We start from the raw sequence: 55,097 nt of genomic DNA, 5'->3' as shown, positions 1-55,097 counted from the left end.
CTCGCTACCGCTGCTGCAGCAGAGTGGAACGCCGCGGCCCGCAACCGCCGCACCGTCTCCAAAACCGGTCCCGAAAACGGAACCCCGCCGGAACAGTTGTGGGTCGAATACACCCGGAACGCGACCGCCCTGGCAGACCAGTTGCGGTCCATTCCCCGCGACGATCACGCGACCTGGGCGAAAGCAGCACGGGACGTCTCCGGTGCCTTCGCAGCATGGTCCCACCGGCTCGAAACAACGCCCGGACCGCTCGCCGCCACCGCCGCGGAACTGTCCCGCACGGCCCAGCTCCGGTCGCCGCGCCAGCACGGCAAGCCGGTCGCTCTGCCCTCCATTGCGGGCACTGCCATGTTGTTCATGGCAGCGTCCAGCAAGAACAAGTCTGCGGCGCAGACAGCCCTTATGGTCCAGCTGATCAACACCGCGTTTGCGGTTTACGAAATGCATCAGCAGTCCGGCCGAATCCGTGAGGCCCAGCGCATCCGGGCAGTAGTGGAACAGCAGCTGGCACCGTTCACCGCCACCATGCCGAAACCGGTCCTGGTAGGCGCCGAGCAGCAAGCCGTGACCGGTGCTGCCGCGCCGGCCAGGGCCGTTGACATTGCCCGGCGCGGAGTGGCGCCGATCCGCCCAGGATCGGCAGTGCCTCAGACACCGACGCCGGCGACGCCGGCGAAGACTTTCCAGCCCAGCCGACGCGACACCGGGCCGGGCCAGGACCGATAGGGACGAACACCACTAGTGCAAAGGGGAAGCCGATGAGTGACTCGGACGGAATGGATGACCTTGTGGACGGCGGCCTGCGTCAGTCGCTGATGATCGGCTCCCGCATTGCCGAAACGCTGGCCCGCCGCCGGCAGGAATCCCAGCGTCGGGAAGAACACGCCGCCACGCAGGCGGCCTATGAGGCGAACGCCCGGCTCACAGCCGAGCGCAGCGCAGCACGCGCAGCCCTTGCCCCGGTCAAAAAAGACCAATGGTGGGACAAAGCCCAGCCACGGGACATCGCCACGGCTTACACAACGGCCGAGGCGTGGAAGAACCACGACCCCGCGGCCTTGGCGGCCGCGGAGAAGATCCGGGAGGAAGTTCTCAACCGGTACGGCATTGACACCAGCGACGTCGCAATGAACGCCGCTTCCCTCGAGGTCGGGCTTCAGAGCGCCGCTACCGACAGCACGCGGCAGGACGCTCTTGCGCGCAGCCAGGAAGAAGCCCGGGCTGCCGCCGCCGAGCACGAGAAGGCCATGAGCCTCCTCGCCGCAGCCAGTATCGAAGACCTCCGCGCCCAAGCCGCTGTGCTCGCCCCGGAAATGGAACGCCACCAGGTCCCCGTCGAATACCTTGCCACCCCCGAACTCTCGGCCGCCCTGCAGACCGCCCACGCAGCCAAAACCCCCGCAGCGGTAGAAGCCGCAGACGCCACTGTGAAGGAACGTCTCTACCTCATCGGGAGAGACGGAATTAACGGCCCAGACGTCGACCAGTTCCAGGGGCTGAAGGCAGAAAGCGCGTCGGCCGTCGGATACGGATCAGCTCAGCACTTGGGAAAGTTCGCGGACTCCCTGGAGAGCACTGGGGCGAGCGAAACCCAGATACGAGGCCGGCTAGTGGCAGCCCGCAGCGGGGGCACGCACCCAAGCGCAGCGGTGACGGGCAAGGGGGCCATCAAGGCCCGAAAGACCCGAAACGGGGCAGGCCTCGGTGCAGAAAGAACCAGAGGCGGTATCACCAGATAGGCGACCGCCTCAGCTGTCCTGTGCGCGGGCTGTGAGAACTCAGCCGACACGAGGAACCGCCCCGCGCTAGCCAGGGGGCTGGCGTCATGCGCGGGGCGGCTCAGGAGGTGATGCCCAGTGGTTGAGCCGGGCGATCCCCTTCAAATTACGTCCCGCCGGAGAGTGGGTCAACGGGTAGCAGGCAAATTCCGCTCTTTGCTGGGGCGGTCTTCCTGACGGGTCAGCCGACCTTGCCGGAGAGCGCGACCAGTACACCGGCTGTAGCGAAGTATTTGTTGCTTCCCAGATCGCGGATGGTTTTGATGCCCATACCGGCAAGCAGTTCGTCGTGCTTTTCGGTCAGGCCGGCAAGTGCCGAGGGCGGAGCCGACAAGACCTCTTCCAGAGTGGAGTTCTCGTAGGCCTTGTCCAATGCCTTGCCCAATTCAATCGAAACAGCCACTTCAATGTCCTTTCATCGATGACGGAAAACAAGCACAGCCAACGTGCGACCGTAGGCGCGCCAAGACTCATTCTTAGGGCGCTGAGAGAACGCTATCGCAGTGTCGGGCAGTAGATCGTGAGCCTGCAGAACCTTTGATCCCCGTGTGGGTCCGACAGCGGGGTTTTGGTCCCGTTTTGCTTAGGACCTGCGGTCTTGCCGTAGGGAATCGCGGATTTCCGTGAGCAGGGCAATTTGGGGGTCCTCGGCAGCTTCCTCCTTAACGTCCGGGTTGATACCGAGACGCCGGTTGCGGCGCTCGATCATGTGGTTCATGGGCGCGACGATAACGAAGTAAATGGCTGCGGCCACAAGCACGAAGTTAACGATCGCGGTGAGCAGGACACCGAACTTGATGTCGTTTCCGTTGAGGGTCACGACGGCGAAGCTATCAAAGTTCGGAGATCCGACCAGAGCCGCGATGAACGGCATGAGAACGCTTTGGACTAGAGCGGTGACCACACCGCCGAAGGCGGCACCAATCACAACAGCGACGGCAAGGTCAACGACGTTGCCCTTCATAATGAAATTCTTGAATCCTGTCAGCATGGGGTCAAAGTACACCCAACGGGGCGTCATTACAGCCCACGCCACAACATTTTCAATAAACGTTTAGACTGCATTACGGAATGAGACCAGTTGACATAATCTTCATTATCGGCGCATGAAAATGCTTGGGGGAGAAGCTTTAGAAGGGTTTCCCGACTATGCTTCTGCGGTGTCGGGTTCGGCCCATTCGAGGGCTGCGACGAGGTGTCCTTCGTTGGGCAGCGCCTGTTGTTCCGCTGCCGGGAGCTTGTCGTAGGTGTAGGCGGCCACGGCCATGGGCGAGGTCGCCCGGCCGAGGCTGTAGCGAACGCTGCGGTCGTTCTTTGTCCCGCAGATCAAAATGCCGACCGTTTCGTTGTGATGGTCTCGACGGAGCATGTCGTCCACCAGGGCAACGTAGAAGTTGATCTTTCCGGCGTACTCGGGCTTGAATTTGCCCGTCTTCAGCTCAACCACGACGTAGCGGAGCTGCTCGATGTGGAAGAAGAGCAGATCGACGTAAAACTCGTCACCGTCGACGTCGAAGGGTATCTGGCGACCTACAAATGAGAAGCCAGGGCCCAGCTCGCGGAGCGTTTCGGTGATTCGACTTGTCAGCGCATTCTCGAGACCGCGCTCGGCGACCTGGCCGGAGAGGCCAAGGAACTCGAAGTTGTAGGGATCCTTCGCCATCTGCTGGGCAAGCTCCGAGTCAGGAGCGGCGAGCTGCCGGTCGAAGTTCGATGGCGCCGAGCCGGAGCGTTCCATCGAACGGTTCATCATCATGTTGAGCAGCACGTTCCTAGACCAGCCGTACTCAACGGCTGCGGCTGCATACCAGTCGCGTTCCTCGCTGGTGGCTGCCTTGTCCAAAATCGTGCGGATATGACCCCAGGGCAAATGTGCCACAGGCTGTGGCACATCTTCGGTGCTCCCCCAAGCCCGGACCATCGCGGTCATGTACTGCAGGTTCCGATACGAGAGGCCCTTCATATCAGGGAACGCCGCAGCGAGATCATCGGCAAGCCGCCGAACGACTCCGCTTCCCCATCCCTGGGCTTCCTGCCGGGCGATGATGTCCCTGCCCAGTGACCAATAAAGCTCGATGACCAGAGCGTTCACGGTCCGCTGCGCCTGAACCCTTGCCCCGGCAATGCGGGCTTTCAGAGCCTCCAGCAAGTCCACATAGTTCGCGGGCAGATCGATTTCCGGAGACACCATGCCTCAACCCTATCCGCCGGCAAATGTGCCACAGGCTGTGGCGCATTTGCCGGCAGAAGCCCACCGGGCTGATGCTTGCGGTCAGCTGAGCGAGTCGCTTCCCGCAAGCTCCATCTGACCAACGCGTCCGGGACGACCCACCTCGTACGGTCCGGGCGTATGAGGACCCCCGTCGGAGCCCGAACCTTCGCCGTCGTTGCTACAGTCAGGCCGGCGGCACGATCCGCTATGGACATTCGAGGGAGACGCCAGTGGGGATAGGTCGATTGCTGCGACAGGCAATAAGCAGGAGCACGGCACCGGAACGGGCTCGAACACCTCAAAAGAATTCTGAAGACCGCGGGACCCCGCTGAAGCTGACTCTTTCTATCACCTACAGTCCTTGCGTCGAGGTGGCCGGCACGACGACCTTCGCCAAGGAATCCGTCGCTGCCCTTGCCGACCGGAAGGGCTTCAAGGGGCGTGGCTACTTCGAGGGCGAGGCTCAGCTCCAGCGGGAACCGGAAAACCACGTGGACCCACAGGCCGTGGCTGTGATCGTTGACGGGGAGAAGGTCGGTTGCCTGCCCTCCTATGCAACGAAGGACCTCTCGTTGCCGATCGGCGCCAGCGTGCCGGTTCGCTACCAGCTCCACGTACTGCGGGAGCAGAAACTGCTGGCCAAGGCATATGTTTGGCTAGGTGACGGTGAGCCGGAATGGCCGCACACGGAATGGAATCCCCCAGCATTGACGTCCAGGGAACGAATCAACAATGCCCACCTCGGCCGGTCGGAGATGGTGCGGGAGGCCCTGGAAGGCGGCGGGGCGCGGGCCGCCCAGTTCAAGCGGGGAATAGTGGACGGCGTCCACTACCTTGAGCTCGTCGAGCCGATCAAGCAGCTGAAACGCGAGGACCGGTTGGAGGAAGCCCTTGCCCTTTGCTACAAAGCGATCGAGGCCGCCGAAGGCGATGCCGGCAGTCGGGAGCCGGCGCCCTGGTACACAGAGCAAGCCGCCATCGTCCACCGCAAGCTCCGCCAGCGGGACGAGGAGATCGCGGTGCTGAAGCGCTGGCTGGCCAAATGCCGCAAATCCCGCCGCAGCGGGAGCCGGATCGCGGACCGCCTTGCCAAGCTCGAGGGCGACACGGGACCGGCATCAGGTCCCGCTGCCTTGGCTCGAGAAGCTGTGCATGACTTTCCTGGGGATACTCGGTAGCAAATCGCCTACAGGGATCCGCTAGCTGCGCCTCGGAAGCCCGTTCGGAAAGTTACCTTTCCATCCTTGGCGCCCGGCGAATGACCAAACCCGGGACTCCGCCCACCAAAATGTCGGGCACCTTTGGTACGTTGCCTCCATCAGCAAAAGTCTGGGGGTGATTTACATGGCTGAACGAAATTCCTACCACGTCGTTCCGGGTTAAGACGGATGGAAGGCTGAGCGCGAGGGCTCATCCCGTGCCTCCTCTGTTCACGATACCCAGTCTGCGGCAATTGATGCGGCTCGTGGTTACCTGTCCCGTTCCGGAGGTGGAGAACTAAACATCCACGGCAAGGACAAGAAGATCAGGGCAAAGGACACCATTGCTCCTGGCAATGACCCACGCAATACGCCTGGATAGAGCTTGAGGTCCCCGCCGCAGTGCGGGGGCCTCAAGCCCACGGCGCCGGGGTAAAGAAGCAGCGTCGAACTCGCGCTGGCCACTACTCCCTGGAGCTCCCCAGCTTTACGGAACGTCGGTTATCGGCACGCGCCGGTTAGGGCCTCTTGATTACGATTCCCCAGCTCAAGCAGACATAAGTTGCGAGAAGTGATCCCTTTTGATCGTTTGCGATCCAGACTAGAGTCTTCCTATGGACATCACGCCGGCTGGATCAAATGAGTCAATCGGCGAAGAGGAGCGTCCCGCCGAATATCGTATTCGCGTGTGGACCGCGCCTTCGATGGCTAAATTCTCGTGGTTGGTGGACGAATGGGATGCCCGCGACGCTGAGGATGTTTTGGAAGCCGTTGGATGGGCGCAGCGCGAAGCGGCGGGTCGGCCGGTTGAAGTCTTCCTGAAATGGTCCGAGCAGAAGATTAATCGCAGCGGGGGGGTCGACGTCGTGCCTAGAATGACGCGAGTATTCGGCGCTCCGGGTGACGAGGATTCTACCACCGAGACCGTTTACTTTTACGAGGAGAAGCCGCAGGCGATACCTCCTGCGGCTTCTCCCGACAGCACTATTTGACCGGTATCTGGACGCGCTCGATGGTTTCGCTGGGTGGGTTAGCGGCGAGAGTTACTCCGCATGCGACACCGATCTATGGAGAGTAAATTGTGTTCGCTGTGTAGCGTGGATTAACGCCAGGAGGGGCCTGGATGACGTAGGAAACCCGCGTACGAAATGAGTCTGGCCCCTGGCTGCAGGAAGTAGCCGCATTACTCATCTCGTAGCTGCTATTGAAGTAGTCTCTGACGTTGCCGGACCAGTACTGTCCATTGCTCTTTTCGAGCGTCGTCTGTATATAAATTTCGGTCATCGTCATGGAGCAGGAAACTGTCCCCACCGTGTTGACTGTACCTGCAACATGGGTAGACCCATGAGGGTTCTGGGCAGTAATGGTACACAGTCCGACGACAACCGCCTGTGCGGGAGCGGCCGCGGCCAAACCTAGGCACGTCAAGACCAGGCTGATCAGAGCCGCATAAAAGGATCTCTTTTTCATATTTCCCCCATTGTGACGCGCGGATTGTTCCACGCGGTACCTAACTATCGAACTTTGGGGGCCTATAGACAAGACTTATCGACTTCTAATCCCACATCCTTCTTTAGCCTGCCTTGAGGAGACGAAACTAAAGACAGGGCCTGATTGGATCGAACTTACATAAGGTCCACTATCGGCGCTTAAACCACTCATACGGAAGGGTCTGAAATGCCGTCTAAACCTGCCGAAGAGGGGTCCGTCTGTCGACGGTTCCCCGAAGGGAGACTTGTGTCATTCTTGTTGCCGTCGGGTTCGCTGCGGGTGTCGCTGATGGTGGCCTAGGCGGCGCAGCCGGGAGCCTGCGATGTTTCGCGGAGGCGCAATGCGGACGCGGTCATCCGATACGCGGCTCTTCCTTCGAGCTGCCGGGGCTCCACCCACACTTCGTAGCCCTCTGCGGCGTCGATCAGGCCGCGGCTGGAGAGCCCTTCGGCGGCGATCCAGAGAGCTGAGGAATCTGGCATGACCGCGTCGACGAGCCCCTTGCGGACGAGTGCGCCGTCTTTCCTGATTTCCACGAATGCCCCCAGGAGGTGCTTCCAGTCGTCCTGGCGGTAGTGGGTCATGGGCGTTCCTTTTCGTTCAGCGGTGAGGACGCAGTTGTGTTCCTGGGTTTTTGAACTTTTAGCGGCGCGCCGGTTCAGCGGGCGATGATGACGTCGAGCTTCCGCGGCCCGTGGACGCCCTCGACGCGTTCGAGTTCGATGTCGCTGGTGGCGCTGGGGCCGCTGATCATGGTGAGCGGGCGGGTGCCGTCGATCCGGCGGAGGGCCTCGGGCAGGATGCCGGCGATGTCGGTGGCCTTCACGATGCAGATGTGATGGTCCGGGATGAGGCTGATCGCGCGGCGGCCCTGGTTGGGGCTGCCGTCCAGGATGATGGTGCCGGTTTCGGCGACGGAGATGGCGCTGCCGGTGACGACCGCGTCAATGCCATCGAGTTCAGAGACGCTCAGCGGTGTGGCGGCGGAATCGGTACGGCGCCGGCTGTCGCGATCAAGTTCGAGGTGGGTCAGCCAGCCGGTGTCGAACCCGGCGGGAACGACGTAGCTCCGGGCATCGGCGAGGAGTTCCGCGATTTGTGCCGGCACGTCGGCGGCGTCAACCACCGCCACCTGCGCTTTGTAGTCAATAAGGCGGTCCTCCAGGAGCTCGATCAGCGCTGCCTGGTCCAGCCCGGACGTTGACCGGTACAGCCGCGGAACCGGGGGTGCATCGGGGTTGTCCTGCAGGGCTGTGCGGATCCGGCCGAGAATGTCCTCGCGTGCGCTCATGGCTGGGATTCCTTGTTCTGTGCGGGTGTCTCCTGGGCCACGAAGGGGCCGCCGGCGGAGTCTGGTCTCTGGTGTTGTTTGGCCCACCAGTCGCGGAACGACTGGGAGGGCGGCGCCGGGATGTCCCTGCTTTGCGTCCACCCGGCGGCGATGCCGGGCAGTTTTTTGATCTTCTTGTCGGGGCCTGCGGCGAGGCGTCCCAGCGGCAGCCCCTTTTCGAGCAGTCCGAGCCGTTTGCCGGAGGACAGCGCCCAGGATGCGGCCTTCATGCCCGCGTCCATCTGGGTGGGGAGCTTCTTCTTCCCGCGTTGGCTGTCCACATCGACGCTGCGCAGGTGGACCAGGATGTCGGGGATGTTGATTTTCACCGGGCAGGCGTCATAGCAGGCCCCGCACAGCGAGGACGCGTAGGGCAGCGAGTTGTTCTCTTCCGCCTGGATGCCGGTCATCAGCGGGGAGAGAATGGCGCCGATCGGGCCGGGATAGGTGGAGCCGTAGGCGTGCCCGCCGGTGCGCTCGTAGACGGGGCAGACGTTCATGCACGCGCTGCACCGGATGCAGTGCAGGGCGGAGCGCCCCATTTCGTCTGCCAGGGCGGCGCTGCGGCCGTTGTCCAGCAGGACCAGGTGCATGTTCTGCGGCCCGTCGCCTTCCGTGACGCCGGTCCAGAGCGAGGTGTAGGGGTTCATCCGCTCGCCGGTGGAGGAGCGCGGGAGCAGCTGCATGAACACTTCGAGGTCCTGCCAGGTGGGCAGTAGCTTCTCCACACCCATCACGGTGATGAGGGTCTCCGGCAGGGTCAGGCACATTCGGCCGTTGCCTTCGGATTCGACGACGGCGAGGGTGCCGGAGTCGGCGAGGGCGAAGTTGGCGCCGGAGACGGCCACCTTGGCGGTGAGGAATTTGCGCCGCAGGTGTGACCGGGCGGCTGCGGCGAGGCGGGCCGGTTCGTTGGTGAGGTCCGGGTCCACGCCTTCCATTTCGCGCAGGAAGATGTCGCGGACCTCGGTGCGGTTTTTGTGGATGGCCGGGACCAGGATGTGGCTGGGCTTGTCGTGGTCCAGCTGGACGATCAGCTCCGCGAGGTCCGTCTCGAAGGCGGCGATTCCCTGCTCTTCGAGGTATTCGTTGAGGCCGATTTCCTGCGTCGCCATGGACTTGACCTTGACGACGTCGGTTTCCCCGGTGTCCCGGATCAGTCCGGCGACGATGGCGTTGGCTTCGTCCGCGTCGCGGGCCCAGTGGACGACGCCGCCGCGTGCCGTGAAGTTCGCCTCGAACTGTTCCAGGAGTTCGGGCAGCCGGGCCATCACGGATTCCTTGACGGCGGATCCGGCGTCGCGCAGCTGTTCCCAGTCGGGCAGCTCGGAGACCATTTTCAGCCGCTTGTCACGGATGGTGTGGGTGGCGTGGCCGAGGTTGGCGCGAAGCTGGGCGTTGCCGAGCTCACGGTGTGCCGCCTTCGGGAAGGACTGGGACGCGTGCAGGTTGCCCGTGCCGTAAGCGGGCAGGGCGGGCATGCCGAGGAAGGTGCTCATCGTGTGGCCTTTCCGGTGGAGACGAGGACGTCGCCGGTGACGGCCGCGGGGGCATCTTCGGTGCTGGCGAGGATTTCGGCAAGGTGGAGGGTAGTGACGGCGCTGCCCTGGCGGGACAGACCGCCGCCAATGTGCATGAGGCAGGACGCGTCCCCGCCGGCGCACAGTGTGGCGCCGGTGGCAGTGATGTTGGCCGTCTTGCCCTCAAGCATCGCGGAGGAGACATCAGCGTTCTTCATCGAAAACGTGCCGCCGAAGCCGCAGCACTGGTCAGCTTCCGGCAGTTCCGCCAGGTCGATTCCCTTCACGCTGGCCAGCAGCCGGGACTGCCGGTCCCCAAGCCGGAGCAGGCGCATGCCGTGGCAGCTGGGGTGGTACGTGACGCGGTGCGGGAAATACGAGCCGAGCTGGGCGCCGGCGTCGGTCACCCCCAGGACGTCGACCAGCAGTTCGGAGAGTTCGTACGTCTTGGCGCCGACGGCGTTGGCACGGGCTTCCAGGGATTTGTCGCCGCAGGAGCGGGCCACCATGGGATGCTGGTGCTTGACGGAGGCGACGCAGGATCCCGAAGGTGCGACGGCGACGTCGTAATCCCCGGTGTCGAAGGCCGCGACGTGGTTGGCCACCACCGGAACCGCTTCTTTGAGGTACCCGCTGTTGACGTGCATCTGCCCGCAGCAGGCCTGCCCGGCGGGGAACAGCACTTCGTGTCCCAGCCGCTCCAGAATCTTCACGGTGGCCTGGGCCGTGGCCGGATACATCGCATCCACAATGCACGTGGCGAATAAGGCGATTCTCATGACAGCCCTTTCGAGGAGCCTAGGATGATGTGGTCTGACCATAGTACAGCACGTGACGCCCGCCACCTTCAAACACTTTTATAAAGTGAACCCGGTCACACGCAATGGCAAACTATGCGCTACACTCTGATGGTCCGACCACAGTGGTCCGACCATAGACCCGTCGTCTCTCAACGTGGAGGAACTCGCGTGGACACTTTCACTCCCAGCACCGACCCGGTGCTTAACAGCGTCATGTGGTCGGCCCTGGTGGCCCTGCTGCCGCTCCTGACCTTCTTTATCCTGCTCGCCGTCGTCAAGACCAGGGCCCATGTCGCGGGGGCGTTCGCCCTCCTGGTGGCGCTCGTCGTGGGCATCGTGGCCTTCCAGATGCCGGCCGGCCTGGCGCTTCTCTCCGCAACCCAGGGCGGGGTTTTCGGCGCCTTCCCCGTTCTGTGGATCGTGATCATGGCCGTCTGGCTCTATCAGGTAACGGTGCTGAGCGGACGCTTCGAGGACCTGCGCCGGGTGTTCGACGTGATCGGCAAGGGTGATGTGCGCCTGCAGGCCGTGCTGATTGCGTTCTGCTTCGGCGGGCTGCTTGAGGCTCTGGCAGGGTTCGGCGCACCAGTAGCCATCACCGCCACGATGCTGCTCGCGCTCGGCCTGCCGCCACTGCGCGCCGCCGCGGCCGTCCTGGTTGCCAACACCGCACCAGTCGCGTTCGGCGCCATGGCCATCCCGGTCACCACCGCCGCCGGCCTCACCGGACTGCACGCGACGGACATCGCCTCCATCGTCGGCCGCCAAGCGCCGCTGCTGGCGACCATCGTGCCGCTGATCCTGCTCTTCATCCTCGACGGCCGCAAGGGCATCAAGGATTGCTGGCCCGCCGCGCTGGTGGTCGGCCTCTCGTTCGCCATCGCGCAGTTCCTGTGCTCGAACTACTTCTCCTACGAGCTCACCGACATCGTCGCCTCCCTCGTCGGCCTCGGCGCGGCCGTCCTCTTCTTCCGCGTCTGGACCCCCAAGGGCAGCGTTGCCGCCCGCGAACGTCTCGGCGTTGCCACTAATGCGGACGCGAAAAAGACAGTCGCCGCCGCAGGGGGCAGCTCACGCAGGGCGGCGGCAGTCACCACCGCCGAGGCTGCCGAAGACCGTTTGACCCCGACCCGCACCTGGCTCGCCCTCTTCCCGTACTTCCTCGTGATCGTCGTCTTCGGCATCGCGAAGCTGTGGAAACTGGGCGTGAACGTGCCCGCATTCCTCGCCTCCACCGATGTGAAGATCCCGTGGCCGATCCTCCACGACGCGCTGGTCGACGCCGCTGGGAAGCCCGTGTCCTCCACCGTCTACTCGTTCCAGTGGCTCTCCACCCCCGGCACCCTGCTGCTGATCACCGGCCTGATCGTGGCGTTTGTGTATTCGAAGTACAACGAGGGCGGCCGCTACAGCATCACGGTGGGGGACGCCGTCAAGGAGATCGGGCGCACCACCTACCGGATGCGCTGGGCAGGGCTGACCATCATCACCGTCCTGGCACTCGCGTACGTCATGAACTTCTCCGGGCAGACTGTCTCCATCGGCACCTGGCTGGCCGGCACCGGAGCCTTCTTCGCATTCCTCTCCCCGGTACTGGGCTGGATCGGCACCGCCGTCACCGGTTCCGACACGTCCGCCAATGCGCTGTTCGCCAAGCTGCAGCAGACGGCCGGGCTGAAGGCAGGCATTGACCCGAACCTCCTGGTGGCCGGCAACACCTCCGGCGGCGTGGTGGGCAAGTTGATCAGCCCCCAGAACCTCGCCATTGCGGCGTCCGCGGTCAGCCTGGAAGGCCAGGAATCGGTGATCCTGCGTAAAGTAGTCGGATGGAGCGTGGCTCTGCTGCTGGTGCTTTGCACCCTGTCCTACCTGCAGTCCACCCCGATCCTTGGCTGGATGCTGCCTTAGCGTCCGCCGCGCCGCTACGGGGAGTGCGGACCAGCGTCCGGCCCGCACTCCCGCTACTCGAAGGAAGTGCCCGTGACAGCCGCCGAAGCAGGAGCAAACCCCCGCCGCCGCACCCACGACGCGCTCCTGCAGGACATTGAAGCGGACCTCCGCTCGGGCAAGATCAAACTCGGGGACCGGCTTCCCGGTGAACGCACGCTGGCTGAAACCTACGGGATCTCCCGCTCGTCAGTACGGGAGGCCATCCGGGTTCTTGACGCCATGGGGGTGCTGCGCAGCTCGGTGGGATCCGGGCCCGCCTCGGGGGCCATCGTCGTCTCCAATCCCTCGGCCGGCCTGTCGTCGGCCCTGCGGCTGCACGTCGCCAGCAGCCGGCTTCCCGTCGAGGACATTGTGCAGACCCGCATCCTGCTCGAAACCTGGACGGCCACCGCGGGGGCGGCCCGGCCCGGTGGCGAGGAGGAGCTTGCGGAGGCAGCCCGGCTGCTCCAGGCCATGGACGATCCCGGCATTGACCGGCCCACCTTCCACGAACTCGACGCGCGCTTCCATGTGACGCTCAGCTCCCTGGCCGGAAACGCCGTGGTGGCCACCATGATGGAATCCCTCAGCGGCGCGATCGTCGGCTACGTCAAGGGAGCGATGGACGCCATGGATGCGTGGCCCGACGTCGTCTGCGTGCTCCGGGCCCAGCACCACGGCATATTCGACGCCGTCAAGGCACGCGACGGCCAACTCGCGGCCCGGCTCCTGCGCGAACACATCGAATGGTTCTACACCCGGGCGCACGAAGTCACGGCCCAGCCCGCCGCCTGAATCTCGCTCTAGTCGGGCGCAAGAAGATGACCCGACCCGTCGTTACCGTTTATCTCGGCTCTCGAATTCTTCGTCAAGTTCGTACCGCCGGAACTCTGTTTCCGGATTGGGCTCGCCGTCGGCCACGATCTCGTGGTCAAACTGGCGTTGGATCTGGCTGTCGAGCACCTGTAAGTCCTGGTCTGAGACCTGCTCCAGATGAACGGGAATGACTCTTCCGGGGTCAGATGGAAATTGTTGACATACTCAAGGGGGTCTTGGACCGTGTGGCGACGGCGGCGCAGGCACAGGTGGTGATCAGACGTCCTTCGCCGTGGCCGAGACCGGACATGACATGCCACGCAGCCCCCTCGGTGACGCTGAGTGTTTCACCGCTTGTCTTTTTGTCGAAGAGGACGGCGACGCCGGGGCTTATACCGACCTCCACGGCAGGGCAGTGCCGGCTAGGCACGAAGGACGGATTCGTGCACCGCCGTTCAGCTCCCCGCCGGCTGGCGAGAGGCCCTGGGTAAATCCTGTCACGAAGCGCTGGCCCGGGTGTGGATCGTCCGATAGGCGAACTCCACCAGGTAGTCGTTGAGGGCGTGGCTCGCCTTCTCGGCGCCCTCCGAGTCGCGGTCCAGAATTGCGTGGAGGATGCGGGCGTGGAGGCTTGAGCCCTGACTAATTTCAGCTTGTTCATCACGAACGTGGGTGATCCAAAACCTGCGTGAAAGGCCCTGAAGGGGCGCCATGGCATCGGCCAGGTACTCGTTGTGGCTTGCGTTGACGATCATCAGGTGGGTTTCCTTGACCGTTTCGAGGTACTGCCGGAGTGTGAATCGGTCAGCCTCGAGAAGTTGCACCATTTCCTGCATGGCCTCGCTGTCGTTGTTCGTTGCAGTTTGGCATGCCAGCCTCACGGCCAGGGCTTCCAGTACGCGGCGGAGTTCGAGCATGCGCAGCTGGGCTTCGACGGATGCAGGCGGCACGAGGACACCCTTGTTCGGGTGGATCTCAACGAGCCGGTTACGGGCCAACTGCTGAAGGGCCTCCCTGACAGGAGTCCGTCCCAGGCCCGTCTTTTCCATTAGGACCGCCTCGGAGACAAGCGAGCCAGGTGCCAGTTCCTGGAAGACGATGAGCCGCTCAATCTCTTCGTAGGCTTGCGCGGCCTTACCCTGCTGCATCATGAAACAACTCTAACCGACCCCATTGCACAACCGATATATTGGTTGCATACTGGTGTGACGCAGGCTACTCCGAAGCCTCCCAACTTTCTACAGATTCGAGGTCAGCAATGGCGAAGACCGTCACCGTTGAGCGGCGTTCCATTGACTTCATCCCACCCGAAGAACGGCACGGCAAGCCCCGTAGCCTGTTGTTCATATGGTTCGCCGCCAACACATCCATTACCGCGGTCGTGACAGGCGCTTTGTTCGTGATCCTCGGGAACAGTGCGCTGTGGTCCATTCCCGCCATCATCCTCGGTAACGCTGTGGGTGGCTTCTTCACTGCACTGCACTCAGCACAGGGCCCCAAGCTCGGGGTTCCGCAAATGATCCAGAGCCGGGCGCAGTTCGGCTACTTCGGTGCCATCCTGCCGCTCGTCCTGGCGCTGATGATCTATGTTGGCTTTTACGCCACAGGCCTGGTCCTTGGCGGTCAGGCTATCGGTACCCTGTTCGGGGTCTCCCCGCAGATGGGCGCCACGATCTTCGCGCTCATGTCGACCACCTTGGCGATCATCGGATACCGCTACATCCACAAGTTCTCGCACATCGCGGCGGTCCTGAGCGCCGTTGTGTTCGTGATCCTCCTGGTGCGCATCATCACCGATGGGAACATCGGCGCGGCCGTTGAGACGAACGCCTTTGACGGCGCTGCGTTCGTCCTTGGCATCTCCCTCTCCGCATCGTGGCAGTTGACTTTCGGCCCCTACATCGCGGACTACTCACGGTATTTGCCCGAAGACACCCCCAAACGGGCCACAATCGGCTGGACCTTTCTGGGCAGTGTCCTTGGCGGCTCTTTGGCCATGATCCTCGGCGCGCTGGCGGCGGCCCTTGGTGGCAAAGCCTTCGGCCATGATCAGGTCGGGTACCTCGCCGGGCTCGGCGGGGCGATCTGGCCGCTGGTCCTGCTCGCCGTGATCCTGGGCAAGCTCACTGGCAACACTCTCAGTTCCTACGGCGGGTACATGTCGCTGGCCACCATCATCACAAGCCTCACCGGACAGAACCGGGTCGGGCCGCGGCAACGCTCGCTCTACGTCGTGGTGATTTCCGCTGTCTCCCTGGCGATTGCACTAGCTGCCACCGCAAACTTCCTGACCAACTTCACAAACTTCCTGCTGTTCCTGCTCTACTTCATGACACCCTGGTCGGCCATCAACCTCGTGGACTACTACTGGGTCCGCAAGGAGCGGTACAACATTGCCCAACTCTTCCTCCGCGACGGCGAATATGGCCGCTTCAACAAAGGCGCTTTCCTCGCATACGCCATCGGCGTGCTCATCCAGATCCCCTTCATGAATAGCTCGCTATACGTGGGCCCCATCGCCAACCTGCTCGGAGGCGCAGAGATTGCCTGGCTCATCGGGCTCGTCGTCGCCGGCGGCCTCTACTACGCCGCGTCCCGAAACGTTCGCAACCAAACCGTCTCGGCCCCCGACTTCATCGCGGAACAGCGCCACGAAGTTGCTGTCCCCGCCGCCGCAACCACCTCAAAGGAAACCCCGTGAAATACGATCCCGCGCTTGAGAGCAGCCCGCTGCCATATTCACCCTTCAAAAGCTGCACCGTCCCCCGACCCATCGGCTGGCTCTCGAGCGTCAGTCCAGACGGTGTGGAGAACCTGGCACCCTACAGTCAGTGGCAGAACCTGACTTTCGATCCCCCCATGGTGATGTTCTCCGCCAACCAGTACCCGGACGGGCGGAGGAAAGACACCGTCCTGAACGCGGAGCAAACCGGCTGGTTCGTATGGAACATGGCCACCTACGACCTTCGCGAAGCGGTCAATATCAGCGCCATGGCCTTGCCATTCGAGGAGAACGAATTTGACCACGCCGGCGTCACAAAGCGCTATGCGGAGCTCTCCCCCACACCCATGGTGGCCGAAAGCCCGGTCCATTTTGAGTGCAGGTACCTCTCGACGCACCGAATGACGGGTAGCTCGAACGTTGGAACCATCGACATCGTCTTTGCACAGGTCGAACGGATTCATATCAACGACGAGGTCCTCACCGTCGATGGGAGGCTCGACATCCCTAAAATCCGGCCCCTGGCCAGGATGGGATATCACGACTACGCCTCCATCACGGAGACTTTCGAAATGAAAATCCCCCACGCATCCGACGACGAAGCCTACGGACTCGCCGGCCAGCCCGCCTAGGTACTTCTCCCCGAAGCCCCCGCTCAAGGACCATTGAGCGGGGGCTTCGGCCATGCCGTCCCGCTTCAGGGCCCTGCTGTACGAGCACGTCCGAGAGGGTGGGGTCTAGAGCAGCGGGCCGTCGTAGTCGGAGATGCTGGGTCTGACTTCCCGAAGAAACTGGGCCAGAGCGGCCTCGGGACGACCCGGGAACGCTGCCACGAGTTCGCTAAGCTTCTGGGTGTCCGCGGGGGTGCCGGAGGCCAGAACAGTTTCAATGATCGCTTCAGCCTGGCGTCGCACTGAATCTGCGGGGTCGCGTGAGCCCTGCGCATCCCTGTCATGCTCTTCCGGTTCCGGGACACCACGGTTCGAAGTAATGGTCGACATTCTATGCACCTGCTCGTTCGCGCCTCAGGAAGGGTCTGAAGCTGGCCCACGGCCATGCGCGTTCCACAGAGCAGGTGCCCATCACGGAGGACTGATAAGCGCGACGTTACTCAGGCCACGTCGCTCCAGGTAGGGCCATTGGATCCTTCCGTCGCCACCATTAGTGCGGTGTTAGGCCCTCGCATCCGGGAACCAGCCCTCCGGTGCCCGTTTTGGTTCGAGGTGTTCAGGGTCCCGGTGTTTCTGCATATCGCATTTATAGAACGGCCCGTGGGGGTCCAAGAGCACGCTCATGTGATGGTCGGCGTGGTCTCTGAACCAGACGCTGATCCCCGTCGCTCCGTCGAGTCGGAGGTGTTCCCAGGCGCGCCACAGAGCTTCTATCCGGCTGACGGCTTCGGGGTGGAAGTACCACTCGATGCACCATTTTGCGGCGCGGCCGTCGATGTCGCGGACGTAGGTAGGCAGGAGCTGCTCGTGAAGAAATTCCTCGGCCGAGCCGTACACCAGTTCCGGTGTCTTCTGGTCGTCGGCCGGAGCATCTGCGGGTGTCTCAGCCTTGAGTGAGCCGAAGCGGCCGATTTCGGTAGTCATGCCAGCCCCCTAACCCGCGAGCCAGGGATTGGACTTCGCAGCAGGGCCGGCCGGCACAGCTTCCTCTTCGGGGCGCGGGCTGTACTGCTTAATGGATGCCTCCACGGCGTCCTTGTGCGTGCCGGTGTACCAGGGCATGGTGCGGACGAGAGTGGCGGGAGCGCCGGAGGCGAGGACGACGGCGCGGCCGCGGTCCAGCTCGGCGAGGTTGGAGACGTCGAAGATCCGTTCCTTCCCTTCCTGACGGGACCGGCTGGACCCGGATTTGCCGGAGCTGATGGAAACGTTGGTGTAGCTGTAGTCCCCGATCAGGTCCGAGAGAGCACGGAGGAATCCTTCTTCGGCCACTCCCCCGCCGTAGACCTTGACGTTTGCTGCGGACCAAATTTTCCGCATATTCGCCTCCCCCCATAGTTCGACGCCCTGGGACCAGGACTGCAGGATGCCCATAACAATCAGGCCTTTGGAGCCGTAGTGGCTGAACTGGTCCGGCAGGCCGGCCCAGCGGACGACGTTTGCCAGCTCGTCCAGGGCGAAGAGCGCCGGTTTGGGCAGACGACCGCCGCTGCGCTCCGCCCGTTCTTCCATGGCTTCCGCGATGGCCACGGTCAGGGCTGTGGTGAGCGGAGCGGCGGAGCCTGCACCTTCCTTGGAGAGGATGTAGATGGTTTCCTGGGACGCGGCGAAGGCGTGAGGGTTGAACTGACGACGGGCGTCCAGGGCAACCGTGGCCTCTCCGGTGGGGGCGACCCAGCGGAGGGTGTTGCGGCTCTTGAGGCACTGGATCATCTTCTCGGCGGTGCCGAAGATGCCGTCGCGCTGCTTGTCCGCGAGCTTGAGCGTGGATTCCAAGCCGCGGTACTGCAACTCGTAGTCGTGCTCTTTCAGGATCTCGATTGGTTCCTGGCTGACCTGCTCCGTGACCCAGAAATAGACCTGCGTGATTGGCAGGTCCCCGAGGGCGGCGGCGAGGAAGTATGAGGAGAGAATGTCTTCGGCCTTGGGGTCGAAGTAAGCGTCCGGCTTGGAGCCCGGGACGCGGGAGCCGACTGAGAAGTGCTGGGTGAGCTTGTAGGCCTTCTCTTCGTCGGTGACGTAAGAGAGGGGGTTCCACCACCAGTCGGGCTCTTCCTGAGCGATTTTCTGCGGGTCAAAGACCCAGACAGGGGCGGTGGCTGCGCGGACGCCGCGGGTGCCGTCAACGACGTCGCGCTTGTTCGAGGTAGAGACCACAGCTCCAGGGGCGTCCAGGATCGCCGGCATGACCCGGGAGGTGGACTTACCGGTACGGGGGCCCCAGATATCGAGGCTGAGGTCTTCCCAGGACTGGATGAACGTTTGCCCGGTGGAGACGACCTTGCCGACAATGATGCCGGGTTTGCCGGCGACGCCCAGCCGGTTGGCGGTGGCTTGGGCGCCCTTTTGAGAGAACGCGGTGAGGTTCTTGCCGCGGCCGAGGTACCGGGCTGCTTTGTCGACCCGGGCACGCTTGGAGGCACCCTTCCGCCAAGCCCAGAAGACGACTGCGGCCAGGGCGATTACCAGGCCGGCCATGACCGCCACAACGACGGTCGCCTGGGCCGGCCAGATGACTTTGCCCTTCACCAGGCCGGCGATCAAGTCGATGGGGTGGCCCGGAGGCGTCGGCAGGCCGGCCATCCATGATCCGATGTGCACGGCGGCGTACGCGCCGCCGCCGACGATGACGATGAAGCCGATGGCCAGCCAGACCAGAATCGCGTCCCCCAGGCCCATGCCTTTACGGTTCGGTGCGCTCACAGTGCATCTCCTGTCGCGGGCAGCTCCGCGGCCGCGGGGTCCATCAAGGGGGCCGCGGGTTCGTGCCAGCGGGTGTTGGTGTCGTTCAGGCCCTCGGCCCGTTCGATGGAGGTCAAACCGATCTGGACCGGGATGCCCGGGCGGCCGCCGACCTTGATGAGGAACTTTCCCCGGCCCGGGGGTTCGACGTCGGCGCCGCGGGAGTTCCAGGCGGGCGGGTCCTGCCAGGAGATGAGCTTCTGCTGTTCCTGCCGCGAGAGCGGGATGGCCTGAGTCAGCAGCGGCATCTCGGAGGCCGGGAGACCGCCGCAGATGACCATGCCGGAGCGTTCCACGAACCCGCGGGCCTTCATCCGGTCCTCTTCGGCCGGCAGCGCCAGCAGGTCGGACATGGTGTGGGAGATCATGATCTGCCCGACACCCACGGAACGGTTCAACCGGGTCAGGGCGTCGACCCGGTCGACCATGCCCTTGCCCGAGCGCAGCGCCCGCCACAGCTCGTCCAGGACGACGAAGTAGTTCCGCCGAGGTTCCAGCCCGGCGTCAGCGAGGGCGTTGGCGACGTTGACCGTGCCGAAGCCGTAGGACCAGCACGCCAGCAGCACTGCGGCCTGCAGGTCTGTCTCGGTCTCGTCAATAGTCGAGACGTCGAACACCACGGCGCGGTCCCGGCTCATGGGGTTGGTGCTTTGGCGGGAGAAGATTTCGCCGAGCTTCCCGCCGCCGGTCAGGCCGAGCAGGGTGGCCTCCAGCGCCCGGGTTTCCTTCAGGTAGACGTTGATGTCGCCGCGGTCCAGCGCCACCTGGCGCAACTCGTCGGGGGCCGAGACAATGACGTCGAGCAGGTCCTTGAGGACAGGGACGCCGTCGAACCGGTCATCGAGCACGCGGAGGGCGCGGTCGAGAATGGTCTGTTCCTGGTCCGTGGGCGGGTTGTTCCGGCTGATAGTGATCAGGGAGACGACCATGTTCAGGCGTCGACCGTGGGCGTCGGCACGGACGCGGGTGGCAGCCTCGTGGTGGCCGGCCTCTTCGAGTCGCTGCGCGACCTCGACGGCCTGGCCGGGGTCAAGGATATTCAGGTACCCGACGCCGCGGCCGAGCTTAATGACCTGCCCACCAAGGGCCTGCACCGCTTTGACGTGCTCACCCTTCAGGTCACCCAAGACGAGGGCATTGACACCCTGAGCGGAGAGGCCAAGGAACATGCGGCGGACCAGCGTGGACTTGCCCAAGCCCGGCTTGCCGAGGATGAACGCGGACGGATTGGAAATCAGCCGGGCACGCTGAAACCAGCTGATCGGGTCGCAGCAGACGGTCGCCTGGGTTTCCTCGTGCCGACCCAGCGGCACACCGATCATGGGTGATGACGCGCCCGAGGAGAACGGCCACAGGCCGCAGACCTGAACAGTGGTGCCGCGGTATTCGGTGACGGAGGGAACGAGCGCGGCCATGCCGCCGCCGCGTCCGGTCCAGCCGCGTGCGCCCGGGCCGGCGTCCCGGGCGGGACGCTTCTCCGTACCCACCACTGGTTCCTTTACTGTCTTTGACTTCTTTGCAGTCAAAAGGCGCATGCGGGCCATTAGAGGGCGTCCTTAATCTCGGAGGGCACCATGCTGTGCTTGGGCAGGACCAGTCCCAGAGGCAGGGACGCGGCGAACGCGGTGTCCTGGGATCCGTAGGCCCGGCGCAGCAGCACCCGGGCGGTGCCGGAAGTCTGCTCGATGGCGGCAACGGCGTCCGCGAGGCGTTCCTTATCGGTCACGGTGGCGGTGACGACCATGCCGAAGTTCACCAGGCCGGCGCCCTGGGCTTCTTCTTGGGCGGTCTGCACGGCGGACCGGGCATCGACCAGGGCGCGGGCGGAGGGGCGGGTCCCGGAGGTGATGCGGACGTTGGCGTTGTTCTGGTCCCGTTCGACCACGGCCGCGGCGCGGGCCGAGTCCATCGGACGGTACAGCAGGGAGATGCGCTTGCGGTCGATGTCCCCGTGCGGGGCCAGGAGACGGGAAAGCACCGAGGAGTTCACGGAGCCGCGGGGTGCGCCGGTCATCGTCCAGGATGCGGAGAAGGCGCTGTCGTGGCGGTAGTCGTCCCAGCTGGCCTGTGTCGCGGTGGGGCCGACGTCGCCCCAGCTCAGGGAGACAGGGGAACCGGCGGCGTGGGCTTCATCAATGATCAGGGCCGCCGGCGGGTCATAGGCGATCCGGACGACTTCGCAGAGTTCCTGCGCGGACATGGGCCGGGCGATGCCGGCGCCGGTGGACTGGAGCCGGGCCGAGAGGCCCGGAATGCGGGAGGCAAGGTCGCGGGCGACGTCCTCGGGGGTGCGCTTCTTTGAACCCGACCGGAGGGAGGCGTTGAACGTCAGGGAAACCCAGGCCCGCACGGTGGCGGAGCCTTCCGGGTAGGTGTCCACGACCTCGCGCAGGATCGCCTGGGCGAAGGCAGGGGCGTTCGGGTCGATGTTCATCTCGACCTCGTTGCGGAGACGGTAGCCGGAGTCGGGCGCGGTTTCGACCGTGACTGCTGCGGCGTCCAGGCCGGCTTCGTCGGCGAGGCCGGCGAGCCAGCCGCCCCAGTTCGCCACCCACGCATCGACCTGTTCAGGGTCGACCAGGGACGCGCCGTCGGGTTCGGTGGAGAAGATGACGGTGAAGTGGTTCGTGGCCGGGACGTGCAGGAGGGCGAACGGACGCTTGTAGGAGTCGGAGAATTCGTACAGCGTGGACTTCGCGGCCAGTCCTGGCAGCTGGTACATGCCCCACTGCGTGACGCCCAGAGGGCCGGAGCGGTAAAGGTTGGTGCCCGAGCCTTTGGAGATCCGGAAGCTCAACCGGGTCGCGGTGCGGTCAACGACGGACTGGCCATGCTTGTCCTTGACCGTCAGCAGGAGGGCACTGATCCCGGCGACGGCGAGGACCGCGAGGCCCGGAAGCAGGCCCCAGATAGCGAAGCTCGTGATGCCCAGCAGCAGCCCGACCATGACGATGCCGGTGCCGATGGCACCGAGGTTGCCCAACCCGGCCGAGCGGGGCACGCGCCAGTTGCCGTAGGACGGTTCTTTGTATTCGGTGTTAATTGCTGCCACTGGGGCCCTCCATGGATTCTGATTGGCCGGTTGAGTCCTGTGCGGTTTGTTGGGCGGCCTGGGAAACCCGGGACGCTACTTGTGTTCCTGCGGCTACGGCCATACCAGCCGGGCCGGCTGCTGCCGTCGCACCCGACGCGGTGCCTGCCGCGCCAGCGGTGCCTGCCCCTGCCGCTCCGGCGGCACCTGCAGCTCCAGCTGCTCCTGCGGCTGCAGCTCCCTGCGCGCCTGCGGTTCCGGCCGATCCGGGGGTTGGTTTCCCGCCGCTGCCCTTGGGCCCGGGGGTCCCGTCGCTGCCCTTCGGGGTGGAGCCCGGCTGGTTGGAGCTCGCCGGCGTGGGGGCGGCATTGCCGCGTCCGCTGCCGCTGCGGCCCATGGACACGGCACCGGTGGCCATAGCACCGACGGCGGCGCCGGCTCCCGCGCCGCCGCCGGAGGCGACCGCTCCGACCATGGGGGTCACGAAGCGCATTAGCGCCGGCATGGCGAACAGGGCCACGACCATGAGCGTGAACCCGGTGATTGAGCCGATCAGCGCGTTCTTCCCACTGCTTCCCATGAGGAGGAATGCCACCGAGTACACGATTGCCGCGGCGGGTTTGTAGAGGATGAAAGCGATCATCCAGCCGATTGCTTTCTGGAACCACTGCTTGCCCATCTCCGTGTTCGTGAACGCGGCGGTCGTGGGCAGGATGCCGGCGAGGATTACCAGCATTCCACTCCGCACGACCATGAGCACGACCTGAACGAGGGAAGCCAGCAACCCGATCAGTCCCAGGATGATGAGGATGAAGACCCCGACGCCGGTCTGGTTGGTCATGACCAGAAGCTTCATTGCGTCCGAGAAGCCTTTACCGTCAGTCGAGCGGTTGATAATCGCGGCCGAGAACGCATCCGCAGCGACCACGAGGATGGAAATGACACCCAGACCCAACCCGGACACCAGCGTCAGCGTGACCAGGGAGCGGAGAAGGTCCTTTAGAGGCGCTCCCCGCTGCTCCCAGATCATGCGAATACCGCCGATGATGACCGCCAGGACGGCCAGCGCAACCGTCCAAACCATGAGCTCGCCGTTGACCATGGAAACAATCGGGCTGGCCGCAGTCCCGTCCTGGCTCGTCAGGTTCACCGTCGGCATGGAGACCCAGAAAGTCGACAGAGTCGTCACCATCTGGCTCATACCCTCCATGATTGCCTTCGCCATATTTCCCATGGCGTCGTTGACTGCGCCGGATGCGATGTTGCCCGCGACGCAGGTTATGTCCCCCAGCCCGCACTCAGCCATGTCAGACGCCAGACCAGAGGATGAAGCCGCTCAGATCGGTAAGTTGGGCGATTCCATTGAATACTTGCCCATCATCTGAGGCCTTCACTTTCCAGTCTCCAGCTACCCAACGTAGGGAGAGTACGGAGTGCGCCAGAGCGCCGTTGGGGAGTTTGATCGCAAGATCGACATCCGCTTCGGCGGGGCTGTAGGACTTGACCAGGAAGCCGCTGACTTGAGCGACCTCACCGCTTTTCGAAATTGAGGTCTGTGCCTTGGCTTGGGCCATGGCCGCATCGCGGCCGGGCCCAGGGACCACAAGCTTGTCGGCGAGCTTCAGCGAATCCTGTGTCGCTGAAGAACCAAGGGCGATCATGTTGACGGCGGCGTAGAGCGCTCCCGTCGGTGAATGGGCAAAGCAGGAGCGGAAGCCATCACCGTCAGTCAAACCAGGACCGAAAGTCTTTGGGTCGGTAGGGGCAGCCGTCTTGCCGACGAGCTCCCACTTGGACTTCGGCGCCGTTCCCAGTGCTGTGTCAGTGCTGGGGGGTAGCCCGCAGATGCTCTTGCCTCCCGCATCGACCGGAGATGACGGGGTTGCAGAGGCGCCGGAGGAGGGTGAAACGGGGGCCTGCTGGGCGGTGGCGTCGCCCTTGGGGAGCAGGAAGATGACGACGGTGGCCGCGAGGAGCGCCACGACCAGCGCCGCAGCGATGATGAACCCGGGTTTGGTGAAGGGGTTGGCCTCGGGGGTGCTTTCGGTGGACTGGCTCATGGTGAACCTCCCGTGTGGTGGTGGTTTAGACGAACGCGCGAACGATGCCGGAGGCGCCGGTGATGATGATGCAGCCCAGCAGTACCCAGCCGAGCTTGCCGATGGCCTGGGCTCCCTCGCCGCGCTGGAGCTGGATGACCATGCCGATACCGACGATGATCACGCCGAGCACGCCGAGGACCAGGCCGATACCGGAGGCCCAGTTCAGGATGGTGAGCAGGCCGCCGGCCTGGGCCGGGACAACGGGGGTCGGGTTGGGGATGAAGCTTGAGTCCAAGCGGGCCAGGGAGTTCATGGTGAGACCTTTCATTTGGTGGTGCTGGTGTCAGCTACGAGGGCAGCTATGTCGGTGGTGAAGCGTTGGTATTCGCGGGCCGAGGGGACACTGGGGGTGTCTTCGTGCCGCCACGCCTCGACCCAGGGCAGGGTCCAGAGACGGGGCGCTCCCCCGCCGACAATGGCGGCGAAGTCGCGAAGGGCTTTGGGCGTCTTGCCGGGGGCGTCGGCCAGGACGGCAAGACCGAGGAGGTCAACGGCCGGGGCAGCGCCGGAGGCCCACTGGGTGACGGCGCTGCGGGCCGCGGTCAGTCCGCGCATATCAGCGCGGCAGACCAGCAGCAGCTTCGGGGCGCTTCCGTCCTGCGGGACAGGCCAGCAGTGTCCGGAGGCTCGTGCGCCGTCCAGGATCTCCGCGAGCCGGCTTTCACCGGAGCCGCCGTGCGCGCCGGTGACCCAGAGGGCTGCGGTTCCGGCGACGGTCCGGCGGCCCAGCCGGTCAGCGGCGTCGGGTTCGACCATGCCCCGCAACGGGACGGTGATGGCCGCCGCCGGCGGGGCGTGTACCTCCGGTTCCGGCGTTTCCGTCTCGACGGCGGGGCGGCTGATCCAGGGGTTCAGGGTCTGCTGCATGGGTCCTCCTTTCGAATGTCCGTTGAGTGGGTGGTTAGAAGCCGGCGGCGACGGCGGCGGCCGCGGCGAGCCAGGCCCGCTGGGTGGCTGGCTGGAGGGCTTCGTACCGGATGGGTCCGTTGACCAGTGCCGGGTCGTAAGGGATGCGGACGACGGCGCGGACGAAGGGTTCGAAGCCCTTGGCGATCCGCTCTGCCTCGTCCTTGGCCCGCTTCAGGGCATCCCCGCTCATGGACCGTTTCGCGTCGGTGGACTCGGAGACGATCACGACCGCGTTGCGGGCCAGCTCCGCGTCGTGGCCGCCGCGGGATACGAGGGTCTGCAGCGTCAGCCGGGCGGCTTCGGCGCGGTCCTCGATGGCAGTGACGGGGACGACGAGCTGGTTGGTGTGGTCGATCATGCGTCGCCAGTTCGCGGCGCGGGCGGTGTTGCCCGAGTCCATGACAACTAGCCGGTAGTACCGGGTGAGTACCTGGTGGGCGATGTCGACTTCTTCGGCGGTGACTTCGTGGTCGCCTTCTTCGTTCTCATCGGAGCGGAGGACATCGAACTTGTCGGCCGTCTGGTGGTGGACGAACTTGGCGATTTCGGCCGCGTTCGTGGACGGGGACAGCAGCTCGGTCGAGGAATCGATCAGGTCCAGGACGCTGCGGTCGTGGGAGCCCTTTTCGGTTCGCCAGCCCAGCGTGCCCTGGGATTCGTTGTTATCCCACGCGACCGTGGCCGCGCCGCTGTAGCGGGCGAGGATGGCCGAGAGCATGACGACGGTGGGGGTCTTGTTGGCCCCTCCCTTGCGGTTGACCACGGCGATGGTGCGCGGGCCGGGCCAGTGCTGGCTGACCGTGCGGATGTCCTCGCGTTCGGAGAGTTCTTCATCGGAGGGGTTCATGCGGATGCCCAGGCGTGTGAGCGCACCGCGCCAGCCCTGGGTGGCCGGCTCGAGGACCGGGGCGCTGACCAGGAAGGAGGTGTCCTTCAGGCTGCGCCGCGTCGGAGCCGGCTCTTCCACTACAGCTTCGGTCACGGCCGAGGCCGCGGGCAGCCACGGCTGGGCATCGGCTACGGCAGCGTGAACCGGCGCTGTCTCTACAGGCTTGGCGGCGGGCTCCGGTGCCGTAAGAGGCGTGGTTTCGATGACGGCGGGGGCGGCGGTCTCCGGGGTGGTGGCGGGGGCTTCGGCCCGGCGGCGGGCTGTGCGGGGTTCGTAGGAGATGGATTCGATCTTGTTGTCCGGGTGGACGATGAGTTCGCCGTGGCCCTCGGGATCTTCGATCTGGACCCGGACGGGGCGCTGGAGCGTTTGCGCTTCACCGACGACCAGGGCCAGGGCGTTGTTGCGGAGGTCCTGCAGGGATTCCCCGGCGGGAACGATGCGGGAGTTGCCCGCGACGACGACCTCGGCGGTGCCGTTGTCGCGGACAATGGCCTTGATGCTGGGGAAGGCCAATACTTGCGTAGGGGTTGTACCCATCGGCTTGTTCCTTAGGTGTGAGAAGGGAAAAGGCGGTGACGTTCAGGATGCTGGCGGGGTGAGACGGTTGACCTTCCACGGAGCGTCCTTGCCCGTGCGGAGCAGGTGCAGCGTGTAGGTCCCGGCGTTCGTAGGGACCGAAGCGCTAGCGCCGTAGCCGTTGGCCTCATCGACGGACAAGGTGGCCGCTCCGGTGACGCGGGAGGCCGGGATATTCGAGGGATCCACGGAGGAATAGTCGGCCGTGGCCTGAGGCGTCAGCCAGCGGGCCAGATCGTTGGCCCACTGCTTCTCATCCAGAGTTGGCCGGGCGAAGTCGGTCATCGCGTTCTCGGCAACGTCCAGAGCGTCTTCCTTGCTGGCCTGGTCCCACGTGATGCCGATGGTGGCCGGTACCGTGCCGCCGGGTGCCTGGGGGCCGCTGTTGGCGCTCAACGAGACCGGGGCGGAAGCGGTGGGGCTGGCGCTGGAAGAGGACGCCGGCGCGGCCCCGGTGGACGCGGCAGGGGCGCAGGCCGCGCACAGCAGCGCCACCGCGATCAGGGTCAGGGGCTTCTTCACTTCGTCTCCTCTTGAATGGGCAGGTACAGGAAGGCTGAGGGGACCGTATTGGACACGGTCCGGGTGTAGTAGTTGTGGTCATCCGGGGCAGGGTTGCCGTTGTAGCCCTCTTCGACGTAAGTGCCGTTGTCCTTGACTTCCTTCACGACGCCGACGTGGCCGAAGTTGGGGTCCGCTCCCCCGGCACCTGGCGCGTACCAAACCACGGCACCGACCTTGGGTGCGCGGCCGGTGGGCCAGCCCTTGGCGTCCCAGCCGGCCTTCCACGTCAGGGCCGAACCCAGGCCCTGGCCATCGGGACGGAAGTTGCTGTTGAGGAACCTGAACGGTGCACTGGGGGAGCCCATCTGCTGGTTGACCCGCCACAGGGCGAAGTCCACGCACTCCCGGTAGTACATGCCCAGCGGTGAAGTGCTGGCCGCGTTGGCGCCGGCCTGCATCCAGGTCGGTGAGTTCTTCCACGGGTAGTCGTTCCCGGCGCCGGACTGGCCGGGGATTCCGCAGTCGCTTCCCTGCAGGGAGAACTTCGACGTCGAGAGGGCCTGGACGATTTTCACGGCCTCGGGCCAGTACTTCTGGTAGTGGTACGGGTCGGCGTTGCGCTGGACCTTGTTGGCCGCGATTGTCGGTTCCAGCAGTTCCCAACCCGCCACACCCTGCAGCGCCTTCATGAAGTTCGTGGCGCTCGTGGCCGGGTTCATGCGGTCCTTATAGGATCCCCACGCGCCGTTGCCGCGCTGCTGAAACAGGCCGCGGGAGTCGGGGCCGGCGGTATCGCCATTGTCCAGAACACGCAGGCCCGACTCCCCCAGGGCAACCATCACCGCGATCATCTGACCATTCACAGAAAGGTTCAAAGCCTTACCCGCCCCCATGATCAAAGCGGCATTCTTCAGCTGTTCCCGGGTGTAGCCGGCGACTTTGGTACTGGCATCCACGGAGACGGAAATTACCGGCCCGCAGTCGGCGGCCGCGGGCTTCGCAGGCCCCAAGAGCAGAAGCATCGAGGAAACGAGTCCTAGCAGGGCCACGGGGACAGCTACGGCTACGCCGGTGGCGAGCGGTTTGGCTTGCACGAGTGATCCCCCCTAGGTTTATCTAAAATATTGTAGCAATACTTTAAGTATTGCCCTAGCGACGGTCTAGGCCGCAGCTGCTAGCACTGCGCGACAAGTAGGATGTTCGATATGCCTCGACTGGTTAAGCCCGCCGACGCCGCCTGGAACGAGTCGGTAGCGACCGCTCAGGCGGTCTTCAGCAGCGGCATAAACCTGGCCCTGCTCCACCACTTGGCCGCCAGAGCTGTCCCGGCAACCCGGTCCGAACTTGCGGACGAGCTCAAGGACTTTTCGCCCGCAAGCCTGAGCAAGGCAGCGGGCGTCCTTGCCGCCGCTGGAGTTTTGAAGAAAACGCCCGTGCTCGGTCCAAGCTCCGGGCGCCTGAACCACGCATTCTCGGCAGATCTGCCTCGCATCGAGACGCTGATAGACAGCCTCCGGCGGTACGCGCTTGCGGCGGATAAGTAGCGCAGCGCATGGCTCGCCTCGTGGTGGTGCGGTAAGTAACGCTCCGTTGCTCTGCCGGGTTTAGCCTGCACGAGTGGTAGGTCATGACTCAAGGATAGCCAACCTTAGACATGTCTAAGGCACTCTCAGGAATCTAATCCGTGGATTTCATCTCTTCTTCGAGGATTTTGGCGATGGCCGAGGTGGCTTCAGGAGAAAGGTCCCCGAGAGCCCTGGCTGCAAAACTCCGGACTTCAGCGATTCTCATGGCTTTCAAGAGTTTGAGCTGAGCTTCCACTCGCGCCGGGAGAGTTGGATCTGAGTCGAGCAGGTAAGCGGGCGGGACGCCGAAGAACTCTGCGAGGGCGGAGAGGAGCTTTGGATCGGTTACGGTCGCCCCAGTTCCTTCGCGCATATAGAACCAGCGCGCCCGTGACAAGCCCACGCCCTTCTCGGCCAGGGCAGCTTGGATGTCAGCAAACTTGTACGGCTGGCCCCCTTCCGCAACCACGACGTCCATGAGGAGGTCCAGGCGGCGAGCCAATTCCTCCCGCCGCTGAGAGGCGTTGTCTTTGCGGTTCATGCGGCAGTCCTATCGGGGCTGGAGGGTGTTTGCGGCGTTTTCAGAGACTTCTCGGCATCAAGTAGTGCTGACTCATGTTGATTCCACGCTTCTTCCAAACCAACAGGGTCCACCAGGAGGCAGTCTCGCACCTCCGTGATGCGCCGCTGTAGCGCGGCATGCGGGTTGGAGCTCAATATGTCTTTGCCCGGCGACCCGCCCTGGTGGAGCACCAGGTTTGGGTTGCCGGCGGTGGAGGCCCTCCAAAGCGGCATGAGGCGAAACAGCCGCCACCGGGCGGACAGATCTGCTGATGTCGCCGCGGTAATTCCGACGAGCCGTGACGTAGAAAGTCCGGCAGCCACGCACACAACGGAGACAGCCTGACCGGCGCCATAGAACGGAGAGAAAGATTCCTGTCCCGCGTGGTCCGTTACCAGCTGCAGCAAGGACCGGACCGCAAGGAGCGAGATTGCACCGAAGCAACCGGCGCACACAAGAAAGAACCCGAGGCGGAAAGCGGAGGACATTTTGCTCAGGTGACCGATTACAGACCGGATGACACTAGCGCTTGTGTAGGCGATGAAGAACGAAGCGGCCAGCAGGAACGCGGTCATGCCGGGCTGGGACCCGTACGTGCGGATCAGCGAGGGACTGGTGACCGGTAGGTCGCTGCTTGAAAAGCCGACCACGACGATGAGCGATGAGGCGATCCAGGCGATCCTATGGCGTCGTTCCTTGCGCAGATCCTGCAGCCCCGAGGCCGGCCCAGCAGCGTTGGTTACTGCCGTGTAGAGCTGGGCGAACGCGGCCAGGACGCATAGGGAGAGAATCAGGCCAGCCAGGTTTCGGTTGCCTGTGAGGGAATCCACGAAGATGTAGACGGGTTCGATGTAAAGCGTAAAACCGGCTGTGGCGAAAGCCGACGCCAAAAAGGCTGGCCGGGCCGGCCGGTTCCAGAGGCCGGAGAGTCTGAGCAGGGTCAAAATCCCTAAGCTGACCGCAACCACAATGCTCGTCATCCGAATACCTCTGCAAACCTGGATGGCTCATCTAGCGGCCGCAGATGAGAGCGCCACATCCTGTCCATCACTATGTCCGCAAAAGTCTCCGCCCGCTTCTCCTCCGCCACTGTGAAGGTGGCGCAGCTCGCCGACCTTCGACGGCCTAGTAGCTTCGGCTCCGAAGCTTCGACCTGCAATTGGTTAGTGACCATCGAAGCGCCCAGGAGTGGCATTGGGCGGGTGACGTTTCCGCGGGCCTGTTCGTGGTGGCCCAAGAGAAGGTGTCCAAATTCGTGGCACACGAAGTGATCCTCACGCCGGCGCTCATCTGCGGGGGCGAAAAGGATTAGATCCACCGCTGCGTTGCAGTAGGTCATGGCGCATACCGGGCTGCCGGCAAGTTCTTCGGTTCGACGGACCACAAGCTTTCTCGCTCGTCGGGACGATACTGCCTCCCTCAGGACGTCCAGCGTCAGCTTCTCGGGCAGCCCGAGCTCGGCGATGGTCGACTGAACCGTCGCGACATAGCTCGGCATCATCAGCGGGGTCATGATTTCCCCGGACCCAGATCCTCCAACACGTACCCCGAGGGGTACTGCGAGGAGCCCGAGAGACCGGGCCGGAACCGCGGGGTCTGCCTCAGCGGACGAACCGCCGTGATGGTTGCCTTCAGCCGCAGTAGACCGCTCAGCACTGCCTTGACGACAGTATTGGGGCGAGGCAGTCCCAGAGCTTCAGACTGACGCGGATCGTCCAGCATCGCCGAGAGGAGAGTTTCAGTGGCCGGCCGGAGGGGTTTAGGAAGCCGAGCCCGAAGAACACCCAAGGTAGAGTCCATGAGTTCCAGCCCAGCCGGGCTGGCAGCGACATGCTTTCTCTCGTAGTCATCGAGGAACGCGGCGGCACCAGCGAAGTCGCTTGGGATGTCGTGAAGGCCCATGCGCTCTCCGAGGGCTGAGAAAAAATCAACAGCGGCCTGCTTCTCGGTGTCCAGAGATGCCCGCCAAGCATGGCGGTCGGCCCACCGGATCGGAACGACGAGCATCGTCATAAGGACATAAACGAAGTCTGCGTTGCGGCCGGGCACTCCCCTGTGCACATTGCGCAGGAGGGTGACCATAGCTGCGCCCCGTTCACTGTCTAGGCCGCCAGCGATGATTTCGTAGATGACTATCGCCGTGTCGTAGGAGCGCTTTTGCGGACGTGAACGGATCTCCCCCGTGGCGGCCAGCGTCCCGGCCAGCGAAGGGATGGAAAAGTTGCGGTAGTAAGCAAGGAAGAATCCCAGGTCCATATCCTCAGCCAGGTCGAAGAGGACGAATCTGCGATAGATCTCTTCAAACTGGCTGCGGCTGAGCGTCCCCTGGCGCTTGAGGCTTTCTGCTCGGCTTTTGTGCATCGAATCAAACTCCAGCAAGAGAGGCCACAGGTGCGAAAAGGCTGAACCCAGGCCGGACGTCAGTGCTCAAGATAGAGCACCCGCACCATGTGTAACCTTAGACATGTCCAAGGTCCGATTATAGTGGTTCACGGCCGAAGGTGGCCCGGGGGAGGTCTCGGCAACCGACACGCCGGGACCTAAATCCCACTTAAGGCAATCTGATTCATGTGTTCTTGGACTTGTAACTTCGGTCCTGGGAGGGAACATGCCACAGCGCAGCAAGGGAGAGCGACACGTCATAACGGCGCGGTTGCCGATTTCCGACGCAGAAAAGCTGGCCGCCGTCGTGGATGCGACGAAGGAGAGCCGGAGCGACCTCATCGCTCGACTCGTGCACGCCCACTTGAAGACTATTGACCTCGATCGACTCACCGGCCAGGAGGCCCTGCCTATTGCTAAGGCGAGTTAAAGACTGAAGGCCCGCACTAGGCGGGCCTTCAAAAAGTATGGCGTTCAGATCTCGTTCTTGGCGGGATTCGATCTGAACTTTCAAAAGCTCCCCGCGAGGGGCGCTCCATTTGCTATACCCCGAAGGGAGTAACTGTTGTCTATGGTACCTGCCGCTGTCGCGGCGTCAACAACTGACGTGCCGCTGTCGGCGCGTCAAGTCACGCCAGAGCTCGCGTGGCGTCTTGCCCCGCTGATTGCGGGAGCCCCGACGTACCGGCGGGGCCGATGGATTAAGGGCCGCTTCCAGTACCCAGGTCCGGCTGTGGCGCCGAAGATCACGGCCGCACTCCCCAAACAGCCGGCAGCTGTGCACGTTCACGGGTCGGACGGGTCCGTTGCCACCCTTTGTATTGACCTGGATACCTCCAAAGCTCTGCAGGAGGTTGTGGACGACGACGCCAGACGCCTCGGGGAGCTGCTGGAGAGCTGCGGGATCCGCTACGTTGCGGACTACTCCCCCAGCGGCGGCCGGCACCTGTACGTCCCGCTCGTGGAACGTGTCGGCGCGGCCGAGGCCCGCGAGGTCGTGGAAGCCATGACGCTACTGGCTCCCAGCCTCGACCCGGGCCCTCACCAGAACGTCACGGACGGCTGTATTCGCGTCCCGGGATCAGCTCATAAGTCCGGCGGCCACCAGATCCTCACCACTCCCCTGGCCACCGCGTACGACACGCTGCGGCGACGGAATGCGGCCGACACATGGAATGCCCTGCTCCGGGCACTGGCCCCGGAGCTGCGCCGCCGCCGTGACCTGAAGGCCCGCGAGGCCAAACTTGCCACAGTGGCCTCAGCCCCTGGCACCAGCTCGCTCTCCTTTGGCGGCAGCCAATCCCCCTTGCGCGTCCTCGCCCGCACGGGCCTGTACGACGCCAACCGCTACCCCAGCCCCTCAGAGGCCCGCATGGCGGTCCTGAACCACTTCGCCGCGTGTGGGTGGACCCTGGACCAGGTCCAGCGGGAGATGACCGGCCAGTTCCCCGGTCTCGCTGCCCTCTACAAGGACACCAGCCACCGCGACCGCCTCCTGGACAAGGAGTGGGCGAACGCCTGCGGCTGGGTCCAGAAAAAGCCGACCTCCAAAACTGGAGAGACTAGTTCCCTTATTAACGACACAAGCCAGCCAAAGCCCACAGGGGGGGCAATCAAACTAGCCAGCAAAGCTGGCGTGCACCAGCTCGTAAACGATCTTGAAAATGTGCTCTACGCAGCCCTTGACCACCGGCTCAAAGAACACGGCAGAGAGGGCCTAAGCCTGCGGCTACTCCTTCGCGCAGTCCTGGGCTACATGCGAACAATGGAAACGGAGCTGCTCGATGTTGGCTGCAGGACCTTTGCCAGCGCACTCGGCAAGCACCACGGCACCGTAGCCAGGCTCCTGCGCGTCCTGGAAGGCGCCTCAGACGGCATCTTGACGAAAGTATCCGACGCCCGGGGCCGCAACGCTGACACCTACCTGGTCCAACTACCACAGCACTACGAGCAACTGGCCCGGGACCTCTCTTGGCGGCGGGGGAAGATCTACGGCATCCGTCCCGTATTTCGTGTGCTGGGCGATGTAGCGGCCTTGTCCTACGAAGCCATCGAACGCGGCCGCTTCTCCCCCACTACGGCAGACATTGTCCGCTCGACAGCCCTAAGCCGGTCAGCCGTAGACAAGGCCCTGGCAGAGATGGCAGCCCACAACATGATCCAACGCACCGACGGATGCTGGTTCCTGGTAGCTGCCACCGGTCTCAACGACCTGGCACGCCGTCTGGGCGCCCTCGATGACGCTGCCGAACAGATCACAAGACACCGCCTGCAGCGCGCCCGGTGGCACGCATGGCTGGACAGGCACCTCTCCTCTGAGCTATCTGAGACCGAGCTGTACGACGCGGAAACCGAAACCCACTGGCTGCCACCGGATGACGACGACGACGCCTACCCCGGATATGTGTGGAAGGCAGCATGAGCCACCCGCATTACTGTCAATACACCTAATAACAGTAATGCGGGTAATGCTTGCAAAGACGGCAAAGACAGTGTTGACTGTAAAAACGGCTTTGACTGTATTAAAGTCAAATCACGTAAAGACAGTAATAACAGTAAAGACAGCAACGACAGTAGGGCGGGCAAGATGGCAGCTCCAGTAGAGTTCGACCGGACAGGCATGGAGCGAATCTGCGGGTTCGTCAACGGCAAGGGCGGCGTCCTCAAGACGACCCTGACGGCCAACATTGGTGCGCTGCTGGCGAGCTTTGGCTGGAAGGTTCTCCTCGTGGATATGGATCCACAGGGCAACCTTGGCCTCGACCTCGGATACCGGCACGAGTCCCAGGATGATGACGGAACGGGCCTCGCACAAAGCCTCGTCTTCGGCCAACCGTTGACCCCATTGAAAGACGTTCGCCCAAACCTCGACGTCGTGCCCGGAGGAAGCTCACTCGATGAGGCCGGCGCCGGCCTCATCTCCCAGTCCAGCCGTGACGGACGCAAGTCGAAGCTGGCCCTGGCGCGGTCTCTTGCCCCCATCGCCGCGGACTACGACATCATCCTCATCGACTGCCCGCCCGGCAATGAACCGCTCCAGGTCGCCGCCCTCGGCGCAGCGGCCTACGTTGTGGTGCCTACAAAAACGGACAAGGCCGGCCGAGAAGGGCTTCTCGGAGTGGCTAAGCGCTTGGATACAGTCCTGGATGTGAACCCCAACCTCGACCTCCTGGGCGTCATCATCACCGCCACTTCCTCGACGGCAACGAACGTCCACCGGACAACCCGGGAATCGATCACGGAAACGTTCGGCGATGATTCAGTGCTGTTCAAGGGCATGGTTCGTCACGCAGAAGCGCCAGCGCAGGCCGCCCGGGACAGGGGAGTGCTCATTCACGAGCTCGAGGAACAGGTTAAGGCTGCACCGAAGTGGTGGGAAGTTCGCAAGGGCACCGCGGAAGCGGGGCAGAGTCAGCCACGGTCCGCCGCTAACGTCGCAGAAGACCTCTACCAAGTCACACATGAACTCGTCGCCCGCCTGGAAGCAGCTGAGAAGAGGAACGCATCATGACCGAATCCACCCGCAACCCCATAGGCCCGCCTCCGCGCAGGGCCGCTGCTGCGCCCGCCGTCCAGAACTTGGTCAAGGCAAACAGGAATCCGGCACCCGCTGAAGCGGTGGCGCCGGCCCAGAAGGCTCAGCCGGCCTCGGCGTCCAAGCAGATCACGTTCTACATGGCCGCCGACGATTTGAAGAGGGCCAAAGCGGCGTATACCGCGACGAGCGGGCAGGAGATGGACCGGAGTTGGTCCGACTTCATCTCGCGCGCAGTCCTCATGGAGGTGGCCCGACGCGAGCGGGTCTATAACGAGGGCGAGAACTTCCCTGGAGGCACGCAGAACCTGGCCCCGGGCCGGCGAATCCAGCCCTAATGCCGTCAATACTGTCTTTGACAGTATTGACGGGGGAGGGCTACTGGTCGGTGCGGATCACGACGAGCTTGTACCCCTCGGGGATCCTTGCGTGCAGGGCTTCCTTGGCTTCCTCGTAGCTCCCACCTTGGACGCTGAGGTGGTCGTAGGTGCCGTCGGGAGCTTGGATGGTGCCGGCGATTTCCACCTGACCACCTTAGTCCCGGACAGCCTCTATGCACCCTCAAAGGCTTCGACTTCCGCGGCATCCAGAAGCACTGTCGCCGTCGCGCCCGTTGCACGGGCTAGGTCGTCGACGGCGTTGAAGTGGACCCTGGCGAGGGCGATGGCAACCAGCTCAAGGTATTCAGCGCCGTTGCGCTGTTTCAGGTCGCCCAGATAGCCCCGCATGCGCCCTTCCAGGGCGCCGGGGCCCTCCGATTCTTCTGCCGCGAGCCGTGTCAGCGTCAAGGCCGCCAGGGCCGGGCTGTCGTAGATGAGTCCCATGGGCCAACGCTACGCACGCGGGCGGCCCCGTCAAGGGCCGGCCCTAGTCCCAGCGGTGGGCTTCCAGAGCGCGGACCAGGGGAGCGGGGTCCTTCTCCAGCTGGTCGACGGGACGGGTCCCGGCCAAGGCCCGGGAGGGCGTGGCCATCCAGATCGTAAAGTAGTTGTGTGGCACCTTCAGGTCCATGGCCCGCTGGAACAGTGTTGTGACGACGGGCTGGAGCTGCCCTCCAGGGAGGAACTGAAAGCCCGGGCAGTACGTCCTTTCTCCGATGATCTGTTTACCGGACTAAGTTGACGGTTTACGGCGCGTGTCGCCTGCATGAGGCGAGCCCGTCAGCGTCATGCTTTGGTCATGGATCTCTCGGATCGCAGTTGGGATCGGCATCGAGCGGAGGGACTCACTGTCGCGAACGTCGGGCGGGTGATTCCTCGCCCCGGTGTTCCTGGCTTCGTGGTCCTCGACGCGATGGGAGAGGAGTTCGCTCCCGCCACGGAGTATCTGCTTGAGCTGGCAGCGACGGACCGTTCGCCTCAAACGGTACGAACCTATGCCTTGTCCTTGCTTCGGTTCCTTCGATTTTTGTGGGCTATCGGGGTCAACTGGGAGCAGGCAACGTCCCTTGAAGCGCGCGACTTCGTGTTGTGGGCGCGCCAGGCCGAGAAGTTCGTCGGGAATCGTAACGTCCCTCAGCGGCGGGGGAGCCGGAACCTTGTCACGGGAAAGAGGCATCTCGGAGTGCGTTACTCACCCTCGACGATCAACCACACGACGACCGTGTGTAAGGAGTTTTACGCTTTCCAGCTTCGGGTGGGTGAGGGGCCCATCGTGAATCCTTTCGAGCTGCGCCGCGGGCGATCCCATGCGCATCATGATCCTCAGCGGGAGTTTGCCCCGGTGCGGCGCCAGCCCTTGCGTCAGCGCGAGGCGCGCCGGGTGCCAAGATCAATCCCGGATGGGAAGTTCAACGATCTGTTTCGCCGTTTGCGGTCCAACAGGGACCGGGCGTTGGTGGCGTTTTATGTCAGCAGTGGTGCACGGGCGAGCGAGCTGCTCGGGATCACGGGTGACAGGGTCAACGTGGGTGACCAGCTAATCGGCGTTTACCGCAAAGGTGGTCAGCTGCAATGGTTGCCCGCTTCGCCTGATGCTTTCGTATGGCTTCGGCTCTATCAGCTCGAAGGAAGCGTCGCCGGCCCGGATGAGCCGGTTTGGCTCACGCTGCGGGGCGAGCCCCGTCCTCTGTCCTACGAAGCCATGCGCGCCGTACTGAGACGCTGTAATGACCTGCTCGGTTCGAACTGGACGCTGCACGATCTGCGGCACACGTTCGCGATCAGAGCGCTCGAGGGCGGGATGGGTCTTCACGAAGTCCAGGAGTTACTGGGTCACCAGTCGCTGATTACGACCACGGTCTACGCGGTTCCGCATATGGAGGAAGTTATCGCGCATTACCGGGCCCATCTCAGCAGCAGGAATGCCCCTGCTGCTGACAGTTCGCCGGCCGGTCAGCCCTATAACCCAGATGAGTTGCGCGTGCTTTGGGGGAACCAGTGACAACTCCGCCCAGCAATAAGATCCAGACCGCACGACGAAGCTGGAATGACCACACACCGCCACCACAGGAACAACAACCGCCTGCACTGCAACCCATCCCTGACGGACCGCTGACCAGCGCCAGCATTGAGGACATCATCAACAGCCTCAAGGACTGCCGTCCGTACTGGCCACATCTGGGTGATCACGGGGCGCGCATTAGGCGCCTCCTCACACATTTGAGGCAGTTGCCGGGTGAAACCTGGCAGGACCGCTGGGCGCTGTTCGAGGGCCAGGTCGGGGATGACGCTCTGACGTGGAGGCTCAGGATCGCCGGCGGCTCAAGCAAGAACACGAAGAATCGTAACGAGGTCGAAGGACTCAACGCGGCAATCGGACCGCTGCTGGCCCTGGATGTCATGCGCCCGTCCCACCGGTGGCTCGCGGGTCAGCGCTTTGCCTTCTGGAAAGCACTCAGCCGGTTCCGGGATGCCGCCCACACAGCTGAACTTGAGAACGCCCTCGTCCACGCGAAGGCTTCACCGGCCCAGGCCACTGCCGGGATCCTCACCCTGGGTCGCGTTCAGGCCCATACGGGCAAATCGATCCGCCAGCTCACAGCCGAAGACATCCTCGACCTGACAGCCCAGCTTCCCGGGAAGCTGATCGACGTCAGCCGCAGCGGGCTGACTGCCGTATGGCCGGTGCTGCACGAGAGGGGATGGATCAGACACGATTCCGGGACCCTGCCTACACGGCTCCGCGTCGGACCGAAAACAGTGGATGAGATGGTCGACTACTATGGCATCACTGGCCCCTGCCGGGAACCATTCATTCGCTATCTGCAGGTCCGGTCGGCTGGCCTTGACTACTCCTCGCTCTGTGCTTTGGGTAGGTATCTGGCAGGCCTCTTCTTCGCCGACATCGTCAGGCACTACCCAGGCCATCGCAGCTTCGCACTGACTCCGGACCAGGCAGCTGGCTGGAAAGCCAGGGTCAAAGTTAAGGCCGATGGCTCGCCGCGCCGGGAAGTTTACAGCGTCTTTTTCTCCGTCCGGGCGTTCTATCTCGACATCAGCCAGTGGGCACTCGAAGATGCCTACTGGGCGCAATGGGCCGCCCCAAGCCCCGTAACCTTCGCGGAGACCCGTGGTTACGTGAAGCACCGGCGCGCGACCATCGCAACGATGCAACAGCGGACCCGTGAACTGGCTCCCGTGTTGCCCCGTCTGGTGGAGGCTGCCGAACAGGCCCTCCGCGCAGCAGAAGCAACCCTGGCGAATGCCAAGACGGCCGGCGCCGGCCAAACTATCGACATGGACGGTGAGGCTTGGGAAGTCTTCCAGAGCAGTCAACATGCGCATGTCCGGATTCGGCGTAATGGAAAGGACCGGGACCTGTCCTTTGAAGAGGACAACGCCTTCTGGACCTGGGCGCTTGTTGAGACACTACGACACACCGGTGCACGGATCGAAGAAGTCCTTGAGTTGGTGCACATGAGCATCCAGCCATACAAGGTTCCAGGGACCGGGGAGACCATACCGCTGCTGCACTTCGCTCCGAGCAAGACCGACACTGAGCGTCTGATGGTGGCAGGCCCCGAACTCGTGCACGTGCTCTACCGGGTGCTGTCGCGTGTCACCAAGGACGCTGGTGGTGCACCGCTGACACAGCGATGGGACTCAGCTGAGAAAGTGCTGAGCTCACCTCTTCCGCACCTGTTCGTCCGCCGCCGTGGCGCCGGACCGCCGAACGTAATGACGACGGCCACCGTCTCCACGCTGCTCAATGACTTGGCGGCACGCGCGCATATCAAGGTCAGCGGTGCCGAGGTCCGGTTCACCCCGCACGATTTCCGTCGCATCTTCGCGACCGAGGCACTTGCCAGCGGGTTGCCTCCACACATCGTGCAGGTGCTGATGGGGCACGCCAGTCTGGCGACGACCCAGGGATACGCAGCGATTTATCCCAGGGACGTCATACGACACCACCGCACCTTCATCGAAAAGCGACGGGTCATTCGGCCCACCGAAGAATACCGCGAACCAACAGCCGCCGAATGGGACGAATTCGAGGCCCACTTCGTGCAACGCAAACTCAGCCTGGGAAGCTGCGGACGCGCATATGGAACAGGCTGCCAGCACGAACATGCCTGTCTGCGCTGCGCCCTGCTGCGTCCTGACCCGGCCCAGACAGAACGACTGCAGGACATCATCGACAACCTTCGTGACCGCATCACCGAAGCCAAACAGCACGGCTGGATCGGAGACGTTGAAGGCCTGCGGGTCACGCTGAGCAGCGCAGAAATAAAGCTGGCGCAAATGTTCAAGATGCAAAGCCAAAAAGACCGAACAACCGTAGACCTCGGAACCCCGCGAATCCGAGCCATAAGGGAACCAGGTCAAGCAAAAGAGGATAAGTAGGTTGGCAGCAACCGATCAACCGCGTGCCGTCGGTGGGTGGCAGGGGAAGTCCTTATACAGGGCCGGTCCCCTGCGGCACGCGAATCATCCGAACTTTCGCTATCATCGTTATATGACGATTGGTTCGATGGTTTCTGCTGATAGTTGTGCGCGGCTTGATCCCGCGGCGGCGCTGTTTCATTCCCTGAGTGATCCGACTCGGCTAAGCATTGTGAAGCGCGTGGCCGGCGGCGAGGTCCGCGTAGGTGACCTCACTGCAGAGCTGGGCCTGGCCCAGTCCACCGTATCTGCCCACGTGGCCTGCCTGCGCGATTGCGGCCTGGTGGAAGGCCGGGTGCAGGGCCGCAGCGTGTACTACTCACTGTCCCGCCCGGAACTGATGGACATGCTCGCCCAGGCCGAGATCCTGCTTGCCGCCACCGGCAACGCGGTCAGCCTCTGCCCGAACTACGGTGTTGGCAGCACCGGTGCCGCCCTGACGAAAGAGAACGAACGATGAGTGACGCCTGCGGCTGCAGCGACGAGAGGACGGAGACCGGCGAATCCGGAGAAGCGGAGGAAGCCGTAGGTTTCTGGCAGGTCACCGAGATCCGGGCGGCAGCGGTCTCCGGTGTGCTGCTTCTCGCCGCGTGGATCGCGTCCCTGCTTGGAGGGCCGCAGTGGCTGACCCTTCCCCTGGAGGTCATCGCGCTGCTGGTAGCGGCTTGGACTTTCGTTCCTTCCACTCTCCGTCGTCTGTTTAAGGGCAAGATCGGGGTAGGCACGCTGATGACGATCGCCGCCGTCGGTGCCGTTGCCCTCGGGGAATTCGAGGAGGCGGCCATGCTGGCCTTCCTCTACGCGATCTCCGAAGGCCTTGAGGAGTACTCACTGGCGAAAACCCGTCGTGGCCTGCGAGCCCTGCTGGACCTTGTCCCGGCTGAGGCGACCGTGTTGCGCGGCGGGGCCGAGGTCACCGTCGACCCGGCAGAACTTATCCCGGGGGACCGGATGGTGGTCCGGCCAGGGGAACGTCTGGCCACTGACGGTCGGATCATCACCGGCCGCACCTCCCTGGACGCTTCGGCGCTGACCGGTGAATCCGTGCCCGTCGAGGCCGGACCGGGAAGCGAGGTCTATGCGGGGTCGATCAACGGCACCGGACCGCTTGAGGTTGAAGTCACCAGCACTGCCGAGAACAACTCGTTGGCCAGGATCGTGCACATCGTGGAGGCCGAGCAGTCCCGCAAGGGCCCGGGCCAGCGCCTGGCCGACTCCATCGCCAAAAAGCTCGTCCCGGGCATCCTGATCGCCGCGGCCCTGATCATCGTCTTCGGCTTCATCGTCGGGGAACCGTTGTTGTGGTTTGAACGCGCCCTCGTCGTCCTGGTCGCCGCATCACCCTGCGCACTGGCCATCTCCGTGCCCGTCACCGTCGTCGCGTCCGTGGGTGCAGCCAGCCGCATCGGCGTACTGATCAAGGGCGGCGGCGCCCTGGAAACCCTCGGCAAAATCCGCACCATCGCACTAGACAAGACCGGAACGCTTACCCGCAACAAGCCTGCCGTGATCGATGTCGCGGCGACCGGAACCACGACCCAGGAACAGGTTCTGGCCCTTGCGGCCGGTCTGGAATCCCGCAGCGAACACCCGCTCGCCCGCGCCATCCTCGCAGCGGCCACGGACCGGGCGGCCGTCACCGATGTCGACACCGTCCCCGGCGCCGGTCTGGAAGGCCGGCTCGATGGCAGGACCGTCCGCCTTGGCCGGCCGGGCTGGATCAACGCCGGCCCGCTGGCCGCAGAGGTCGAGAGGATGCAGCACGCCGGCGCAACGGCTGTCCTGATCGAGGACGACGGCCAGGTCATCGGCGCCGTCGCCGTGCGCGACGAACTGCGGCCTGAAGCCCGGGACGTCATCGCCCGGCTCGCAGCCTCCGGCTACACCACGGCCATGCTCACCGGGGACAACCTCATCACCGCCACCGCGCTGGCTAAGGACGCGGGCATCACGGAGGTCCACGCCGACCTGCGCCCCGAGGACAAAGCGGAGATTATCCGCACGCTCAAGGGCCGTGCTCCCACCGCCATGGTCGGCGACGGCGTCAATGACGCCCCGGCCTTGGCGACTGCCGACACCGGCATCGCCATGGGCGCCATGGGAACGGACGTCGCGATCGAAACGGCCGACATCGCCCTGATGGGCGAGGACCTGAACCACCTTCCGCAGGTCCTGGATCATGCGCGCAGGACCCGGCGCATCATGCTCCAGAACGTGGGCCTGTCCCTGGCCCTGATCGCGGTGTTGATCCCGCTGGCGCTGTTCGGCATGCTCGGCCTGGCCGCTGTCGTCCTCATCCATGAACTGGCTGAAATCGTCGTGATCGCCAACGGCGTCCGAGCCGGCCGGATCAGCCGCAAGGACGGGTCCAACGCCGCCAAGCCCGCCCTGGCCATGGAACCGGCAGCGTGAGCGCCGTCACTGCTGTGCCGGACGCGCCCGCCCGGCAGGCCCGACGGTCCAGGACGGTGCTGCTTCTGGTGGCAGCCGTCCTGGCCGCGGCCGACCTGGTCGTTAAAGCCCTGGCCGAAGGGCTGCTCTCCACCGGCGCCACGACCGACCTGGGCCCGATCAACATCAAGCTCGTCTACAACCGCGGTGTCGCGTTCAGCCTCGGCGCGGACCTGTCCCCGTGGGTCGTCATCGCCGCCACCGGGCTGATCATTGCGGCCCTGATCTGGTACACCGTCTCCTCCGCGCCATCCACGACCGGCCTGTCCAGGGCAGGAGCAGCCCTGCTGCTCGGGGGCGCCGCCGGGAACTTCATCGACAGGCTCGACGGGCAAGGGGTCGTGGACTACCTGCACAGCGGCTGGTTCCCCACCTTCAACCTCGCCGACGTGTTCGTCACCACCGGAGTGGCGCTCATCATCCTCGGCACCATCATCGCCCGGCAGCCACCACCGACGGCAAAGCCCTCAGCATCACGGGAACACCCACCTTCTTCCTCGACGGCGAAAAGCTCACCCTGAACAGCGATGAACTATTCAGGCAGCTCCTTGAGGAGGCCGCCAAATAGCCCCCTTCCCAACAGGCCCGTACCGGCCGGCGGACCATGTCATTCTGCAGGAACATCGTGCAGGCCCACCAGATAAACGAAAGTTTGGAATAGCTCGTCGTCCTGCCACACGCCCACCGTCTGTAGTCCGGATAAGAAGACCCGCACCAGCTGACGCATGATGGGTTCGGGGTCTTCCATCAGCTCGGAGAGCCGGCGGCGAACCTGATCGAGCGAGGGCAGAGTGAACTCAGCCCGGATGTTGTCCCAGGCTTGTGCAGGAATGGTGTGAGCTGGCACGACTGGCTCTTACCTAGTCGCTGATGCTCTCAAGGAGCCATTGGGTTGCCAGAGGGTCGAGCCGAAGTGTGAAGGTGCGCAGCGCGGAGTTGGTTCCCAGCCGTACCTGCACCCGCCAGTATTCGACGCTTACGACGTCGCCGGTGCCCAGCGCTGCGGTCCGCCTGGTGTTCCACCAGTCGTTCCTGGCGAACCAGTGCACCGGGTCTGCGCCCACGGCCCAGATACGGCCGTCGAACCTGACGGCCAGGGGAGCGCCGGCCGCGGTAAAGCGGACGTCGACCTCGACGTCCAGAGTTGTTTCATTCGCTACTGCTGTCACGGTTTACGCGCTCTCCCAAGTTCCTGGTCATTCTGTCCTGCCGGCGGGTGACCGCCGAACTCCATACCCAGGTCCGATACGTGATCGGACCGTCTTTCCACATCACTTCGGCGGCCTTCGCCGTCCAGGCGTACACCTCGCCGTCGACCAGCTCGGCGCAGTTCGGGAACCGGATCCAGGCCTTCACCGGGATGCCGGGGAAGCCGTTCTTGACGGGGAAGTGCTCGAAATCAAGCTCTTCCACCGTCAGCCCTATCGGGCCGGCACGTCGCGCGTACTGCGCCTGCAGCCGGCTTGCCTGCTCCGGTCCCATACCACCACTTTAGAACATATGTTCGAATAGACACGCCATGAAAAAGCGGCCGCTTCCGACCGCTGAACTAATTATGGGCCACCCCTACGACAATCTTCGCCAGTGCGTTCCGGGCGCTCGGTTCCACAGCTGTGCGGAGGGCTCCACCTGACCCCAATGGGCACAACCGGGGCGCATGCTCGGTTAGGGGCGCGCAGCGCGGCCCCTCGGCCTTCCCTGCAGCCAGCCCGGGACGGCGGCGTCGAGCTGGGCGGCCTTGTCGGGGGAGAGGGTGCCTTCCCTGAGCTTCTGCCTTTGGATGTGGATCCACACCCCAAGGGTGTGTTCCTGCTCGGTGGCGTATTTCTGGTGTCGTGGCCAATCGCTGCCCTCGGCCCGGTAGCGCAGCAGCTCGGCCAGCCGGGCATGCCAGCGTGCTTCGTCCGCAGCTGTCCTGGCGTTGGTGTTCCAATCGGGGATCCGGGCCAGCCCGTCCCGGTAGGACGGATGAAGGGTCCCGGCAGCCGCCTCGCTGCGGCGCTGCCTGATCCATGCCTCCATGGAACGCTCTGCCTGGTCATCGGAACGGCCTCGCGGCAGCCGGCCCGCCGCGGTGACCCAGGCTATGACTTCTTCCATCCGCGCCACTGCGGCCGCAGACGGCGCTGCCCCTGCGGCCCGGTGTGCCGCTTGAAGCTGGGGGTCCTGGCGACGGGCCACGCGCAGGTGGTAGCCGACGGTCGCCGGCGCGGCACGGACAAGGGCAGCGATGCGGTCCCGGCCGAGGCCGAGCCGGTACATCAGCACCCACTCCGGGTACGGGGCCTTCCGCAGCAGTCTGTCCATGATGGGGCTCATCCTGCCACGAGGATCCGCGTCGCCGAAGGGAACCGGGCGTGTGCCGCGGCGTCTGGGAGGGACTGATTTCCGCTGCGCTCCAACCAGTTATCGGGCGTCCGCTGGCGCGGCCGGCTGTTGGGTCCAGTGCCTCCGTCGCAGAGCTCCGGCTGCCCTGGCCCTGTTGTCTACGTCTTCGACGTTTTTTGGCTGCTGTCCTTCGGATCGTACGTGCCCGCTCCAGCCCGTCTAGCCCCTCCGTTCCTCCGGGGCCTGCGGTGCAGGAAATGTCCCTCCGGCGCTCCTTCGTCGCTTATTTCCTCCGGGAATTTCCCGCCCCTTGCCTTCGGTAGACAGGCCTCCGTCGGGCACAGCTCCGCAAGCTCCGCCAGCAGCCAAAAAACAACGGGGGGAAAGGGGACGCTGGCCGGTCACCTGAGCCGCCCCACCCACCGAATCCTTGGGCAAAAAGGAGCAACACCATGAACGCAATCACCAAAAAGACGGTGACCACGCAGGACACCAACGAAACCATCGACGGCGTGACCGTCCTCGGCGACTACCACCTCAACGGCGGCTACGAGTGGATTGACCTGATCGGCGAACACGGCTGGGCCGTCATCCCCGTGTGGGGTGCTGACGGCTGGGACCTGGGCAACTGGCCCTACGTCATGGTCGCCGCGACCCGCACCGCCGACGAGATCGGGAACCTGTTCGGCGTCGCCACCTACTGCGAGGGCGACGTGACCTGCACCTACTACCGGACCAAAGCCCGCCAGTGGGACGCGATCACCGAGCAGGCCTTCTACCACTGGAAGAACGGACAGGCCCACGGCCCGGACGACCTGCCCGAAGCCGCCGCGGAACTCCCGTCCCGCTACCGGATGCCCTTCCGGCCCACCGCCGCTTAAACCACCGCCCACAGCCTGCCGGGCGGACACCGCCCGGCAGGCCCCCAAACCTCTTAGGAGCCAAGAACCATGACCACCGGCAAAAGCATCACCGAAAACCCGGCCCAGACCGTGGTGTTCCTCGAAACCCTGGCCGCCATCGTGCAGAAGTCCCCCGTGGCCTACAGCGCCGACGCGGCCGCCGACCTCGCCGCCCACATCCGCGGCATGGCCGAAGCCGTGACCACCGAGGCCCGCGTAGACCCGGGAATCCTCGACACCACCCGCCAGTACGCCGCACTGGACTGGCACAACAAAATCGTGGCCGTCCTCTTCGCCGCCGAACATCGCCCCGGACTCCACTAACCACGGCACGGCGGGCCGGACCAACCACAGAGTCCCGGCCCGCCCCCGGGGTCGGGCGGTCCGCCGCACGTGGCCGGGGAGCGTCGGTGGTCGCCGGCGGCGGACCGCCATTCACGGCCACGTCCCGGCCCTGGTCCCGCATCGGCCCGGCCCGTCAGGGCAGGTAGCCGGCAACGCGGGGGAGTGGTGCAACAGACCGGGGGAAGAGCATGCTCGCAGTGCTCGCACCCAAGCGGTCGTCCGCTGGCGCGTTCGCGCTTAGAAAGCTGGCGCCAACAAAACCGACAGTGCCGACGCCGCTGCCGGGGACGGTACGCCGGGGGATGCATTAGTACGCCGGGATCGCTGTTTCGTATCCCTGATCTTCCCGGGCCCCGGCGCTTTACGATTAACCCATGTTCGGTATCGGTGCAGAGAAGTTCTTTGTTCTGCTCATCATCGGGATTTTCGTGTTGGGGCCTGAACGAATCCCAAGTTACGCTGCACAGCTTGGCCGGCTCGTCAGGGAAGTGCGCCGAATGGCATCTGGCGCGCAAGAGCAGCTGCGCCAGGAGCTCGGGGACGACTTCGATGACGTGAAGTGGGGAGCGCTGGACCCCCGGCAGTACGACCCGCGCCGCATCATCCGCGAAGCCCTCACGGAGAACCCCGTACCCGAGACCCCGACGGTTAGGGCAGCAACAGCGGTTCCCCGGCCTGCCATCGAACGCCTCGCCGCTGGACACGCTGCTCCCTTCGATTCCGAATCGACTTGATCCCGCCGCTCCCGCCACCGGCCGGCGTGCTGATGCTCGACGATAAGGGCAGTGGGGTGCAGGAGTTGGACAGAGCGCTCCGGGCGACCGCGGTTTGGTGGCTAATCCGGGACTTGGAAGGACCTGAGCTCACCGCCCTCAGGAGGGCGGGCACCGCACGGTGTCGGCCGTTTCCATGACTGAGAAGTGGTCCGCGCGAATCGCCATGGAACGTCGGGCGGGAACCATCGATGGGGACCACCGAGCGCCTCGGAGATAAGCCTCCTCGCCACTGACGTCCGCGTTCGGCCGTTGAAGCGCGTGGCGTTAAGGTTCCGTTAAAGGACCCCGGGGAAGTTGGTGTGGCCTGCTGACGGGGCATAAGGTCAGTGCGTCGCAACACCTTGTTCGGTGAGGCTTCTGCATGGACACAGGCCACTGACCCTTCCTGTCGAAAGACACTCCCGGTCAGGACAGGTCTCCCCGGATTAAGGGGTGACCCCAAGTGGCTTCCCGTCGGCGTTAGGCCGGGTATGGGATTACGCCGTGCAGTGCCAAAGCTCTGACGAGGAGGTGTTAGAAGTCACCGGGCCAGTCTGTCGGGGGCTTTGCTCCTTGTTGCGCCGTGAACGGTGACTGATGGTTGCCTGCGGCCGGTGCCGCAGGTCGAGCGGGAGGAGGTGAGGGTGTGAAACCCGGGCCCCATAGATGCGTTTCTCTCCAACCCCTTTCTTCTCTTCCCCCCGTCGGATGAACGTCTGCCCTGCCTGAACAGGTGACATGCGTTTCCGTCGGCTTGTGTTTGCCCGGAGTCCGTCATGTCCTTATTTCGTTCCTTTCCCGGCGCCGGTGTCCTGCGCCGGCCGGCCCTTCGCTGGGTTGACCTGCTCGTCGGCGCTGCGGTACTGGTGCTGTTGTTCCTTCTGGTGCGGCTGAGCCCCTCGCTGAACACCCCCTTCGAGGTTGGATCGGCCCCCACCGAGGTTTCGACCGACCCGGCCGAGCTGCCCTATTACGCTGCCCGGTCCCTGCTGCGGATGTTCATCGCGCTAGGCGCAAGTGTGCTGTTCACCTTCGTTTACGCGACCGCTGCGGCGCGGATCCCACGCGCGGAGAAGGTCCTGCTGCCGGTGCTGGACATCCTGCAGTCCGTTCCGATCCTGGGCTTCCTCTCGGTGACCGTCACAGGGTTCATCGCCCTTTTCCCGCACTCCATGCTCGGACTCGAATGCGCTTCGATCTTTGCGATCTTCACATCCCAGGCCTGGAACATGGCCTTCGCGTTCTACTACGCCCTGGTCAGCCAGCCCAGGGAATTGGACGAAGCTGCCCGGTTGATGCGGCTGACGAAGTGGCAACGGTTCTGGAAGCTGGACGTCCCGGCCGGCATGATCCCGCTGGTATGGAACGGGATGATGAGCTTCGGCGGCGGCTGGTTTTTCCTCGCAGCCTCGGAGGCCATCTCGGTCAACAACCAGGCCTACGCCCTGCCCGGTGTCGGCGCGTACGTTGCCGCCGCGGTTGAACAGGGCCAGCTGGACCGGGTCTGGTGGGCCATCCTGGCCATGGCCGTGATGGTGCTGGGAACCAATTTCCTGTTCTGGCGCCCCCTGGTGGCGTGGTCGGAGAAGTTCCGGCAGGAAGAGACCTCCGCCGCTGAGAAACCGCGAAGCCTCGTCCTGGAGACCCTGCGCCGTTCCGTCCTCCCGCACGCCTTCGCCCGCGCTGCAGCCCCCGTAGGGCGGGCCTTGGACACCCTGACACGTCCGTTCGGGCTGGCCGAACACCCCCTGCACACCCCTGTGCTGGTCCGCCGCGGAACGGACGCGCTCTTCACCGCTGCCATTGGCGCGGTGGTGATCTTCGGCGCATGGCATGCCTTCGTGTTCATTCAGGACAGCGCCGGACTGGGCGCGTTCGGTGAAGCGTTCGCCCTTGGCGCCGTGACCTTCGCCCGGGTCGCCGTGATTCTGGTCGCGGCGACATTGATCTGGGTACCGGTCGGGGTCTGGATCGGGATGAACCCCCGCATCAGCCGCCTTGCACAGCCGCTCGTGCAGCTGCTGGCCAGTTTCCCGGCGAACTTCCTCTTCCCTTTCATCATCGCGTTCTTCGTCGCCAGCCATATCAGCCTCGATCTCGGCGGGATCGTACTGATGTCCCTGGGCGCCCAGTGGTACATCCTCTTCAACGTCATCGCAGGCGCCAGCGCGATCCCGACCGACCTGCGCCAGGCGATGGACAGCTTCGGAGTGCCCCGGCGGCAACGGTGGCGGCGGCTGATACTGCCTGCCATTTTCCCCTCCTACGTCACCGGCGGCATCACCGCCGCCGGCGGCGCCTGGAACGCCTCGATCGTGGCTGAAATCGTCACCTACAACCACCAGACCCTCACAGCGACAGGCCTCGGGTCCTACATCGCGGACGCCACCGGAACCGGAGACATGGCCAAGGTCCTGGTCGGGGTCATCGTCATGTCCGTCTACGTCGTGGGACTGAACCGCCTGTTCTGGCGCCGTCTCTACCGGCTGGCCGAAACCCGGTTCTCCCTCTAGCACCCGGCCCCGTTTCCAAACTCCACTTCCCGCAGCCCCAGGAGGCTTCGATGACCAACACACCCAAGACCAGTCCCGGCAGCGAGCTGGTGACCGTCGAGAACGTCGGAATGACCTTCGCAACAGACGGCGGATCCCTCACCGTTCTCGAGAACGTCAGCCTGACCCTGCACGAAGGGGAAATCGTGGCGCTCCTTGGCCGCAGCGGATCCGGCAAATCCACCCTGCTGCGCTGCATCGCCGGGCTCACCGCCCCCACCACCGGTGCAGTGAGATACAAGGGGACGGTCCTGAACGGTGCGAACCCCGGCGTGGCCATGGTCTTCCAGTCCTTCGCCTTACTGCCCTGGCTCACCGTGCAGGAAAACGTCGAACTCGGCCTCGAAGCCCGGGCCGTCCCGGCAGCCGAGCGCCGCGAACGTGCCCTGCGCGCGATCGACCTGATTGGCCTGGACGGCTTCGAATCCGCCTATCCCAAAGAACTCTCCGGCGGCATGCGCCAGCGCGTCGGCTTCGCCCGCGCCCTCGTGGTCGAACCCGATGCCCTGCTGATGGACGAACCATTCTCCGCCCTGGACGTCCTGACCAGCGAAAACCTCCGCGGAGAGCTGCTGCGCCTGTGGGCCGAAGGAGACATCCCGACCCGGACCGCCCTGATCGTCACCCACAACATCGAAGAAGCCATCCAACTCGCGGACCGCGTCATCGTCCTGGACTCCAACCCCGGACGGATCAAAGCCGAACTGCCCATCACCTTGCCGCAGCCCCGCGACAGGCGCAGCCCGGAATTCGAGGCCCTCGTCGACGAGGTCTACAGCATCCTCACCGGCCAGCCCAGCGCCGCCCGCCAGCCTGCCCCGCCTGCATCGTCAACGTCACCGTTCGGAGCTGAAGGCAGCGAATTCGACATCGCGCTGCCCCCGGCCAGCACCGGTGAACTCGGCGGCCTCCTCGAACTCCTCGCCGCACGCGGCGGCCAGGAAGGCCTGGCCGAAATCGCCGACGAACTCCGCTACGAACTCGATGACCTCCTGCCACTGGTCGACGCCGCCCACATGCTCAAACTCGCCTACGCCCGCAACGGCCGGTTGCACCTGAGTGAACAAGGACGCAGGTACGCCGCCGCTGACCTTCTGCGCGCCAAGGAACAATTCGCGACCCTCGCCGTCGAACAGGCACCCCTCGTGCGCAACATCGTCAGGATCCTGCGCCGAAGCGAGAACGGGGCCATCCGCTCCGAAACAATCCTCAATGATCTCCGCCGCCACTTCAGCGATGCTGACGCCCAAGCCCAACTGGACACCGCCATCGACTGGGGCCGGTACGGGGAACTCTACGAATACGACGCGGACTCGGACCGCATCCTTCTCCCTACCCACCCCGACGCGGCCATGGCAGGCCAAACCACAGGAGCCTCCGCATGAATCAGAACAACATCGACGCCCTCGCAAAAGCAACGGAACAGTTCGACAAGGCAGTCGAGATCCTCGCGACCGGCGTCGGCCACATCCAACAACGCCTCGCCGAGGCGGCCACCCGCAGCCGCCTGGACGAGAAAGCGAGCCTGAACCCCGCGCTCCCGCCGGATATATACGCCCTGCAGCAGGATCTTCTGGCCGCCATGAACACGGCACAGGACTCAGAACGGGGATCCGCCGCGGCCAGCGCGGGGGCACTCACCGACGATCAATGCATCATCCTCGGCCGCCGCATCCTCACAGCGTCCCGGACACTGTCCGAACTGGTCCGAAGCCAGTCGCCACGGACCGACGGAAGCGGAGGATAAATCCGGTGACTGGTTTTGCAGGATTTTCCGTAGTCAGGCAGTTACAGGGTTCCCCTAGAAAGCGTGGCCAAAGTGAGTCATAAGTTGCCGGAGCCGGGGTCCGGAAAGACCCCTTCTGTTCCGTACCCCGGTTATGGAACCCTGGTCGAGGGTAGCCGCGCTCTGGCGGTGCGGCGCCGACGTCCGTGGCTGAAGATTGCCGGCATCACCGCGGCCGTGCTTCTGGTGGGTGTGGTCGCGTTCGGCGGCTACTGGCTCTGGCGGCTCCAGTCCAACGTCAGCACCTCGGCGCTCGGCGCCGGCGGGGTCCGCACCGAGGGCCCGGTCAACGACAGCACGGACCGGTTGCAGATCCTGGTCCTCGGCAGCGACACCCGCAGCGGCAAGAACGGCCAATACGGGTCGACCGCGGACTCCTCCGGGTATGGCCAGTCGGATGTGATGATGATGCTGGACATCTCGGCGGACAACAACCACGTCAACGTCGTCAGTTTCCCGCGCGACCTGCTGGTGGACGTGCCCGCCTGCAAGGACAGCGCCACGAACGAACAGCATCCCGCCCGTTCGGGCGCCATGATCAATTCCGCGATGGCGGAGGCCGGCATCGGTTGCGCGGTGGATACCGTCAACAAGCTCACCGGCCTGGAAGTGGATCACTTCATGATGGCCGACTTCAACGCCGTGAAGGAACTCTCCAACACCGTCGGCGGCGTCGACGTCTGTGTCAATGCCGCGGTCTCGGACCCCGACTCCGGCCTGAATCTGCCCAAGGGCACCTCCCAGGTCCAGGGCGAACAGGCGCTGGCTTTCCTGCGGACCCGTCATGGTTTTGCTGACGGCGGGGATCTCGGCCGAATCAAGGCCCAGCAGTCCTTCCTGGCGTCCCTGACCCGGAAACTGAAGGACGACGGCACGCTCAGCGACCCGACAAAGGTGCTCAGCATCGCGGACACCATGACCAAGAACCTCACGGTCGACGACGGCCTCGCGTCGGTCCCGACCATGCTCACCCTCGCCAACCGGTTAAAGAACATCGACCCGGCCAAGGTCAACTTCATCACCGTTCCGACCGTCCCGGCCCCGTCGGATCCCAACCGCCTGGCCCTGGACGAGCCGGCGGCGGACAACTTTTTCGCCGCCCTCCGCCGCAGCCCGGACCTGTCCCAGCCCGCCCCGGCCTCCGCGGCGCCGGAGACCTCCAGCGCCCCGGCCGCCCCGGCCTATAACAAGGCACTGCAGCCGGTCACCGTGGCCAACGGCACCAACGTTGCCAGCCGCGGCAACGAGATCGGCACGATCCTCTCCGATGCCGGGTTCACGAAGCTCTCCCGCATCCCCGCCCAGGCGCGCCAGCAGACCATGGTCTACTACGGTGCCGGGTTCGAGGACGTGGCCGCCGACGTGGCAGCACTCTTCGGCCTGCCGGCCTCCAGCGTGCAGCAGGTCCCCGGGGTGCAGGGCGTTCAGCTCTACGCCGGCGAGGACTTCGCCACCGGTTCCAAGCCCGCGGCGCCGCCGTCCGAAGCCGGTGGTGTCGTTGCCCAAACGGCGAGCGATCAAACCTGCCAGGCCGCGAACTCCGGCGGCTAAGCCGCCTGTATTCTCACGATCGACAATCTTCGAGGTCCGGCGATGCCTTCCGTGCTACAGCAGCCTTGTCGCCCCCTAACTGGAATGAACCCGCCGCGGCTTGTCCTAGTTCCCGAAGACAGTCCGTGGAATTTGTACGTTCCTCCTGGCAACGGTCCCGACCCGGCGGCCGTCTACGGCGCCTCCGATTCGAAAGAATTCTTTAGGGGTTAGTTGCTTTGGTGCGTGAGGGTGGGCTGCGCTTCGAGGACTGGGAGATCGGGCCTGCGGGCCGCGTCGCTGATCCGCAGGAGCAGCGCGACGATGATCCAGTTGGCCAGCAGGGAGGACCCGCCCGCCGAGAGGAAGGGCGTGGTCAACCCGGTCAGGGGGATCAGCCGGGTCACGCCGCCCATGATGATGAAGCACTGGAGCGCCATCGCGAAGGAGAGCCCGGCGGCGAGGAGTTTCCCGAACGGGTCGCGGGTGCCGAGGGCGGCGCGGAAGCCTCGGGTGAACAGCGCGAGGTAGAGGGCCACGATGGCGAAGAGTCCAACCAGGCCCAGTTCCTCGCCCAGGGAAGCGATGATCATGTCGCTGTTGGCGAAGGGGACCAGGTCCGGGCGCCCAAGCCCCAGCCCCGTCCCGACCAGACCGCCGTCGGCCATTCCGAAGAGGCCTTGGACGATCTGGGAACTGCCGCCGGGAAAACGTCCGTAGACGTTCGGGTCAAAGGCGTTGGCCCACGCGTCGATCCGGAGCCGGACGTGGGGAAAGATGGTGGCCGTCGCGTAGCCGCCGACGCCCATGAGGACGAGCCCCAGGAGCAGCCAGGACGCCCTGCTGGTGGCGACGTAGATCATCACCATGAACAGGCCGAAGAACAGGATGGACATGCCCAGGTCGTGCTGGAAGACCAGGACGCCGACGGCGACGACCCACGCGGCGACCATGGGGCCCAGGTCCTTGAAGCGCGGGAACCGCAGGGGGCCGATCTTCCGTCCGGCCAGGAGGATCAGGTCGCGGTTCGTGGACAGGTAGCCGGCGAAGAAGATACCGAGGGTGATCTTGACGATCTCCCCGGGCTGGAACTGCAGCGGCCCCAGCCGGATCCAGACGTTGGCGCCGTTGATGTCGCCGGCGGAGACACCGGGGATCAGGGGCAGGACCAGCAGCACCGCGCTGACGGCCAAGGCAATATAGGTGTAGCGCCGCAGCAGCCGGTGATCCTTCAGGAACCACAGGACCGCGGCCGCGACAATGACCGAGACGACGGTCCACTTCAACTGGTTCCCGCCGGCATCCGCCCCCGTGGGCGTGTCCAGGCTCTGGATGACCGCAATGCCGATGCCGTTCAGCGCGACGACGGCGGGCAGGATCACCGGATCCGCGTAGCTTGCGCGGATCCTCAGGACCACGTGGAACACGACGGCGAGGGCGGTCAACGTCGCGGCCTGCAACCAGAAACCGGGCGGCAGCGCCTGGCCGCGGTCCAGGCTGACCAGCGCTCCGGCGCCCACGCCGATCGTCAGGGCGACGAGGAGCAGCAGGGCCTCGACGTTTCGGCGGGGCGTCGCAGCCAGGGTGGGTGTGCTCATTGCTCGTCTTCCTCGGGGGCGCGGTCCGTATCCTGCCGCGGCTGGGCACGGCGACCGTAGGAGCACAATATGATGATCCGCTGTTAAAAGCCCGGGAGTTTCCCGGTCCGCGGCGCGCTCGAGCTACCGTGCGGCCGCACTTGGATAGTGTCCGTGTTCGGCGCCGCGTCGGGTGAGACACGACGTCCCGATGGGCCGGCACGAACCAAGGAGAGCAGCGATGGGCACCCTGAGTAAGGTGAGGGACATCCTCATCAGGACACCGCATCCGCGACCTGTACGCACCGGGCAGGAGCCCGGCCGAATCCGCACCTGGATCGGGGAAGACTCCTCGGACCGGCAGCGTCCCATCATCCTGGCCGTGGTGCTGACGCTCGCCGCCATCGGGCTGGTGGAGGTGGCCTCCGCCTCCTCCGTGGAATCCGTTGCCGCCGGCGCGAACCCATACGACCTGCCGTTGAAACAGGGGATGTGGACCATCGCCGGGGTTGTCGTTATGCTCGCGCTGGCCCGGCTATCGGAGCGGCACATCCGGAAGCTTGCCTGGCCCATGCTCATCACCGCGGTGCTATCCCTCGTTCTGGTGTTCACGCCGCTGGGTATGACGGTCAACGGCAACCGCAACTGGCTTAGCGTGGGAGGTTTCACCGCTCAGCCGTCCGAGTTCGCCAAGCTCGCCCTCATCGTCTGGGCCGCCGACATCCTGACCCGCAAGCAGAAGCTCCTCGGCCAGTGGAAACACGCCGTCGTCCCCCTGCT

Annotated in this window: 58 protein-coding genes, 1 pseudogene and 1 riboswitch (1 of these 60 running past the window's edge); of the genes and pseudogenes, 26 read left to right on the top strand and 33 right to left on the bottom strand. The window is 64.5% G+C overall.

The genetic code is table 11. The annotated features are described in order from the left end of the window. Both AB0O44_RS15665 and AB0O44_RS15660 read left to right on the top strand, forming a co-directional pair. On the top strand, nucleotides 1-726 hold the end of the coding sequence (locus tag AB0O44_RS15665) for a relaxase/mobilization nuclease domain-containing protein (protein WP_364138944.1). The gene continues 915 nt to the left of window position 1, outside the view; only the last 726 of its 1,641 coding nucleotides appear in the window; its start codon lies off the left edge, out of view; the stop codon is at nucleotides 724-726. Between the two features lie 32 nt (nucleotides 727-758). Continuing rightward, nucleotides 759-1,739 (top strand): hypothetical protein, encoded by a 981-nt coding sequence (locus tag AB0O44_RS15660; protein WP_364138942.1) that lies wholly within the window; start codon nucleotides 759-761, stop codon nucleotides 1,737-1,739. A 220-nt stretch (nucleotides 1,740-1,959) separates the two neighbouring features. Here the strand turns inward: AB0O44_RS15660 and AB0O44_RS15655 are convergent, their stop codons facing one another. From AB0O44_RS15655 to AB0O44_RS15645, 3 genes are all read right to left on the bottom strand, one after another. After that, nucleotides 1,960-2,181: a hypothetical protein gene (locus AB0O44_RS15655; RefSeq protein WP_364138940.1), complete on the bottom strand. Its 222-nt coding sequence runs from the start codon at nucleotides 2,179-2,181 to the stop codon at nucleotides 1,960-1,962. Between the two features lie 180 nt (nucleotides 2,182-2,361). Then, nucleotides 2,362-2,769 (bottom strand): large conductance mechanosensitive channel protein MscL, encoded by a 408-nt coding sequence (gene mscL, locus AB0O44_RS15650; protein ID WP_364138939.1) that lies wholly within the window; start codon nucleotides 2,767-2,769, stop codon nucleotides 2,362-2,364. A 156-nt stretch (nucleotides 2,770-2,925) separates the two neighbouring features. Further along, nucleotides 2,926-3,969 carry a PDDEXK nuclease domain-containing protein gene (locus tag AB0O44_RS15645; RefSeq protein ID WP_364138937.1) on the bottom strand — a complete coding sequence of 348 codons (1,044 nt, stop codon included), beginning with the start codon at nucleotides 3,967-3,969 and terminating at the stop codon, nucleotides 2,926-2,928. A 392-nt stretch (nucleotides 3,970-4,361) separates the two neighbouring features. On the opposite strand from AB0O44_RS15645, the gene AB0O44_RS15640 reads away from it, so the two are divergent. From AB0O44_RS15640 to AB0O44_RS15630, 3 genes and pseudogenes are all read left to right on the top strand, one after another. Further along, nucleotides 4,362-5,168 carry a hypothetical protein gene (locus tag AB0O44_RS15640; protein ID WP_364138936.1) on the top strand — a complete coding sequence of 269 codons (807 nt, stop codon included), beginning with the start codon at nucleotides 4,362-4,364 and terminating at the stop codon, nucleotides 5,166-5,168. A gap of 217 nt (nucleotides 5,169-5,385) precedes the next feature. Next, a pseudogene (locus tag AB0O44_RS15635) lies at nucleotides 5,386-5,571 on the top strand (DUF2188 domain-containing protein); the annotation flags it as partial. Between the two features lie 232 nt (nucleotides 5,572-5,803). Then, on the top strand, nucleotides 5,804-6,181 hold the full coding sequence (locus AB0O44_RS15630) for a hypothetical protein (protein ID WP_364138935.1): 378 nt from the start codon (nucleotides 5,804-5,806) through the stop codon (nucleotides 6,179-6,181). Between the two features lie 795 nt (nucleotides 6,182-6,976). On the opposite strand, the gene AB0O44_RS15625 is transcribed toward AB0O44_RS15630, so the two are convergent. The 4 genes from AB0O44_RS15625 to AB0O44_RS15610 form a co-directional block, all read right to left on the bottom strand. Then, nucleotides 6,977-7,264 carry a hypothetical protein gene (locus AB0O44_RS15625; protein WP_364138933.1) on the bottom strand — a complete coding sequence of 96 codons (288 nt, stop codon included), beginning with the start codon at nucleotides 7,262-7,264 and terminating at the stop codon, nucleotides 6,977-6,979. A gap of 74 nt (nucleotides 7,265-7,338) precedes the next feature. Then, nucleotides 7,339-7,971 carry a lactate utilization protein C gene (locus tag AB0O44_RS15620; RefSeq protein ID WP_364138931.1) on the bottom strand — a complete coding sequence of 211 codons (633 nt, stop codon included), beginning with the start codon at nucleotides 7,969-7,971 and terminating at the stop codon, nucleotides 7,339-7,341. After that, entirely contained in the window at nucleotides 7,968-9,509 is a 1,542-nt protein-coding gene (locus tag AB0O44_RS15615; RefSeq protein WP_364138929.1) for a LutB/LldF family L-lactate oxidation iron-sulfur protein, read from the bottom strand. The genes AB0O44_RS15620 and AB0O44_RS15615 overlap by 4 nt, the downstream gene beginning before the upstream one ends. Further along, a complete protein-coding gene (locus tag AB0O44_RS15610; protein WP_364138928.1) occupies nucleotides 9,506-10,309 on the bottom strand; it encodes a (Fe-S)-binding protein in 804 nt (267 codons plus the stop codon). Before AB0O44_RS15610 ends, AB0O44_RS15615 begins: the two co-directional genes overlap by 4 nt. 189 nt (nucleotides 10,310-10,498) lie before the next feature. Here AB0O44_RS15610 and AB0O44_RS15605 point away from each other — a divergent pair, with 189 nt between their 5' ends. Both AB0O44_RS15605 and AB0O44_RS15600 read left to right on the top strand, forming a co-directional pair. Continuing rightward, nucleotides 10,499-12,238 carry an L-lactate permease gene (locus AB0O44_RS15605; protein WP_364138926.1) on the top strand — a complete coding sequence of 580 codons (1,740 nt, stop codon included), beginning with the start codon at nucleotides 10,499-10,501 and terminating at the stop codon, nucleotides 12,236-12,238. A gap of 72 nt (nucleotides 12,239-12,310) precedes the next feature. Beyond that, nucleotides 12,311-13,054, top strand: coding sequence for an FCD domain-containing protein (locus AB0O44_RS15600; RefSeq protein WP_364138925.1), 744 nt, complete (start codon nucleotides 12,311-12,313; stop codon nucleotides 13,052-13,054). 42 nt (nucleotides 13,055-13,096) lie between these two features. On the opposite strand, the gene AB0O44_RS15595 is transcribed toward AB0O44_RS15600, so the two are convergent. Both AB0O44_RS15595 and AB0O44_RS15590 read right to left on the bottom strand, forming a co-directional pair. Continuing rightward, nucleotides 13,097-13,222, bottom strand: coding sequence for a hypothetical protein (locus AB0O44_RS15595; protein WP_364138924.1), 126 nt, complete (start codon nucleotides 13,220-13,222; stop codon nucleotides 13,097-13,099). Between the two features lie 350 nt (nucleotides 13,223-13,572). Beyond that, the gene (locus AB0O44_RS15590; RefSeq protein WP_364138922.1) at nucleotides 13,573-14,226 is read right to left on the bottom strand and encodes a GntR family transcriptional regulator; all 654 of its coding nucleotides are present in this window, start codon (nucleotides 14,224-14,226) and stop codon (nucleotides 13,573-13,575) included. A gap of 107 nt (nucleotides 14,227-14,333) precedes the next feature. On the opposite strand from AB0O44_RS15590, the gene AB0O44_RS15585 reads away from it, so the two are divergent. Then, entirely contained in the window at nucleotides 14,334-15,776 is a 1,443-nt protein-coding gene (locus AB0O44_RS15585) for a cytosine permease (protein ID WP_364138920.1), read from the top strand. Beyond that, nucleotides 15,773-16,429, top strand: a complete 657-nt coding sequence (locus AB0O44_RS15580; protein ID WP_364138918.1) for a flavin reductase family protein — start codon at nucleotides 15,773-15,775, stop codon at nucleotides 16,427-16,429. Before AB0O44_RS15585 ends, AB0O44_RS15580 begins: the two co-directional genes overlap by 4 nt. Before the next feature lie 105 nt (nucleotides 16,430-16,534). Here the strand turns inward: AB0O44_RS15580 and AB0O44_RS15575 are convergent, their stop codons facing one another. From AB0O44_RS15575 to AB0O44_RS15520, 12 genes are all read right to left on the bottom strand, one after another. After that, nucleotides 16,535-16,798 carry a hypothetical protein gene (locus tag AB0O44_RS15575; RefSeq protein ID WP_364138917.1) on the bottom strand — a complete coding sequence of 88 codons (264 nt, stop codon included), beginning with the start codon at nucleotides 16,796-16,798 and terminating at the stop codon, nucleotides 16,535-16,537. 171 nt (nucleotides 16,799-16,969) lie between these two features. Next, nucleotides 16,970-17,392 (bottom strand): DUF4913 domain-containing protein, encoded by a 423-nt coding sequence (locus tag AB0O44_RS15570; RefSeq protein ID WP_364138915.1) that lies wholly within the window; start codon nucleotides 17,390-17,392, stop codon nucleotides 16,970-16,972. A gap of 9 nt (nucleotides 17,393-17,401) precedes the next feature. Continuing rightward, nucleotides 17,402-19,171 carry a TraM recognition domain-containing protein gene (locus tag AB0O44_RS15565; RefSeq protein ID WP_364138914.1) on the bottom strand — a complete coding sequence of 590 codons (1,770 nt, stop codon included), beginning with the start codon at nucleotides 19,169-19,171 and terminating at the stop codon, nucleotides 17,402-17,404. Continuing rightward, nucleotides 19,168-20,754 (bottom strand): DUF87 domain-containing protein, encoded by a 1,587-nt coding sequence (locus AB0O44_RS15560; RefSeq protein WP_364138913.1) that lies wholly within the window; start codon nucleotides 20,752-20,754, stop codon nucleotides 19,168-19,170. The genes AB0O44_RS15565 and AB0O44_RS15560 overlap by 4 nt, the downstream gene beginning before the upstream one ends. Beyond that, a complete protein-coding gene (locus tag AB0O44_RS15555; protein ID WP_364138911.1) occupies nucleotides 20,754-22,262 on the bottom strand; it encodes an SCO6880 family protein in 1,509 nt (502 codons plus the stop codon). Before AB0O44_RS15555 ends, AB0O44_RS15560 begins: the two co-directional genes overlap by 1 nt. Then, nucleotides 22,249-23,547, bottom strand: a complete 1,299-nt coding sequence (locus AB0O44_RS15550; RefSeq protein WP_364138910.1) for a hypothetical protein — start codon at nucleotides 23,545-23,547, stop codon at nucleotides 22,249-22,251. The genes AB0O44_RS15555 and AB0O44_RS15550 overlap by 14 nt, the downstream gene beginning before the upstream one ends. A gap of 1 nt (nucleotide 23,548) precedes the next feature. Further along, on the bottom strand, nucleotides 23,549-24,301 hold the full coding sequence (locus AB0O44_RS15545; protein WP_364138909.1) for a hypothetical protein: 753 nt from the start codon (nucleotides 24,299-24,301) through the stop codon (nucleotides 23,549-23,551). A gap of 25 nt (nucleotides 24,302-24,326) precedes the next feature. Continuing rightward, nucleotides 24,327-24,596, bottom strand: a complete 270-nt coding sequence (locus AB0O44_RS15540) for a hypothetical protein (RefSeq protein WP_188572794.1) — start codon at nucleotides 24,594-24,596, stop codon at nucleotides 24,327-24,329. An 11-nt stretch (nucleotides 24,597-24,607) separates the two neighbouring features. Continuing rightward, on the bottom strand, nucleotides 24,608-25,210 hold the full coding sequence (locus AB0O44_RS15535; protein ID WP_364138908.1) for a DUF6668 family protein: 603 nt from the start codon (nucleotides 25,208-25,210) through the stop codon (nucleotides 24,608-24,610). Between the two features lie 34 nt (nucleotides 25,211-25,244). Continuing rightward, nucleotides 25,245-26,681, bottom strand: a complete 1,437-nt coding sequence (locus AB0O44_RS15530) for a chromosome partitioning protein ParA (RefSeq protein WP_364138907.1) — start codon at nucleotides 26,679-26,681, stop codon at nucleotides 25,245-25,247. A 42-nt stretch (nucleotides 26,682-26,723) separates the two neighbouring features. After that, entirely contained in the window at nucleotides 26,724-27,242 is a 519-nt protein-coding gene (locus AB0O44_RS15525) for a hypothetical protein (RefSeq protein WP_364138906.1), read from the bottom strand. Beyond that, entirely contained in the window at nucleotides 27,239-28,246 is a 1,008-nt protein-coding gene (locus AB0O44_RS15520; protein ID WP_364138904.1) for a CHAP domain-containing protein, read from the bottom strand. Before AB0O44_RS15520 ends, AB0O44_RS15525 begins: the two co-directional genes overlap by 4 nt. A 183-nt stretch (nucleotides 28,247-28,429) precedes the next feature. On the opposite strand from AB0O44_RS15520, the gene AB0O44_RS15515 reads away from it, so the two are divergent. Further along, nucleotides 28,430-28,768 carry a hypothetical protein gene (locus tag AB0O44_RS15515; protein ID WP_364138902.1) on the top strand — a complete coding sequence of 113 codons (339 nt, stop codon included), beginning with the start codon at nucleotides 28,430-28,432 and terminating at the stop codon, nucleotides 28,766-28,768. Nucleotides 28,769-28,901: 133 nt separating this feature from the next. Here AB0O44_RS15515 and AB0O44_RS15510 read toward each other — a convergent pair whose 3' ends face one another. The 4 genes from AB0O44_RS15510 to AB0O44_RS15495 are packed head-to-tail and all read right to left on the bottom strand — an operon-like array spanning nucleotide 28,902 to nucleotide 31,730. Beyond that, on the bottom strand, nucleotides 28,902-29,330 hold the full coding sequence (locus AB0O44_RS15510; protein WP_364138901.1) for a hypothetical protein: 429 nt from the start codon (nucleotides 29,328-29,330) through the stop codon (nucleotides 28,902-28,904). After that, complete coding sequence (locus tag AB0O44_RS15505) at nucleotides 29,327-30,331, bottom strand: MAB_1171c family putative transporter (RefSeq protein WP_364138900.1); 1,005 nt, start codon at nucleotides 30,329-30,331, stop codon at nucleotides 29,327-29,329. The genes AB0O44_RS15510 and AB0O44_RS15505 overlap by 4 nt, the downstream gene beginning before the upstream one ends. Next, on the bottom strand, nucleotides 30,328-30,864 hold the full coding sequence (locus tag AB0O44_RS15500) for a hypothetical protein (RefSeq protein WP_364138899.1): 537 nt from the start codon (nucleotides 30,862-30,864) through the stop codon (nucleotides 30,328-30,330). Before AB0O44_RS15500 ends, AB0O44_RS15505 begins: the two co-directional genes overlap by 4 nt. After that, nucleotides 30,861-31,730 carry an oxygenase MpaB family protein gene (locus AB0O44_RS15495; protein ID WP_364138898.1) on the bottom strand — a complete coding sequence of 290 codons (870 nt, stop codon included), beginning with the start codon at nucleotides 31,728-31,730 and terminating at the stop codon, nucleotides 30,861-30,863. The genes AB0O44_RS15500 and AB0O44_RS15495 overlap by 4 nt, the downstream gene beginning before the upstream one ends. Before the next feature lie 859 nt (nucleotides 31,731-32,589). Between AB0O44_RS15495 and AB0O44_RS15490 the strand changes: the two genes are divergently transcribed. The 3 genes from AB0O44_RS15490 to AB0O44_RS15480 all read left to right on the top strand — a co-directional run bounded on the left by AB0O44_RS15490 (nucleotide 32,590) and on the right by AB0O44_RS15480 (nucleotide 35,606). Further along, complete coding sequence (locus AB0O44_RS15490) at nucleotides 32,590-34,155, top strand: hypothetical protein (RefSeq protein WP_364138896.1); 1,566 nt, start codon at nucleotides 32,590-32,592, stop codon at nucleotides 34,153-34,155. Between the two features lie 165 nt (nucleotides 34,156-34,320). Beyond that, entirely contained in the window at nucleotides 34,321-35,244 is a 924-nt protein-coding gene (locus AB0O44_RS15485; RefSeq protein WP_364138894.1) for a ParA family protein, read from the top strand. Beyond that, a complete protein-coding gene (locus AB0O44_RS15480; RefSeq protein WP_364138893.1) occupies nucleotides 35,241-35,606 on the top strand; it encodes a hypothetical protein in 366 nt (121 codons plus the stop codon). Before AB0O44_RS15485 ends, AB0O44_RS15480 begins: the two co-directional genes overlap by 4 nt. Nucleotides 35,607-35,646: 40 nt before the next feature. Here the strand turns inward: AB0O44_RS15480 and AB0O44_RS15475 are convergent, their stop codons facing one another. Genes AB0O44_RS15475 through AB0O44_RS15465 form a run of 3 tightly spaced genes read right to left on the bottom strand, consistent with a single transcriptional unit; the run spans nucleotide 35,647 to nucleotide 36,267 of the window. Then, complete coding sequence (locus tag AB0O44_RS15475; protein WP_364138891.1) at nucleotides 35,647-35,793, bottom strand: hypothetical protein; 147 nt, start codon at nucleotides 35,791-35,793, stop codon at nucleotides 35,647-35,649. A 26-nt stretch (nucleotides 35,794-35,819) separates the two neighbouring features. Then, complete coding sequence (locus tag AB0O44_RS15470) at nucleotides 35,820-36,092, bottom strand: hypothetical protein (protein WP_364138889.1); 273 nt, start codon at nucleotides 36,090-36,092, stop codon at nucleotides 35,820-35,822. Between the two features lie 43 nt (nucleotides 36,093-36,135). Further along, entirely contained in the window at nucleotides 36,136-36,267 is a 132-nt protein-coding gene (locus AB0O44_RS15465; RefSeq protein WP_364138887.1) for a hypothetical protein, read from the bottom strand. Between the two features lie 180 nt (nucleotides 36,268-36,447). Between AB0O44_RS15465 and AB0O44_RS15460 the strand changes: the two genes are divergently transcribed. The 5 genes from AB0O44_RS15460 (at nucleotide 36,448) to lspA (ending at nucleotide 43,063) form a co-directional block, all read left to right on the top strand. Next, the gene (locus AB0O44_RS15460) at nucleotides 36,448-37,650 is read left to right on the top strand and encodes a tyrosine-type recombinase/integrase (protein ID WP_364138886.1); all 1,203 of its coding nucleotides are present in this window, start codon (nucleotides 36,448-36,450) and stop codon (nucleotides 37,648-37,650) included. Then, the gene (locus AB0O44_RS15455; RefSeq protein WP_364138885.1) at nucleotides 37,647-40,052 is read left to right on the top strand and encodes a tyrosine-type recombinase/integrase; all 2,406 of its coding nucleotides are present in this window, start codon (nucleotides 37,647-37,649) and stop codon (nucleotides 40,050-40,052) included. Before AB0O44_RS15460 ends, AB0O44_RS15455 begins: the two co-directional genes overlap by 4 nt. Nucleotides 40,053-40,164: 112 nt before the next feature. Next, nucleotides 40,165-40,551: a metalloregulator ArsR/SmtB family transcription factor gene (locus AB0O44_RS15450; protein ID WP_364138884.1), complete on the top strand. Its 387-nt coding sequence runs from the start codon at nucleotides 40,165-40,167 to the stop codon at nucleotides 40,549-40,551. Then, nucleotides 40,548-42,503, top strand: a complete 1,956-nt coding sequence (locus tag AB0O44_RS15445; protein WP_364138882.1) for a cation-translocating P-type ATPase — start codon at nucleotides 40,548-40,550, stop codon at nucleotides 42,501-42,503. The genes AB0O44_RS15450 and AB0O44_RS15445 overlap by 4 nt, the downstream gene beginning before the upstream one ends. Beyond that, a complete protein-coding gene (gene lspA, locus AB0O44_RS15440) occupies nucleotides 42,500-43,063 on the top strand; it encodes a signal peptidase II (protein WP_364138880.1) in 564 nt (187 codons plus the stop codon). The genes AB0O44_RS15445 and lspA overlap by 4 nt, the downstream gene beginning before the upstream one ends. Nucleotides 43,064-43,149: 86 nt before the next feature. Here lspA and AB0O44_RS15435 read toward each other — a convergent pair whose 3' ends face one another. The 4 genes from AB0O44_RS15435 to AB0O44_RS15420 all read right to left on the bottom strand — a co-directional run bounded on the left by AB0O44_RS15435 (nucleotide 43,150) and on the right by AB0O44_RS15420 (nucleotide 44,849). Continuing rightward, nucleotides 43,150-43,389: a hypothetical protein gene (locus tag AB0O44_RS15435; protein ID WP_364138879.1), complete on the bottom strand. Its 240-nt coding sequence runs from the start codon at nucleotides 43,387-43,389 to the stop codon at nucleotides 43,150-43,152. Between the two features lie 13 nt (nucleotides 43,390-43,402). Continuing rightward, nucleotides 43,403-43,711: a hypothetical protein gene (locus tag AB0O44_RS15430; RefSeq protein WP_364138878.1), complete on the bottom strand. Its 309-nt coding sequence runs from the start codon at nucleotides 43,709-43,711 to the stop codon at nucleotides 43,403-43,405. Beyond that, entirely contained in the window at nucleotides 43,692-44,024 is a 333-nt protein-coding gene (locus tag AB0O44_RS15425) for a hypothetical protein (protein ID WP_364138876.1), read from the bottom strand. Before AB0O44_RS15425 ends, AB0O44_RS15430 begins: the two co-directional genes overlap by 20 nt. A gap of 183 nt (nucleotides 44,025-44,207) precedes the next feature. Next, nucleotides 44,208-44,849 (bottom strand): helicase associated domain-containing protein, encoded by a 642-nt coding sequence (locus tag AB0O44_RS15420; protein WP_364138874.1) that lies wholly within the window; start codon nucleotides 44,847-44,849, stop codon nucleotides 44,208-44,210. A gap of 473 nt (nucleotides 44,850-45,322) precedes the next feature. On the opposite strand from AB0O44_RS15420, the gene AB0O44_RS15415 reads away from it, so the two are divergent. The 7 genes from AB0O44_RS15415 (at nucleotide 45,323) to AB0O44_RS15385 (ending at nucleotide 52,761) form a co-directional block, all read left to right on the top strand. Next, nucleotides 45,323-45,751 (top strand): hypothetical protein, encoded by a 429-nt coding sequence (locus tag AB0O44_RS15415; protein ID WP_364138872.1) that lies wholly within the window; start codon nucleotides 45,323-45,325, stop codon nucleotides 45,749-45,751. Between the two features lie 69 nt (nucleotides 45,752-45,820). Continuing rightward, a complete protein-coding gene (locus tag AB0O44_RS15410) occupies nucleotides 45,821-46,096 on the top strand; it encodes a hypothetical protein (RefSeq protein ID WP_364138870.1) in 276 nt (91 codons plus the stop codon). 395 nt (nucleotides 46,097-46,491) lie between these two features. Then, nucleotides 46,492-46,851, top strand: a complete 360-nt coding sequence (locus AB0O44_RS15405) for a twin-arginine translocase TatA/TatE family subunit (RefSeq protein WP_364138869.1) — start codon at nucleotides 46,492-46,494, stop codon at nucleotides 46,849-46,851. A 375-nt stretch (nucleotides 46,852-47,226) separates the two neighbouring features. After that, nucleotides 47,227-47,410: riboswitch (M-box (ykoK) riboswitch) on the top strand. Between the two features lie 238 nt (nucleotides 47,411-47,648). Continuing rightward, a complete protein-coding gene (locus AB0O44_RS15400) occupies nucleotides 47,649-49,385 on the top strand; it encodes an ABC transporter permease subunit (protein WP_364138867.1) in 1,737 nt (578 codons plus the stop codon). 50 nt (nucleotides 49,386-49,435) lie between these two features. Further along, nucleotides 49,436-50,809, top strand: a complete 1,374-nt coding sequence (locus AB0O44_RS15395; RefSeq protein ID WP_364138865.1) for a nitrate/sulfonate/bicarbonate ABC transporter ATP-binding protein — start codon at nucleotides 49,436-49,438, stop codon at nucleotides 50,807-50,809. After that, nucleotides 50,806-51,171 (top strand): hypothetical protein, encoded by a 366-nt coding sequence (locus AB0O44_RS15390; protein WP_364138864.1) that lies wholly within the window; start codon nucleotides 50,806-50,808, stop codon nucleotides 51,169-51,171. The genes AB0O44_RS15395 and AB0O44_RS15390 overlap by 4 nt, the downstream gene beginning before the upstream one ends. Before the next feature lie 162 nt (nucleotides 51,172-51,333). Continuing rightward, nucleotides 51,334-52,761: an LCP family protein gene (locus AB0O44_RS15385; protein ID WP_364138998.1), complete on the top strand. Its 1,428-nt coding sequence runs from the start codon at nucleotides 51,334-51,336 to the stop codon at nucleotides 52,759-52,761. A 209-nt stretch (nucleotides 52,762-52,970) separates the two neighbouring features. Here the strand turns inward: AB0O44_RS15385 and AB0O44_RS15380 are convergent, their stop codons facing one another. Beyond that, complete coding sequence (locus AB0O44_RS15380; protein ID WP_364138863.1) at nucleotides 52,971-54,338, bottom strand: FtsW/RodA/SpoVE family cell cycle protein; 1,368 nt, start codon at nucleotides 54,336-54,338, stop codon at nucleotides 52,971-52,973. 220 nt (nucleotides 54,339-54,558) lie between these two features. Between AB0O44_RS15380 and AB0O44_RS15375 the strand changes: the two genes are divergently transcribed. Beyond that, nucleotides 54,559-55,097 (top strand): FtsW/RodA/SpoVE family cell cycle protein (locus AB0O44_RS15375; RefSeq protein WP_364138862.1); only part of this gene is annotated, 539 nt, incomplete at its 3' end.

Origin of the sequence: Arthrobacter sp. NPDC080082 (assembly GCF_040686595.1) — a bacterium.
In the GTDB taxonomy this organism is placed as follows: Bacteria; Actinomycetota; Actinomycetes; order Actinomycetales; family Micrococcaceae; genus Arthrobacter.
This window is presented reverse-complemented; position numbering and strand designations above follow the sequence as displayed.

Bases quoted from the DNA above. Each gene is read 5' to 3' on its own strand.
- AB0O44_RS15660 (WP_364138942.1), top strand. From the start codon at position 759: ATGAGTGACTCGGACGGAATGGATGACCTTGTGGACGGCGGCCTGCGT.
- mscL (WP_364138939.1), bottom strand. From the start codon at position 2,769: ATGCTGACAGGATTCAAGAATTTCATTATGAAGGGCAACGTCGTTGAC.
- AB0O44_RS15645 (WP_364138937.1), bottom strand. From the start codon at position 3,969: ATGGTGTCTCCGGAAATCGATCTGCCCGCGAACTATGTGGACTTGCTG.
- AB0O44_RS15630 (WP_364138935.1), top strand. From the start codon at position 5,804: ATGGACATCACGCCGGCTGGATCAAATGAGTCAATCGGCGAAGAGGAG.
- AB0O44_RS15625 (WP_364138933.1), bottom strand. From the start codon at position 7,264: ATGACCCACTACCGCCAGGACGACTGGAAGCACCTCCTGGGGGCATTC.
- AB0O44_RS15620 (WP_364138931.1), bottom strand. From the start codon at position 7,971: ATGAGCGCACGCGAGGACATTCTCGGCCGGATCCGCACAGCCCTGCAG.
- AB0O44_RS15615 (WP_364138929.1), bottom strand. From the start codon at position 9,509: ATGAGCACCTTCCTCGGCATGCCCGCCCTGCCCGCTTACGGCACGGGC.
- AB0O44_RS15610 (WP_364138928.1), bottom strand. From the start codon at position 10,309: ATGAGAATCGCCTTATTCGCCACGTGCATTGTGGATGCGATGTATCCG.
- AB0O44_RS15590 (WP_364138922.1), bottom strand. From the start codon at position 14,226: ATGATGCAGCAGGGTAAGGCCGCGCAAGCCTACGAAGAGATTGAGCGG.
- AB0O44_RS15585 (WP_364138920.1), top strand. From the start codon at position 14,334: ATGGCGAAGACCGTCACCGTTGAGCGGCGTTCCATTGACTTCATCCCA.
- AB0O44_RS15575 (WP_364138917.1), bottom strand. From the start codon at position 16,798: ATGTCGACCATTACTTCGAACCGTGGTGTCCCGGAACCGGAAGAGCAT.
- AB0O44_RS15570 (WP_364138915.1), bottom strand. From the start codon at position 17,392: ATGACTACCGAAATCGGCCGCTTCGGCTCACTCAAGGCTGAGACACCC.
- AB0O44_RS15560 (WP_364138913.1), bottom strand. From the start codon at position 20,754: ATGGCCCGCATGCGCCTTTTGACTGCAAAGAAGTCAAAGACAGTAAAG.
- AB0O44_RS15550 (WP_364138910.1), bottom strand. From the start codon at position 23,547: ATGGCTGAGTGCGGGCTGGGGGACATAACCTGCGTCGCGGGCAACATC.
- AB0O44_RS15545 (WP_364138909.1), bottom strand. From the start codon at position 24,301: ATGAGCCAGTCCACCGAAAGCACCCCCGAGGCCAACCCCTTCACCAAA.
- AB0O44_RS15540 (WP_188572794.1), bottom strand. From the start codon at position 24,596: ATGAACTCCCTGGCCCGCTTGGACTCAAGCTTCATCCCCAACCCGACC.
- AB0O44_RS15535 (WP_364138908.1), bottom strand. From the start codon at position 25,210: ATGCAGCAGACCCTGAACCCCTGGATCAGCCGCCCCGCCGTCGAGACG.
- AB0O44_RS15530 (WP_364138907.1), bottom strand. From the start codon at position 26,681: ATGGGTACAACCCCTACGCAAGTATTGGCCTTCCCCAGCATCAAGGCC.
- AB0O44_RS15520 (WP_364138904.1), bottom strand. From the start codon at position 28,246: ATGCTTCTGCTCTTGGGGCCTGCGAAGCCCGCGGCCGCCGACTGCGGG.
- AB0O44_RS15515 (WP_364138902.1), top strand. From the start codon at position 28,430: ATGCCTCGACTGGTTAAGCCCGCCGACGCCGCCTGGAACGAGTCGGTA.
- AB0O44_RS15510 (WP_364138901.1), bottom strand. From the start codon at position 29,330: ATGAACCGCAAAGACAACGCCTCTCAGCGGCGGGAGGAATTGGCTCGC.
- AB0O44_RS15505 (WP_364138900.1), bottom strand. From the start codon at position 30,331: ATGACGAGCATTGTGGTTGCGGTCAGCTTAGGGATTTTGACCCTGCTC.
- AB0O44_RS15500 (WP_364138899.1), bottom strand. From the start codon at position 30,864: ATGACCCCGCTGATGATGCCGAGCTATGTCGCGACGGTTCAGTCGACC.
- AB0O44_RS15485 (WP_364138894.1), top strand. From the start codon at position 34,321: ATGGCAGCTCCAGTAGAGTTCGACCGGACAGGCATGGAGCGAATCTGC.
- AB0O44_RS15480 (WP_364138893.1), top strand. From the start codon at position 35,241: ATGACCGAATCCACCCGCAACCCCATAGGCCCGCCTCCGCGCAGGGCC.
- AB0O44_RS15470 (WP_364138889.1), bottom strand. From the start codon at position 36,092: ATGGGACTCATCTACGACAGCCCGGCCCTGGCGGCCTTGACGCTGACA.
- AB0O44_RS15460 (WP_364138886.1), top strand. From the start codon at position 36,448: ATGGATCTCTCGGATCGCAGTTGGGATCGGCATCGAGCGGAGGGACTC.
- AB0O44_RS15450 (WP_364138884.1), top strand. From the start codon at position 40,165: ATGACGATTGGTTCGATGGTTTCTGCTGATAGTTGTGCGCGGCTTGAT.
- AB0O44_RS15445 (WP_364138882.1), top strand. From the start codon at position 40,548: ATGAGTGACGCCTGCGGCTGCAGCGACGAGAGGACGGAGACCGGCGAA.
- AB0O44_RS15425 (WP_364138876.1), bottom strand. From the start codon at position 44,024: ATGGGACCGGAGCAGGCAAGCCGGCTGCAGGCGCAGTACGCGCGACGT.
- AB0O44_RS15420 (WP_364138874.1), bottom strand. From the start codon at position 44,849: ATGGACAGACTGCTGCGGAAGGCCCCGTACCCGGAGTGGGTGCTGATG.
- AB0O44_RS15415 (WP_364138872.1), top strand. From the start codon at position 45,323: ATGAACGCAATCACCAAAAAGACGGTGACCACGCAGGACACCAACGAA.
- AB0O44_RS15410 (WP_364138870.1), top strand. From the start codon at position 45,821: ATGACCACCGGCAAAAGCATCACCGAAAACCCGGCCCAGACCGTGGTG.
- AB0O44_RS15405 (WP_364138869.1), top strand. From the start codon at position 46,492: ATGTTCGGTATCGGTGCAGAGAAGTTCTTTGTTCTGCTCATCATCGGG.
- AB0O44_RS15400 (WP_364138867.1), top strand. From the start codon at position 47,649: ATGTCCTTATTTCGTTCCTTTCCCGGCGCCGGTGTCCTGCGCCGGCCG.
- AB0O44_RS15395 (WP_364138865.1), top strand. From the start codon at position 49,436: ATGACCAACACACCCAAGACCAGTCCCGGCAGCGAGCTGGTGACCGTC.
- AB0O44_RS15390 (WP_364138864.1), top strand. From the start codon at position 50,806: ATGAATCAGAACAACATCGACGCCCTCGCAAAAGCAACGGAACAGTTC.
- AB0O44_RS15380 (WP_364138863.1), bottom strand. From the start codon at position 54,338: ATGAGCACACCCACCCTGGCTGCGACGCCCCGCCGAAACGTCGAGGCC.